Annotated in this window: 51 protein-coding genes (2 of these 51 cut by a window edge); 18 read left to right on the top strand and 33 right to left on the bottom strand. The window is 68.0% G+C overall.

Annotation, left to right across the window (positions count from 1 at the left end; translation table 11 throughout):
• The 6 genes in view from AC5RW2_RS08975 to AC5RW2_RS08950 are tightly spaced (at most 52 nt apart) and all read right to left on the bottom strand, a layout consistent with a single transcriptional unit that may run on beyond the window.
• Positions 1-556, bottom strand: the 5' portion of a protein-coding gene (locus AC5RW2_RS08975; protein WP_493962879.1) for a glycosyltransferase. 425 nt of this gene lie to the left of the window's left edge; 556 of the gene's 981 nt are visible here — the first part of the coding sequence; the start codon lies at positions 554-556; its stop codon lies beyond the left edge, outside the window.
• Positions 557-559: 3 nt separating this feature from the next.
• A complete protein-coding gene (locus AC5RW2_RS08970; protein ID WP_493962880.1) occupies positions 560-1696 on the bottom strand; it encodes a glycosyltransferase family protein in 1137 nt (378 codons plus the stop codon).
• Positions 1693-2868: a glycosyltransferase gene (locus AC5RW2_RS08965; protein WP_493962881.1), complete on the bottom strand. Its 1176-nt coding sequence runs from the start codon at positions 2866-2868 to the stop codon at positions 1693-1695. The genes AC5RW2_RS08970 and AC5RW2_RS08965 overlap by 4 nt, the downstream gene beginning before the upstream one ends.
• A complete protein-coding gene (locus AC5RW2_RS08960) occupies positions 2865-3248 on the bottom strand; it encodes a DUF2304 domain-containing protein (protein ID WP_493949779.1) in 384 nt (127 codons plus the stop codon). The genes AC5RW2_RS08965 and AC5RW2_RS08960 overlap by 4 nt, the downstream gene beginning before the upstream one ends.
• Before the next feature lie 4 nt (positions 3249-3252).
• Positions 3253-3918 carry a glycosyltransferase family 2 protein gene (locus AC5RW2_RS08955; protein ID WP_493949778.1) on the bottom strand — a complete coding sequence of 222 codons (666 nt, stop codon included), beginning with the start codon at positions 3916-3918 and terminating at the stop codon, positions 3253-3255.
• 52 nt (positions 3919-3970) lie between these two features.
• Positions 3971-5107 carry a glycosyltransferase gene (locus AC5RW2_RS08950; protein WP_493962882.1) on the bottom strand — a complete coding sequence of 379 codons (1137 nt, stop codon included), beginning with the start codon at positions 5105-5107 and terminating at the stop codon, positions 3971-3973.
• A 236-nt stretch (positions 5108-5343) separates the two neighbouring features.
• Here AC5RW2_RS08950 and AC5RW2_RS08945 point away from each other — a divergent pair, with 236 nt between their 5' ends.
• The gene (locus AC5RW2_RS08945; RefSeq protein WP_493949776.1) at positions 5344-6483 is read left to right on the top strand and encodes a glycosyltransferase; all 1140 of its coding nucleotides are present in this window, start codon (positions 5344-5346) and stop codon (positions 6481-6483) included.
• Positions 6484-6641: 158 nt separating this feature from the next.
• On the opposite strand, the gene AC5RW2_RS08940 is transcribed toward AC5RW2_RS08945, so the two are convergent.
• From AC5RW2_RS08940 to AC5RW2_RS08920, 5 genes are all read right to left on the bottom strand, one after another.
• Positions 6642-7820 carry a glycosyltransferase gene (locus AC5RW2_RS08940; RefSeq protein WP_493962883.1) on the bottom strand — a complete coding sequence of 393 codons (1179 nt, stop codon included), beginning with the start codon at positions 7818-7820 and terminating at the stop codon, positions 6642-6644.
• The gene (locus tag AC5RW2_RS08935; protein WP_493963151.1) at positions 7820-8848 is read right to left on the bottom strand and encodes a Gfo/Idh/MocA family protein; all 1029 of its coding nucleotides are present in this window, start codon (positions 8846-8848) and stop codon (positions 7820-7822) included. The genes AC5RW2_RS08940 and AC5RW2_RS08935 overlap by 1 nt, the downstream gene beginning before the upstream one ends.
• Positions 8849-8901: 53 nt before the next feature.
• Positions 8902-9996, bottom strand: coding sequence for a DegT/DnrJ/EryC1/StrS family aminotransferase (locus AC5RW2_RS08930; protein ID WP_493962884.1), 1095 nt, complete (start codon positions 9994-9996; stop codon positions 8902-8904).
• Positions 9993-10613, bottom strand: coding sequence for an acyltransferase (locus tag AC5RW2_RS08925; protein WP_493962885.1), 621 nt, complete (start codon positions 10611-10613; stop codon positions 9993-9995). The genes AC5RW2_RS08930 and AC5RW2_RS08925 overlap by 4 nt, the downstream gene beginning before the upstream one ends.
• 64 nt (positions 10614-10677) lie before the next feature.
• Complete coding sequence (locus AC5RW2_RS08920) at positions 10678-11967, bottom strand: nucleotide sugar dehydrogenase (protein WP_493962886.1); 1290 nt, start codon at positions 11965-11967, stop codon at positions 10678-10680.
• 156 nt (positions 11968-12123) lie between these two features.
• On the opposite strand from AC5RW2_RS08920, the gene AC5RW2_RS08915 reads away from it, so the two are divergent.
• Complete coding sequence (locus AC5RW2_RS08915) at positions 12124-16044, top strand: FtsK/SpoIIIE domain-containing protein (protein ID WP_493962887.1); 3921 nt, start codon at positions 12124-12126, stop codon at positions 16042-16044.
• Here AC5RW2_RS08915 and AC5RW2_RS08910 read toward each other — a convergent pair.
• Entirely contained in the window at positions 16016-16432 is a 417-nt protein-coding gene (locus AC5RW2_RS08910) for a hypothetical protein (RefSeq protein WP_493963152.1), read from the bottom strand. The genes AC5RW2_RS08915 and AC5RW2_RS08910 overlap by 29 nt on opposite strands.
• A gap of 266 nt (positions 16433-16698) precedes the next feature.
• Here AC5RW2_RS08910 and AC5RW2_RS08905 point away from each other — a divergent pair, with 266 nt between their 5' ends.
• Positions 16699-16947, top strand: a complete 249-nt coding sequence (locus AC5RW2_RS08905; protein WP_086994524.1) for a WhiB family transcriptional regulator — start codon at positions 16699-16701, stop codon at positions 16945-16947.
• Between the two features lie 81 nt (positions 16948-17028).
• Here the strand turns inward: AC5RW2_RS08905 and AC5RW2_RS08900 are convergent, their stop codons facing one another.
• The 4 genes from AC5RW2_RS08900 to AC5RW2_RS08885 form a co-directional block, all read right to left on the bottom strand.
• Complete coding sequence (locus tag AC5RW2_RS08900) at positions 17029-18501, bottom strand: sensor histidine kinase (RefSeq protein WP_493949770.1); 1473 nt, start codon at positions 18499-18501, stop codon at positions 17029-17031.
• A 1-nt stretch (position 18502) separates the two neighbouring features.
• Positions 18503-23335 (bottom strand): NAD-glutamate dehydrogenase, encoded by a 4833-nt coding sequence (locus AC5RW2_RS08895; RefSeq protein ID WP_493962888.1) that lies wholly within the window; start codon positions 23333-23335, stop codon positions 18503-18505.
• 70 nt (positions 23336-23405) lie between these two features.
• Positions 23406-24728, bottom strand: a complete 1323-nt coding sequence (locus AC5RW2_RS08890; RefSeq protein ID WP_493962889.1) for a CpaE/TadZ family protein — start codon at positions 24726-24728, stop codon at positions 23406-23408.
• Entirely contained in the window at positions 24725-25372 is a 648-nt protein-coding gene (locus AC5RW2_RS08885) for a CpaB family protein (protein ID WP_493962890.1), read from the bottom strand. Before AC5RW2_RS08885 ends, AC5RW2_RS08890 begins: the two co-directional genes overlap by 4 nt.
• A gap of 237 nt (positions 25373-25609) precedes the next feature.
• Between AC5RW2_RS08885 and AC5RW2_RS08880 the strand changes: the two genes are divergently transcribed.
• Positions 25610-25825 (top strand): helix-turn-helix domain-containing protein, encoded by a 216-nt coding sequence (locus AC5RW2_RS08880; protein WP_493949766.1) that lies wholly within the window; start codon positions 25610-25612, stop codon positions 25823-25825.
• A 4-nt stretch (positions 25826-25829) separates the two neighbouring features.
• On the opposite strand, the gene AC5RW2_RS08875 is transcribed toward AC5RW2_RS08880, so the two are convergent.
• On the bottom strand, positions 25830-26390 hold the full coding sequence (locus AC5RW2_RS08875; protein ID WP_493962891.1) for a hypothetical protein: 561 nt from the start codon (positions 26388-26390) through the stop codon (positions 25830-25832).
• A gap of 153 nt (positions 26391-26543) precedes the next feature.
• On the opposite strand from AC5RW2_RS08875, the gene AC5RW2_RS08870 reads away from it, so the two are divergent.
• Positions 26544-27269, top strand: a complete 726-nt coding sequence (locus tag AC5RW2_RS08870; RefSeq protein WP_493962892.1) for a LysM peptidoglycan-binding domain-containing protein — start codon at positions 26544-26546, stop codon at positions 27267-27269.
• Positions 27270-27307: 38 nt separating this feature from the next.
• Positions 27308-27934: an Rv3235 family protein gene (locus AC5RW2_RS08865; RefSeq protein ID WP_493962893.1), complete on the top strand. Its 627-nt coding sequence runs from the start codon at positions 27308-27310 to the stop codon at positions 27932-27934.
• Positions 27935-27948: 14 nt separating this feature from the next.
• Here AC5RW2_RS08865 and secA read toward each other — a convergent pair whose 3' ends face one another.
• From secA to mtrA, 7 genes are all read right to left on the bottom strand, one after another.
• Positions 27949-30672, bottom strand: a complete 2724-nt coding sequence (gene secA, locus AC5RW2_RS08860; RefSeq protein WP_493962894.1) for a preprotein translocase subunit SecA — start codon at positions 30670-30672, stop codon at positions 27949-27951.
• A 44-nt stretch (positions 30673-30716) separates the two neighbouring features.
• The gene (locus tag AC5RW2_RS08855) at positions 30717-31967 is read right to left on the bottom strand and encodes a winged helix-turn-helix domain-containing protein (RefSeq protein WP_493962895.1); all 1251 of its coding nucleotides are present in this window, start codon (positions 31965-31967) and stop codon (positions 30717-30719) included.
• A 29-nt stretch (positions 31968-31996) separates the two neighbouring features.
• Positions 31997-32719, bottom strand: coding sequence for a ribosome hibernation-promoting factor, HPF/YfiA family (gene hpf, locus AC5RW2_RS08850; RefSeq protein WP_493962896.1), 723 nt, complete (start codon positions 32717-32719; stop codon positions 31997-31999).
• Positions 32720-32923: 204 nt separating this feature from the next.
• A complete protein-coding gene (locus AC5RW2_RS08845) occupies positions 32924-33751 on the bottom strand; it encodes a ComF family protein (protein ID WP_493962897.1) in 828 nt (275 codons plus the stop codon).
• Positions 33752-33860: 109 nt separating this feature from the next.
• On the bottom strand, positions 33861-35588 hold the full coding sequence (locus tag AC5RW2_RS08840; RefSeq protein WP_493962898.1) for an LpqB family beta-propeller domain-containing protein: 1728 nt from the start codon (positions 35586-35588) through the stop codon (positions 33861-33863).
• Entirely contained in the window at positions 35569-37263 is a 1695-nt protein-coding gene (gene mtrB / locus AC5RW2_RS08835) for an MtrAB system histidine kinase MtrB (protein ID WP_493949757.1), read from the bottom strand. Before mtrB ends, AC5RW2_RS08840 begins: the two co-directional genes overlap by 20 nt.
• Positions 37264-37941, bottom strand: a complete 678-nt coding sequence (mtrA, locus tag AC5RW2_RS08830; protein WP_127511342.1) for an MtrAB system response regulator MtrA — start codon at positions 37939-37941, stop codon at positions 37264-37266.
• A gap of 771 nt (positions 37942-38712) precedes the next feature.
• Here mtrA and AC5RW2_RS08825 point away from each other — a divergent pair.
• Genes AC5RW2_RS08825 through AC5RW2_RS08800 form a run of 6 tightly spaced genes read left to right on the top strand, consistent with a single transcriptional unit; the run spans position 38713 to position 44687 of the window.
• Positions 38713-39759, top strand: coding sequence for a glycerophosphoryl diester phosphodiesterase membrane domain-containing protein (locus tag AC5RW2_RS08825; protein WP_493962900.1), 1047 nt, complete (start codon positions 38713-38715; stop codon positions 39757-39759).
• Entirely contained in the window at positions 39756-40439 is a 684-nt protein-coding gene (locus AC5RW2_RS08820) for a DUF4129 domain-containing protein (protein ID WP_493962901.1), read from the top strand. Before AC5RW2_RS08825 ends, AC5RW2_RS08820 begins: the two co-directional genes overlap by 4 nt.
• Positions 40436-41701 (top strand): DUF4350 domain-containing protein, encoded by a 1266-nt coding sequence (locus tag AC5RW2_RS08815; RefSeq protein ID WP_493962902.1) that lies wholly within the window; start codon positions 40436-40438, stop codon positions 41699-41701. The genes AC5RW2_RS08820 and AC5RW2_RS08815 overlap by 4 nt, the downstream gene beginning before the upstream one ends.
• The gene (locus AC5RW2_RS08810; protein WP_493962903.1) at positions 41698-42723 is read left to right on the top strand and encodes an AAA family ATPase; all 1026 of its coding nucleotides are present in this window, start codon (positions 41698-41700) and stop codon (positions 42721-42723) included. The genes AC5RW2_RS08815 and AC5RW2_RS08810 overlap by 4 nt, the downstream gene beginning before the upstream one ends.
• Positions 42724-42730: 7 nt before the next feature.
• On the top strand, positions 42731-44023 hold the full coding sequence (locus tag AC5RW2_RS08805) for a DUF58 domain-containing protein (RefSeq protein WP_493962904.1): 1293 nt from the start codon (positions 42731-42733) through the stop codon (positions 44021-44023).
• Positions 44024-44060: 37 nt separating this feature from the next.
• On the top strand, positions 44061-44687 hold the full coding sequence (locus AC5RW2_RS08800; RefSeq protein WP_493962905.1) for a DUF4166 domain-containing protein: 627 nt from the start codon (positions 44061-44063) through the stop codon (positions 44685-44687).
• A 36-nt stretch (positions 44688-44723) separates the two neighbouring features.
• Here AC5RW2_RS08800 and AC5RW2_RS08795 read toward each other — a convergent pair whose 3' ends face one another.
• From AC5RW2_RS08795 to AC5RW2_RS08775, 5 genes are all read right to left on the bottom strand, one after another.
• Complete coding sequence (locus AC5RW2_RS08795) at positions 44724-45734, bottom strand: uroporphyrinogen decarboxylase/cobalamine-independent methonine synthase family protein (protein WP_493962906.1); 1011 nt, start codon at positions 45732-45734, stop codon at positions 44724-44726.
• Between the two features lie 49 nt (positions 45735-45783).
• On the bottom strand, positions 45784-46149 hold the full coding sequence (locus AC5RW2_RS08790) for a chorismate mutase (RefSeq protein WP_493949749.1): 366 nt from the start codon (positions 46147-46149) through the stop codon (positions 45784-45786).
• A 72-nt stretch (positions 46150-46221) separates the two neighbouring features.
• Positions 46222-47358: a tRNA 2-thiouridine(34) synthase MnmA gene (gene mnmA, locus AC5RW2_RS08785; RefSeq protein ID WP_493949748.1), complete on the bottom strand. Its 1137-nt coding sequence runs from the start codon at positions 47356-47358 to the stop codon at positions 46222-46224.
• Positions 47359-47444: 86 nt separating this feature from the next.
• Positions 47445-48668: a cysteine desulfurase family protein gene (locus AC5RW2_RS08780; protein ID WP_493949747.1), complete on the bottom strand. Its 1224-nt coding sequence runs from the start codon at positions 48666-48668 to the stop codon at positions 47445-47447.
• A 46-nt stretch (positions 48669-48714) separates the two neighbouring features.
• On the bottom strand, positions 48715-49380 hold the full coding sequence (locus tag AC5RW2_RS08775) for a helix-turn-helix transcriptional regulator (protein ID WP_493962907.1): 666 nt from the start codon (positions 49378-49380) through the stop codon (positions 48715-48717).
• A 179-nt stretch (positions 49381-49559) separates the two neighbouring features.
• On the opposite strand from AC5RW2_RS08775, the gene AC5RW2_RS08770 reads away from it, so the two are divergent.
• From AC5RW2_RS08770 to AC5RW2_RS08745, 6 genes are all read left to right on the top strand, one after another.
• A complete protein-coding gene (locus AC5RW2_RS08770; RefSeq protein WP_493962908.1) occupies positions 49560-50795 on the top strand; it encodes an NAD(P)/FAD-dependent oxidoreductase in 1236 nt (411 codons plus the stop codon).
• Positions 50792-51736 carry a dihydropteroate synthase gene (folP, locus tag AC5RW2_RS08765; protein ID WP_493962909.1) on the top strand — a complete coding sequence of 315 codons (945 nt, stop codon included), beginning with the start codon at positions 50792-50794 and terminating at the stop codon, positions 51734-51736. The genes AC5RW2_RS08770 and folP overlap by 4 nt, the downstream gene beginning before the upstream one ends.
• Positions 51733-52542 carry a pyrimidine reductase family protein gene (locus AC5RW2_RS08760; RefSeq protein ID WP_493962910.1) on the top strand — a complete coding sequence of 270 codons (810 nt, stop codon included), beginning with the start codon at positions 51733-51735 and terminating at the stop codon, positions 52540-52542. The genes folP and AC5RW2_RS08760 overlap by 4 nt, the downstream gene beginning before the upstream one ends.
• Positions 52543-52729: 187 nt before the next feature.
• On the top strand, positions 52730-53656 hold the full coding sequence (locus AC5RW2_RS08755) for a J domain-containing protein (RefSeq protein WP_493962911.1): 927 nt from the start codon (positions 52730-52732) through the stop codon (positions 53654-53656).
• A 74-nt stretch (positions 53657-53730) separates the two neighbouring features.
• Positions 53731-54198, top strand: a complete 468-nt coding sequence (locus AC5RW2_RS08750; protein ID WP_493962912.1) for a tRNA (cytidine(34)-2'-O)-methyltransferase — start codon at positions 53731-53733, stop codon at positions 54196-54198.
• 72 nt (positions 54199-54270) lie between these two features.
• Positions 54271-54855: an anti-sigma factor gene (locus AC5RW2_RS08745; protein ID WP_493949741.1), complete on the top strand. Its 585-nt coding sequence runs from the start codon at positions 54271-54273 to the stop codon at positions 54853-54855.
• An 82-nt stretch (positions 54856-54937) separates the two neighbouring features.
• On the opposite strand, the gene AC5RW2_RS08740 is transcribed toward AC5RW2_RS08745, so the two are convergent.
• From AC5RW2_RS08740 to AC5RW2_RS08725, 4 genes are all read right to left on the bottom strand, one after another.
• On the bottom strand, positions 54938-55666 hold the full coding sequence (locus tag AC5RW2_RS08740) for a PIG-L deacetylase family protein (protein ID WP_493949740.1): 729 nt from the start codon (positions 55664-55666) through the stop codon (positions 54938-54940).
• Between the two features lie 23 nt (positions 55667-55689).
• Entirely contained in the window at positions 55690-56634 is a 945-nt protein-coding gene (locus AC5RW2_RS08735; protein ID WP_493962913.1) for an electron transfer flavoprotein subunit alpha/FixB family protein, read from the bottom strand.
• A gap of 33 nt (positions 56635-56667) precedes the next feature.
• Entirely contained in the window at positions 56668-57483 is an 816-nt protein-coding gene (locus AC5RW2_RS08730; protein ID WP_493962914.1) for an electron transfer flavoprotein subunit beta/FixA family protein, read from the bottom strand.
• Positions 57484-57635: 152 nt separating this feature from the next.
• On the bottom strand, positions 57636-57671 hold the end of the coding sequence (locus AC5RW2_RS08725; RefSeq protein ID WP_493962915.1) for a S1C family serine protease. It continues 1482 nt past the right edge of the window; only the last 36 of its 1518 coding nucleotides appear in the window; its start codon lies beyond the right edge, outside the window — the gene reads right to left on this strand; the stop codon is at positions 57636-57638.

Raw genomic sequence — 57671 nt, 5'->3', positions numbered from 1 at the left:
CCCGCACCAGCTCCAGTTGCTGCTGCCCACCCTTGGAGGAATGCCAGCGGGAGGCGAAAACAACGCGCGGCCGGCCGGCCGGCCGCCACTCGGGCAGTTCCTCCAGATCCACCGGATTCGGCAGGTAGACCGCGTCGGCCCGGGCTGACTCGGCGTGTTCGCGCAGGTCCGGAGTGGAGTACAGGACCTTCACCGCATGGTCGGCGCCCCACTGCAGCGCGGGCCGGCGGGCGGGTTCGTAGTACTGGGTGCGGATGTCCGTGCCGTGGAAGTGCAGCAGGAACGGCTTGACCGGACGCGAGCGTACGACGCCGATCCGCGAGCCGGAATGCACGTGCAGCAGGTCCGAGCGGAGGATGGCGGCCGCCCTCCGTGCCTGCCAGGCGGCGCCCGCGGCAAGCCTCCCGGCCCGGGCGGTAACGGATGCTGCCGTACCTTCGGGCGGCACCACGTTGAAATGCCGCCACGGCCGCCCCGCCCGCCTGCCGTATTTGACCAAGGTGGCACCGACGTCGGCCGCATCATAGATGTGCAGGACGCGCGGTTCAGCGGCCACTGCTCAGGCCCCCTGCCGGGCGAAGAGCTGGTCCACCGCGTGCTCCCAGCCCTTGATCTGGTGCTCGGAGGACAACTCCCGGGCGGCGGCGTGCGCGTTCGCCTTCCACTCGTCCACCATGCCGGGGGTCAGCGTCTTGAGCACCTCCACCAGCGCCGCCGGGCTGAAGTCGGCGGTGACGGCCCCCAGCCCGTGCCGGCGCAGCAAGGTTTCCATGGCCGGCGAGGGACCGATGATCAGCCCGGTGCGGGCCTGGACCGCCTCGAAGAACTTGTTCGGCAGGGCGTGCGCCAGGTTGAAGTTGGTGGGCGGGATGATCGAGATGGCAAGGTCGTATTCGGCCACTGTGTCCACCAGCTGGTCATACGGGACCGGCTCGCGGAACCGCAGCCGGGGCAGCTCCTCGCCCAAGGCCTTGAGCTCGGCGACGTAGGCCGGTTCGTTCGGCATCACGATCAAATCCAGCTCCAGGTGCTCTGGGGCACCGCGCATGGCTTCCATGATGTCTTCGATCTTGCGGTAGCGCTGCCCGGCTGAACTGTAGATCATCCGCATCTTTTCGCCGGTGGGCCGCGGCTGCTTGTCCGCATAGGGGGCGGCGTTGGTGACCACCGAGGCCGCCACGCCGAAGTCCTTGGTGTACTGCTCGGCGATGCCCTCAGCCACCGTGGTCAGCGAGCGCACGGCCGGCAGATAGGTGCGGCAGAGCCAGCGCACGTAGGGGGCCACAAGTGCACGCCAGGTTGGCTTGTTGAAGTGCTCCTTCGGAGCGAATTCGTGCAGGTCGGCGTGCACGCCGTGCGTTGGCTCGAGGCTCAGCGCCAGCGGCACGGTGTTGGTGTCGTTGGCGAGCACGGCATCAAATTGCTGGCCGCGCAGCAGCTTGCGCGCCTGCGCCACGGCGGCAATGTTCCAGTACACGTCCACGTAACGCCGCAGCGCCAGCCGCTGCGGGTCGCGCGGCCAGCTGGCCAGCGCGGTGTCCAGCTCGAAGTGTCCGGCGACGCCGTCAGGAGCCGGCCCGAACCCGCAGGTGAAGACCTGGTACTTGTCGCGGAACAGCGTGATCTGTTTGAGCACCCGCGGGTCGCTGCGCAGCGGCGAGAGCGAGAGGATCAGCAGGGAGCGGGGTCCGGTCAACGAGGCAGCCTTCCATCGGTTCTGTCGGATGCCGGAGCGGCGGATGGCCCCGCGCCTGCAACCGCGGCGCGGGCCGCCGGCGGGGTGCGGTGCAGCCGGCACGCTGCGGTGAAAACGAGCGAGTTCAGATTGGTCCGCAGCGGCGCTTCCCGCCGGACGTTGCCGAGCCACCGCCGCGTGAAGGTGCGCTGCAGCGTGTTGGCGGCCGTCCGCCGTCGTAATTCAGCCGCTATTTCCGCGCCGGACACCGCGTCACGCAGTACCAGCAGCAAGCGTTCGTCCGGTGCGCTGAGCAGGCGCGGTGCGCCGGGGGCGGCGGCGGTCAGCGAGCGTACGACGGCGGACATCGCCTTCCGGTCCTCGGCTCCCCAGGCGAACTCCGCACCTCGGCGGACCGCCGCGCTGATCACGTGGCCGCGCAGCAGCTTCACCGCGATGGCTTCCCGTTGCGCAGCGGGCAGCGCCGGAAACCAGTCCCCGGAAACCAGCGCAGCGACGTCCCGGAACTGGCTGCCGAGCGGCAGCACCGCGGATGTCACGCGTTCGTCTGCGTCCTCCCCCACCAGGTACGCCGGGGCGTGGGCCGGATAGGCGATCTTCTCACCGGAAAACCAGAGCCGCAGGCCGAATTCCAGGTCCTCGCCGGTGCGCAGCCCGTGGCTTAGCCGCAGCCCCAGCCGGCTGAGCGCCTCGCGCCGGATCAGTCCCAGCGGCGCGGTCCGGTAGGCCAGCCGGTCGCGCAGCGGATCCACCAGCGGGCCGCGGAACACGCGGGCGCGCGGGGTCAGGATCCGCGGGCCGCCGCGGTAGCGGACCGGTGCGATGACGGCGGCAGCGCCGGTGGCCTGCGCGGTATCCAGCCAGGCGGACACCGCTCCCGGCTCCAGCGTGTCGTCCGAGCCCATGATGCCGACGAACCCGGCCCTCGCCTGGTCCAGGCCAAAGTTGAACGGGCCGGCCGGGGACGGAATGCCGTCGGCCAGTTCGAGCAGCCGCACGGTCTCCGGAAGGCCAGCCAGCTGTCCGCGCACCGGTCCGGGATCCATGTTGTGGCACACCACCGTAGCGCCGACGCGCCCCGGCGTTGCGGCCAGCACGGATTCCACCGCCCGCCTGACGGGCCGGTCCGCGGTATGCACCGCAATCACGATTTCGGCTTCCGGTACCGTCATGCGCCGCTCCCCGGCCGCGCGGGGTCATCGGGTCCGGCCGCATCCTCCGGGCGCGGCGCTTCGTCCAGCGCGATCCGCCGGGCCAATTTGGTGATCCGCTCCTCCAGCTGGCGCGTACGTTGGAAGGAACTGGCCATGAAAATCAGGAAACACACGATCAGTCCGTACAGCACCAGGTCGGTGCCGCGGCCAATGCCCAGCACATTCGCTACCGCGGTCAGCATGCCCGGGAAGAACACTGACAGCGCCGCCAGCACCGCGAAGAGCACCAGCACGATCCGGCGCACGGCCTGGTGCCGCGCATTCTGGCCCCCGCGCATCAGCGCCAGCGCGCCGAGCATGACGGCCAGGACCAGGACAATTTGAACGACTATGAGCATGGGTTCACCGGAAGAAGAGGTCTGCGAGGATGTTGACGCCGTTGAGCAGGGACTGCCCCTTGGACTTGGAATATTCCGTATAGACAATGTGTACCGGCTGCTCCACCACCCGCGCCTCGAGCGCGGAGAACTGATGGATCAGCTCGGACGCGTGCGCCATCCGGTTCTGTGTCAGATGGATTTTGCGCGCCACCTCGGCGGACATCGCGCGCAGTCCGTTGTGGGCATCGGTGAGATGGTAGCCGGTGGATAGCCTGGACTGGACGGCGGCCGTGCGCAGCACCAGCCGCTTGAGCGCCGACACCTCACCCCGGCCGTCGAGGAAACGGGAGCCCAGCACCACGTCCGCCTCGCCGTCCCGGACCCGGTTCAGCATGGCGGCGGCATCCTGCACCCGGTGCTGGCCATCGGCGTCGAACGTGATGACCGCGTCCAACTCCGGGTCCTGCACGGCATATTCGAAACCTGTCTGCAGCGCGGCACCTTGGCCAAGATTCACCGGATGGACAACGACGACGGCGCCCGCCTTGCGTGCCATGGCGGCTGAATCGTCGCTGCTGCCATCGTCAACGCAGACCACGTTCGGAAAGGTCTGCAGTAACTCCTGGATGACCGAGCCGACAACGGTGGCCTCGTTATACATCGGCACGACGACCCAGCAGCGACTCACCCGCCTAGTATTCCACAACGGGAATGGTCCAGGCCGCCGCGGCACCCAGCGCTCATGGGCGCCGGGGCGCCGGCGCCTGCGCCGCCAGATCCTGATAGTGGCCGTCCAGCTCCCGGGCGCTGCCGGCCAGGCTTCGCCGGTCCACCACGAACTTGCGGGCGTCCCGGCGCATGGCGAGGTAGTCTGCGCTGCCCAGCTGCAGCAATTGCTGCAGCCCGTCCTGCAGTTGGCGGAAGTCGGCTTCCGGTGCCAGCAGGCCGGTGACGCCGTCCTCCATCATTTCGGGAATGCCGCCGCTGCGGTATGCCAGCACCGGAGTCCCGCAGGCCTGGGCTTCCAGCAGCACCAGGCCGGCCGCTTCCCGCGCGCCGCCGGCTTCCTGGCTGGGTGCCACCAAGATCTGTGCCTGCTGCATCCAGGAGCGGACACCCGCCCGGTCCTGCCGGCCCACGAAATCGATGTGCGGATGGCTGGCGGCGTGCTCGGCCACGGCGTCACGCAACGGTCCGTCGCCGATCACCACCAGCCGGTGTCTGGCTTTGCGCGAGACAGCCAGCGAGGCATCCAGCAGATCCCGGATGCCTTTTTGCATGTTGAGGGTGCCGACGAACAGCACCACCGGCATCTCATCGGACTGATGGCGGGTCGGCACAAAATAATCCGTGTCCACGCCCTGATAGTGCACCTGGATCTTCTCGGTATCGAGTTCCAGGTCGGCTGCCCGCCCGGCCATGTAGTTGCTGACCACCAGAAGCCGGGAGCTGTGGGCCGCGGCGGCCAGGACGTTGCGGTGGTGCCACCGGGCCATCATCGTGTCCGCCGGATTCGCCAGCGACACCAGGTCGGAGCCGTGCATGGTGGTGATCAGCGGGGCTCCGGAAACGGTGGACGCCTTGACCGCCGGTTCCGACCAGGTGGCGAAGTGCTGGTGGATGATGTCCGGCTTGAAGCGGGCCACGGCCACGGCCATGGCCCGCATGAACGCGGGCATCACCAGCTCGCGGCGGCGGAAGCCCAGCCCCGGAGCCGGGACGAAGTCGGTGACCGGGACGGTGACCGAGGGGTCCTCAATCTGGGCCACCAAGGTGAAAACGTGGAAGTCGTGCCGATCCTTCAACCGCTCGGCGTGCGCCGTGGCAAAGTACGTTGGCGGGATCCGCAGCGTGCTCTTGGTGATGGCGATCTTCACGAGGCTCCTGGACCTTTTCGGCTGCAGCCGGCTGGATCCGGCTTCCATCGCCATCCTAGCCCGGCGTCCTGCGCGCCGGCGGGGGCATCCGCACCGCGCCAAGCTCAGTCAGCACGGCAGCAGCAGTGTGCGGCGGTCCGGCGCGCCGGGTACTCCGCCGCGCACAGCCAGCCAAGCGCTGGACGGTAATCTTTCAATGTCCGGCATCAGCCCGGCATCGGTGACAAGGAGCAGTGGTGGCCCAGCAGATCCTGTGTATCTCTTTCTCGGATATCCAGGCCGATTCCCGCGTGCTGCGGCAGCTGAAGCTGCTGGCCGAAGCCGGTGAAGTCACCACGCTCAGCTATGGTTCACGTCCGCCCGGAGCCACCCACCATCTGGAAATCGACGCCTCGCTGCCGTCGCTTCCGCAGACGCCGCTGGGCGTGCTGCTGCTGGCGCTGCGCCAGCATTCCGCGGTGGAACTCAGTGCGCCTGCGGTCAAGCAGGCCCGCGCGCTCGTTGCGGGTCGCCGGTTTGATCTGGTGGTGGCGAACGAAGCGCGGGCGCTGCCGCTGGCCCATGCCGTCGCGCAAGGGGCACCGGTCTGGGGCGACATGCACGAGTGGGCGCCGGAGGAACGCTCGCATGTGCTGCCGTGGAAGCTGCTGGTGGCTCCGTATATGCGCAGCATCTGCGCCAAGTACCTGCCGCGCACCACCGCGATCACGGCCGTGAACGCTTCCATCGCCCGGATGTATGCGGAGCAGTTCGGCTGCACCGTTGAAGTGGTCCGCAATGCCGGGCCGTTCCGGCATTTGGAGCCTTCCCCGCCGCTGCCCGGGAGGATCCGGCTTGTCCACAGCGGCGCGGCGGTGCCCGGCCGCAATTTGGAAGGCACCATCGAGGCGGTCAAGATGCTCGACGACCGCTTCACGCTCGATCTGTATTTGGTGAAGGCGCGCGACGGCGGACGCTATTGGCAGCAGCTCAAGGACCTTGCCGCGGGCGACCCACGCATTACATTCCACGATGCGGTGCCGCCGGAAGAGCTGCCCGCCACCCTCAATGCCTACGACGTGGGGGTCTTCTCGCTTCCGCCGCAGACCATGAACCACCACTTCATGCTGCCGAACAAGTTTTTCGACTTCGTCCAGGCCCGGCTGGCGCTGGTGTTCAGCCCGTCCCCGGAAACGGCTGCCTTGATGAGGACCTACGATTTGGGCGTGGTGACCGAGGACTTCAGCACCGAATCGCTGGCGCGCGCGCTGGCATCGCTCACCACCGAGCAGGTGGACAAGTACAAGGCCAACGCGCACGGCGCCGCCGCAGCGTTGAGCTCCGCCGAAGACGAAGCAGTCACCCGCGGCATCCTCGCCGCCGTGCTCACCCCCTGACCCAGCTGCACGAGACGCGGGCCGGGCTGCTCACGCCCGCCCCCTGAACGACTGTGCTGATCTGGCCCACCCCCAGCCCGAAAGTGGGCGTTATCGGCAGAGTCGATGGGAGGCGGCAGCCCGTGTGGGAGGTGGCAGCCCGGGTGGGAGCCGGCAGCTCAAGGCAGGCGGAAGGCCTCGGCGGCGTCGGCAATGGCTGCGGCCGCCCGGTTCCCCACGCTGCGCAGCGAGTAGTTCCGCTCCACCCAGTCGGACAGCCGGCGGCGTTCGGCGTCGTCCACAGGTTCTTCCAGCGCAGCGGCCATCGCCTCGGCCACTTGGCCTGCGTCCCAGTCCACGTTCTGCCCCAGCCTGTGGTCAGCGACCAGCTGCCGCAGCGGTCCGACGCCGGCGTAGATCACCGGGGCGCCGCAGCTGAGCGAGACGAAGGCTTTGGTGGCGAAGGCGAAGTCGTAACCGCGGGCCGGCCGCACCGAGGCGAGTCCAGCGGTGGCGGTGCGCAGCGCGCGGGCGATGGTGGCGCCGTCGGCCGTTCCCATGAAGCGGATGCGCTCCCCCGCCGGTGCCGCACGCAGGCGCAGCTCCTCCAGCTCCACTCCGCCGCCGTACATCAGCAGCCGGGCATCCGGGTAGCGGTCCAGGATCTTCAGGAATCCGTCCACGAAGACGCCGGCGCCCTGTATCTCGGACATGGTCCCCGCGTAGACGAAGGTGGGGCCGGGATGCGCGTCCCCTGGCCCGGCCAGGCTGAAGGTGTCCGTGTCGATGCCGGTGCCGACCTCTGCCACCTTGGCCCGTCCGGCGGTCAGCCGGGCCAGTGCCAGCGTCACGCCGGTGGAGATGCTCAGCACGCCGGACGCGCCGGTGACCACCCAGCGCTCGACCGCCCTCAGCACCGCGACCACCCGCGGGTCCACGCCGATCCCGGCCGCAGCATCGGAGCTGACGTCGGCGGAGAAGTAGACGTACGGGCGGCGCCGCAGCGCGGCAGCCAGCCGGACCACCACGCCGGTGGTCGGCGGCGGTTCCACCAGCAGCAGGTCGAACGGTTTCTGCGCCAGCAGGCGGAAGAACAGCGGAATGTCGAAGCTGGCGTACTGGAGATAGCCGCGCACGGCTCCGCTGGCATCACGCAGCACCGGCCAGCGCCGGATCCGGGGACCCGCGCACGAAGGTTCACCCTCCGCAGCGCGAAGTCCCCGCGGCGGCCGGGTGGTCAGCACTTCCACCTCATGGCCGGCCTCGGTCAGCGCCCGCACGGTGGCGGCCAGCCGGTAGGCGGCGGCGCCCGCTTCCGGTAGGTAGATCCGGGTGGCCAGCAGGATCCGCAGGCCCATCAGGCGTGCAGCCCGACGGTGCGGGATTCCTTTGCGCTGGCGATCATGGCTTCGGCCACGCGCAGCGTGTTCAGCCCCTCCCGCATGCTGACGATGCCTGCGGCCGGACGGTCGGTGGCCGCACCGCCGTCGTGCTCCGCAGCCGCGGTACCCGGGGCAGTTTGCAGCAATCCCCGGTTGGCCAGCACGGCATCGCGGAACGCTTCATGTTCCACCTTCAGCGGTTCGCGCTTGGGGATGGCCAGGCGGGTGATGTTGCCTTCGGAGACGCCGCGGAAGTTGGCCACGGACTCCCACTCGGTGTTGATGGTGCCGTTTTCGTGGAAGGTCAGGTCGGCGGTCAGGGTGTCGGCCACGAAGGCGCCGCGTTCTCCGGTGACGACCGTAACGCGTTCCTTCGTCGGCGACAGCCAGTTCACCAGGTGGCTGGTGATCACGCCGTTGTCCAACAGGCCGGTGGCCGCCACCATGTCCTCGTGCTCGCGGCCGGTGCGGATGGTGGTGTTGGCGCTGACGGAGGCGTAGGCGGCCTGCGCCAGCCAGGCGGTGAGGTCGATGTCGTGCGTGCCGAGGTCCTTGATCACGCCAACGTCCGCGATCCGCGCCGGGAAGGGTCCCTGCCGGCGGGTGGCGATCTGGAAGATCCGGCCGAGTTCGCCGGCTTCCAGCCGCGCGCGCAGCGACTGCAGCGCCGGGTTGTAGCGTTCGATGTGGCCGACGGCGCCGACCAGCCCGCGGGATTCGAACGCGTCTGCCAGCTTCTCGCCGCCTGCGACCGTGTCCGCAATCGGCTTTTCCACCATCGTGTGAATGCCGGCCTCGGCCAGGGCCAGGCCGACTTCCACATGCAGGCCGGTGGGCACCGCGCACATGGCGATGTCGATCCCGGCGTTGATCAGTTCCTCGACCCCGGAATAGACCGGCAGGCCGGGCGCGGCGCCGTGCGGGTCGCCGTAGGCGTCGGCGACGGCCACCAGTTCCACGCCGTCGGTTTCGCGGAGCACGCGGGCGTGGTGGCGGCCCATCATGCCCAGCCCGATCAGGCCGGCGCGGAGCACTGTCTTCCCGCTTCCTGCCACGGTCAGGCACCAGCCTTCGCGAGGGCGTTGACCGCGGTGGCGATCCGGTCCAGATCCTCGGCGTCCAGCGAGGGGTGCACCGGCAGCGAGAGCACCTCGGCTGCCGCTGCCTCGGTCACCGGCAGGTCCGCAGTGACGTTGAAGGAGGGCAGCCGGTGGTTCGGGATCGGGTAGTAGACCCCGGAGCCGATGTTGTATTCGTCTTTGAGCGCCGCGGCGAAGCGGTCCCGCTCCCCCGCACCGATCCGCACCGTGTACTGGTGGTACACGTGCACCGCGCCGGCGGCCACCTGCGGCGTGACAACGCCGGCCAGGTTCGCATCCAGGAACGCGGCGTTGGCCTGGCGCTGTCCGGTCCAGCCGCCGACCTTGCCGAGTTGCACCCGGCCGATCGCGGCGTGCAGGTTGGTCATCCGGGCATTGAAGCCCACCAGTTCGTTTTCGTACTGGCGTTCCATGCCCTGGTTGCGCAGCAGCTTCAGGCGCCGTGCCACCTCGTCGCTGCCGGTGGACACCATGCCGCCTTCGCCCGAGGTCATGTTCTTCGTCGGGTACAGGCTGAACATGGCGAACTCGCCGAACGTGCCCACCGGGCGGCCGCCCAGCGAGGCGCCGTGTGCCTGCGCGGCGTCCTCGAACAGCAGCAGCGACTTCTCGGCGGCCAGCGCACCCAGCGCGTCCATGTTGGCCGGATGCCCGTACAGGTGCACCGGCATGATCGCCTTGGTCCGAGGCGTGATGGCGGCGGCGACCGCGCCGGGGTCCAGGCAGTAGTGCTCCGGCTCGATGTCCGCGAACACCGGGGTGGCCCCGGTCAGCGCCACCGAGTTGGCGGTGGCGGCAAAGGTGAACGACGGCACGATCACCTCATCGCCAGGCCCGATGCCGGCGGCCAGCAGGCCCAGGTGCAGGCCGGAAGTGCCGGAATTGACCGCCACCGCGTGCCGGCCGTCCAGCAGCACCTGCGAGAACTCCTGCTCGAAGGATGCCACCTCGGACCCCTGGGCGAGCATGCCGGAGACCAGCACCGCGTCCACCGCGGCCCGTTCCTCATCGCCGATGATCGGCTTGGCCGCCGGTATGAAGTCCTTGCTCACTGCTGTTCTCCTCGCGTTTGCTGGCCAACTTCCTGCAAGCTGCCCTCATCCTCCCGGTACCGTTCACCCGTGGCCGGACACACCCAGACCGCAGGGTCCGCCGGATCCTGGCCCAGCCGCTGCCCCGCCCGGCCCACCCAGCCGATGCGTTTGGCCGGCACCCCGGCCACCAGCGCAAAGTCGGGCACGTCGCGGGTGACCACGGAGCCGGCGGCCACGGTGGCCCAGGCGCCGATGGTCACCGGGGCCACGCAGACCGCCCGCGCGCCGATCGACGCGCCGTCGCGGATTTCTACCCCCACCGGCGTCCAGTCGTCCGCCTTCTTCAACGACCCGTCGGGCGAGACGGCCCGCGGATAGGTGTCGTTGGTCAGCACCACCGCCGGGCCGATGAACACGCCGTGGCCCAGCCGCGCCGGCTCGTACACCAGCGCGTAGTTCTGCACCTTGCAGTTGTCCCCGGCCTGCACGCCGGTGCCTATGTAGGCGCCGCGGCCCACAATGCAGTTTTTGCCCAGCACCGCATCCTCGCGGACCTGGGCCAGGTGCCAGATCTTCGTGCCCTCGCCCAACCGGGCGGCGTCGGCCACGTCGGCCGAATCGGCGATGAACGCCATAGGTTCCCTCTTTCCGCTCACGGCCGCAGCCGCCGTCGTCAATTCCGTTCTGCCGCCGGTGGCCTCAGGCCTTGCCGATCACCCGGTACGCCACGCCCGGCCAGCGCTCGGCAGAGCTGACCCGCCGGCCGTCGATGAACACCTTCACCCCGGGCAGGTCATCCGGGCCCAGCTCCGCGTACGCGGCGTGGTTGGCCTGCACCACCGCGGCGTCGGCCGGCTCGCCCAGCTGGTAGGGGTTGAAGCCCAGCGCGCTGAGTTCCTCGTCGCTGAACAGCGGATCATGGACGACGGCGGTGCCGCCCCGCGCGGTGATCGCCTCCACCGCGCCGAACACCCCGGAAAACGCCGTTTCCTTCACGCCGCCGCGGTAGGCCGCGCCGAGGACCACCACGCGGGCGCCGGCCAGATCGCCGTAGGCGCCCTCGAGCAGTCCGATGGTGTAGTCCGGCATGCCGGCATTCGCCGCGCGCGCCGCGGCCACCACCGTGGCCGACGGGTCGTTCCACAAATACAGCCGCGGATACACCGGAATGCAGTGCCCGCCGACGGCGATGCCGGGCTGGTGGATGTGGCTGTACGGCTGGGAATTGGAGGCTTCGATCACCTGGTAGATATCGATCCCCGCGGTGGCGGCGTAGCGGGCGAACTGATTGGCCAGCCCGATGTTCACGTCGCGGTAGGTGGTCTCGGCCAGCTTGGCCAGCTCGGAGGCCTCGGCCGAGCCCAGGTCCCAGACACCGTTGCCGCGCGGCAGGTCGGGGCGGTCGTCGAAGTCCAGCACCGCCTCGTAGAACCTCTGGGCCACCGCGGTCCCGGCCTCGGACAGCCCGCCGATCAGCTTGGGGTACTTGCGCAGGTCCTCGAAGACCCGCCCGGTCAGCACCCGTTCCGGGGAAAAGACCACGTGGAAGTCCTGCCCCTCGACCAGTCCCGACCCCGCCTCCAGCATCGGCTTCCACCTGGTCCGCGTGGTGCCCACCGGGAGCGTGGTCTCGTAGGACACCAGCGTGCCCGGGGTCAGATGCCGGGCCAGCTCCTGCGTGGCGGCATCCATCCAGCCGAAGTCCGGCTTGGCCTCAGCGTCGACGAACAGCGGCACCACCAGCACCACGGCGTCTGCGCCGGGTACCGCCTGGGCGTAGTCGGTGGTGGCGCGCAACCGGCCCGCAGGCACCAGCTCGGCCAGTTTGTCCTGCAGCCCCGCCTCGCCGGGGAACGGCTCGGTGCCCGCGTTGACCAGGTCCACCACGGCAGCGTTCACATCCACCCCGATGACCTCGTGCCCCTTCGAAGCAAACTGGACGGCCAACGGCAGCCCGATCTTTCCCAGGGCAATGACAGCGATCTTCAAGAGCTAAGGCCTTTTCTCGTTAGGTCAGCATGACGGCCGCTTCCGGCCCAGAGTCAAGCGTATCGCTTGAACCGGCAGGCCAGAGGTTACGCCGGTTATCCACAGCTCGGGCCTCTGGAGGGGAAAGCGGCCGGACATTCTGCCTAGGTTCGTGTCATGGTCCTTCATCTGACGCTGGCGGCCGCGCCCGGAATCCCGGCCGCCGCGGCGGCCTGGATCGCCGACCATTCCGATGCGGTCTGCGGGCTGGAGTCCGGAGGCAGCGCCGCTCCGCTGGCCCAGTGGCTGCGCGGGCAGCTGACCGGTCTGGGCTTCACGGTGGCCGGCCGCAGTCTGGCTTCGCTGACTGCCGGGGTGCACCCGCTGGTCGACGGCGCCGTCGTCATCTGTGCCCCCGAGGACGCCTGCTTTCCGCTTTGGGAGGCTGCTCCGCTGCCGCCGCTGCTGCTGGCCGTGACCGCAGGGCCCGACGCCGGCCGGCTGTTCGGCCTGCACCGCGGCAGTTTCACTGTCGGCCGACACGCGTGCGCGCTGACGATCGCGGATCCGTCGTTGTCGCGGCTGCATTGCTCGCTGGACGTGACCGACCGCCACGTGCTGCTGCGCGACGCCGGATCGGCCAACGGCATCGTCTGCGGCGGCAAGCGCACCGAGCAAGTGGTACTGGCCGCGGGACGCACCGTGTGGATCGGCAACAGCCAGCTGCGGCTGGTCGTGGGCAGCGAACCCGGCGAACCGTTCCAGCCGGACGCTGAGCTGGGCGTCCCGGTCCCGGTGGCGGAAAAACGTCCGGAACCGCGCACCACCATGACGCTGTTGCTGGCCGGACTCCCTCTCATCGCGGGCCTGGCCCTGGCCCTGCTGACGGGCATGTGGTTTTTCCTGGTCTTCAGTGCCATGTCGCTGCTGGCCGCCGCGGTGCCCTACGCCGCCGGGCGCCGCCAGCGCCGCCGCTACCGGTCGGCAGTGGCCGCGGCGGCGGACGCCGATGCCCGCCGTCGTCATTCGGCGGCCCCGAACGCTGCAGCTCTCACGGTTTCCCTGCTCCGGTCCGCGGCACGGCCCCGGAGCCTAGTCAACCGGTCGGCCGTCAACCAGCCGCCTGCGCGCCGGCGGTGTCCGGAACATGTCTGGCTGCGTCTGGGGACGGCCAGCCTGCCGGCACATATCGGCGCGGCCGAGGCACCGGTTGCGGAGCCTCCCCTGCTGGAGAACGTTCCGCTCTGCGTGGATCTGCTGGCCGAGCACCGGCTGAGGTTCAAGGGCACAACGTCAGGGCTGAACGGCCTACTGAGCTCGGTGCTGCTGCAAGTGGCTGCCCGTTCCGGCGGAACGCTGCAGGTGGTCTGTTATGCCGTGCCTGAGCCGATCCGGTCGTCGGCGCGGCTCCTGCCCGGAGTCCAGCTGGCGGAGCGGCCTGGACAACTGGCCGGGCTGCTGTCCGCCGGAAGCGGCAGCGCCGTGCTGCTGGTGGCCGGACGCCATGCCGAGGCAGCCCGGGTGCTGGCGGACTGCGCCGCGCCGGCGGCGGAGCTGTGGTTCGGCGGTCCAGCCGGACCCGGGACGCGGATCGTGGTGTCGGGCGCGGACAGCCAGCTGACCCGCGACGGCGCCAGCATCCGGTTTTCGGCCGACCTTGCCACCGTCTTAGTGCTGGATCGCTTCGCGCGGCTGGCTGCGGCGGCTTCCGGCCAGCGCCCGCAGGCCATCGGATCCGTGCCGGCCAGTTGCCGCCTGCAAACGATGCTCCGGCCGGAACCACTCGCCCAGCGCTGGGCCCGCGGCGACCATGGTTCCGACCTGACCGCCCTCCTCGGAACCGGGGCCGACGGACCGCTGGCGCTCGACCTGGCCGTGCACGGGCCGCATCTGTTGGTCGCCGGAACCACCGGAGCCGGCAAGTCCGAACTGCTGCGCAGCCTGGTCCTCTCGCTGGCCCTGACCAGGTCTCCGGACACCGTCACCTTCCTGCTGGTCGACTTCAAAGGCGGTTCCGGGCTCGGGCCGCTCGCCCGGCTGCCGCACTGCGCAGGGTTGCTGACTGATTTGACGCTGGAAGCAGTGAACCGGTCGCTGGCCTGGCTGCAGGCGGAAGTGCGCCGCCGCGAAACGCTGTTGGCGGGCCTCGGCCTCAGCAACATCGCAGGCTGCAAGCCGGGAACATTGCCTCGGCTCGTCGTCGTGGTGGACGAATTCCGGATGCTCGGCGAGGACGCGCCGCAGGCGCTTCCGGAACTGATGCGCCTGGCCACGGTCGGCCGCGCCCTGGGCCTTCACCTGGTGCTGGCGACCCAGCGGCCGCAGGGTGCCGTGTCCTCGGACATCCGTGCCAATGTCACCGCCATGATTGCGCTGCGGACACAGAATGCGGCCGAGTCGCGGGACCTGCTTGACTCGCCGGTGGCGGCGGACATCCCGGTGACCGCACGGGGCAGGGCCTATCTGCGTATCGGCACGGGAGAGCCGGTGCTGTTCCAGTCGGCCTCCAGCATCCTGCCGGGAGCAGGTCCGGCTCCTGTCTTCCAGACCGTGGACGAATGGCTGCGGCAGGACGAGGGAACAGCGCCAAACGACGCGGACGGCATACGACAGCTCGAGCAGCTGGTGGCGGTAGCCGCCGGCGCCTCCGGCGGCCTGGGCTTAGCGGGAGCCGGACAGCTGCTTCCAGCCCTGCCGTCCAACCTGGCCGTCTCCGATCTGACTGTCTCGGATCCGGCCGATGACCGGCGCTCGCTCGACGCAGACGGGAGCATCGCCGTCGGGCTGTTGGACTTACCGTCCCGGCAACGGCAGGAGCCCCTGCACTGGTGGCCGGAGCGGAACGGGCATCTGGCCGTCCTCGGTGTCGAGGGCGGCGGGCACCGGGAATTCCTTCGGACGCTGGCGGCACAGCTCCTCGGCAGCCCGGCGGAACGTCATTGCTATGTTCTGGACGGTGACGGATCGCTGGGTCCGGTCTCGCGTGCAGAACGCACGGGGGCTTACGTCGGACCCGAGGACGTCGAGCGCGCGGCAAGGGTCCTCCGCCGTCTGTCCGACGAGGTTTCCGCCCGGCTGGGCGCCCTGGCCGCGGCGGTGGATCCGGCCGGGCCGACTGCCGGCGTTCCCTTGGTCATGCTGGTGAGCGGATGGGGCCGCTGGCTCAGTGGCTTCCGGTCCGGCCGGCTCGGCTGGGCCGAAGACTGTATGCAGGACATTGCCCGCGATGGCCCAGCGACGGGAGTGGTCCTCGCGGTGACCGGAGACCGGGAGCTGGCCAGCAGCCGGTTCCTGCCACTGATGGCCAACAGGCTGCACCTTCCGACCGGCGCAGGGCCAGAAACCTTGATGAGCTGGCCGCGGCTGCCTCCGATGGAACCGGTGCCCGGCAGGGCGCTGGTCCAAGGGCGGATCGGCGGCGAGGGCGGTGTTTGCCAGTTGATCACCGACCCGGCGGGCACTCCCCCACCTGCCACGGCCCGCACCCGCCCGTTCCGCGTCGAAGCACTTCCTCGATCAGTTCCCGCCAGCGCGCTGCCACGCGTCTGGCACGGGAACCCGGTAATCGGCGTCGAAGGCGACGAGCTCGAGCCTTCGACGCTGCAGTTGCCGGCCGGCGAGGTGTACTTGGTCCTCGGCCCGGAAGGCAGCGGAAAAACCAACCTGTTGGCCCTCCTGCGGCAGGCGCTCGACGGGCTGCGGCCCTGGTCGGCACCGCCAGACGGCGCCTACCTTGACGGTTTCTGGGCCGGCCACGCCCCGGTGGCGCGGGGTACCGTGCTGCTGGTGGACGACGCCGCCGGCCTCGGCGCCCGGGCCCAGGAAGCGGTGGCAGCCCTGGTCGCTGCCGGCGCATCAGCCATCGCGGCAACCTGCCCGGGGCCGCTGCTACTGCAGCAGTTTCCGCTGGCCCTGCAGGCCAGGGCCGCTGCGCGCGGCATGGTTTTGTCTCCGCAGGCCGGCGCGGATGCAGATTTCTTCGGTGTCAGGCTCGACGACGGATGGAGACCGCCAGGACGTGCCTACCGGATCGGATCCGGAAAGGCCGTGCCGTTGCAGGTCGCCCTAGCTACAAAGCGCGTGGAGCGGCACCTTTGACCAGGAAAGCCGTCACAGGCTTGGTCAGCAGCAGGACAAAGGAGGCTCCGGCCGCCGCCAGCAGGATCGGGCCTATCACTAACTGGCCGCCCTGGATCATCGAGATGGCCACCACCACAACGAACACCTGCCACACGAGGGCCGCGGCCCTGGTCCAGCGGTAGCCGCGGAACAGAAAGTGTCCGACCGTCAGCAGCCAGATGCCGAAGACCAGCATCAGGACCAGCAGGAAGATGCTGCCGGCCAACGATATTGGAGTGTGCGTGGCCAGTCCGTGGCCATACATCGCGGCTCCCGCCAGCAGCGCGAGCGCCTCCAAAACGACGGCTGCGGCAATGACGATAATGGCAATCGGGCGGGAGGCAGGGCTGGACGACGGGGCAGGCATTGACACATTCGCACCCTACCTTAGATAGTCGAATATCGGCTTCCGGGCCGGGGCCGGAATAACCCCCCTGTGATGAATGACTCACGATCTACGGCCGCTTAAGTCGGCATGACCCCTTGTTTACATGGATTTAACATGAAACGCTGGATGGCGAAGCAAAGGGGGCCTGTCTGGCTCCCTTTTCTATGAGTTTGTTCGTGAATGTTTTCACGAAAGCACCCAACCGGATGTGAACCGGACACCATTTAAAGGAGTATGTGATCAGCATGGATTGGCGTAGCCGCGCGGCATGCCTGGATAAGGATCCCGAACTATTTTTCCCCGTGGGGAATACCGGGCCAGCACTCCTGCAGATCGAAGAGGCCAAGAGCGTATGCCGACGCTGCCCGGTAATCGATACCTGCCTGCAGTGGGCGATCGAGTCCGGACAGGACGCCGGTGTCTGGGGCGGTATGAGCGAGGATGAGCGCCGTGCGCTCAAGCGCCGCGCTGCCCGGGCCCGCCGGGCCTCCTGACCCGAACCCAGGTTTCTTCAGAGGCCGCTGCCGATTCCGGCGGCGGCCTCTGAAGTTCCCGGGGGCACAGCAGGCTCCGGCTCAGCGGGCCGTGTTGTTGAGCACCAGATCGATCCGCACGCAGGTCCCGCCGCCGTCGCGGGGCGTCCATTCGATGCGGCCACCCAGTTCGCTGGTGACCAGGGTCCGCACAATCTGCAGCCCCAGGCCCTCCCGCCGAGGTTCATCGGGCAGCCCCACCCCGTCGTCTTCCACCGAGACGGTCAGCAGTTCTTCTTCGCCGCGCTTGGACCGCCGGGCAGTCAGCAGGACTGTGCCGTGCCGCCCGGCCAATCCGTGTTCGACGGCGTTGGTCACCAGCTCGTTGATGACCAGGGCCAACGGAGTAGCGAATTCGCTGGGCAGTTCCCCGAACTCGCCGCTGCGTTCGGTGCGGACGGCTTGGGTGGGCGAGGCGACCTCGGCCGAGAGCCGGAACTGACGCCCGATCAGTTCGTCGAAGTCGACGTTCTGCGCCAGGCCCTGGGAGAGCGTCTCATGGACCAGCGCGATCGTTGCCACGCGCCGCATCGCCTGCTCCAGCCCCTGCTTCGCTTCGTCGCTGACCATCCGCCGCGATTGCATGCGCAGCAGGGCCGCCACTGTCTGCAGGTTGTTCTTCACACGGTGATGGATCTCCCGGATGGTGGCATCCTTCGACACCAGCTCCATCTCCCGCCGGCGCAGTTCCGAGACATCCCGGCACAGCACCAGTGCGCCGAAACGCTCCCGCTCGTTCCGCAGCGGTATCGCCCGCAGCGAGAGCGAGACGCCATGGGATTCGATCTCGGTGCGCCACGGCATGCGTCCGGTCACCACCAATGGCAGTGTCTCGTCGACCATTCGCCGGTCCTTGAGCAAGGCCGTGGTCACTTCGGCCAGGGAACGGCCTTCCAACGACTCGACGTCGCCGAGCCGACGGAACGCGGAGACACCGTTCGGGCTGGCGTACTCCACGACGCCGTCGGCATCCAGCCGAATCAGTCCGTCTCCGACACGGGGCGCGCCGCGGCGCGACCCGGTCGGAGACGCGAAGTCCGGCCACAGTCCCAGCGTTCCCATCTTCAGCAGGTCGTAGGCGCACTGTCGGTAGGTCAGCTCCAGCCGGGACGGCATCCGCGAGCTGGACAGGTCCATGTGCGAGGTCACGATGGCCAGCGTTCGGCCATTGCGGACCATGGGTACCGCCTCGACGCGCATGGCCATCTCCGTGGTCCAGTCCGCCTCCGACGACCGTTCAATGGTCTGCGACTCCCGCGCCGCGTCCACCAGCGGCTTCAGGTCCGCACGGATCCGTTCCCCGACGAAGTCGCGGTGGAACACCGTGTGGGTAGTGGACGGGCGCACGTGCGCTAAGGCCACATAGCTGCCGTCCGGCGTCGGGAACCACAGGGCCAAATCGGCGAACGCCAGGTCCGCGATCAGTTGCCAGTCGCCGACCAGCAGATGAAGCCATTCTGCATCGCCCGGTCTGAAGTCGGCGTAGTCGCGGATGGGATCGGTGAAAATCGCCAAGCTACCGCCGCACTGTCGAACGCATCAGGCGCAGAGCCACGGACAAGGAGGCCATGTCGTCGTGCTCGAGCTTGTTCACTTCTTCGAACATGTCCCTGGCACGCTTGATGTTCTCGGCGTTGGCCTGCTCCCACTCGTCGAGCCTGGCTTCCGCCTGCTCCCCTGGCTGGGTGCTTTGCATCACGGCCATGGTGATATCGGTGACCGTGGTGTACAGGTCATCGCGCATGGCAGCCCGGGCCAGCGACTGCCAGCGGTCCTCCCGCGGCAAGGCCGTGATGCGCTCGAGCAGATCGTCCACGGCGAACCGGTCGTAGACCGTGTAGTAGACCTGAGCGACCGACTCCACCGGCTCGTCCACCTGTCCGGCGATCCGGGCAACGTCGAGCAATCCGAAGCTTTCGAACTGCTCAGCCCACTGCCGCGCGATCTCTTCGGGCAGCCCACGTTCTTCCGCACTGGAGAGCCATCCCTGCACCCGTGCCAGGTCGTCACCGCGCAGGTACTTGACCAGTTGGTTGCGCAGTGGATCCATCTGCGGCTTGAACGCAGCGATACCGTCTGCCACCGGCTTACCGCTGTCGACATGGTGGATGTACCAACGCACCGACCGGTCCAGCAAACGGCGCATGTCCAGGTGGACTGTGCACCACAGGTCCGTGGGGAAGCTGGCCGGCAGCTCGTTGAGCTCCTCCACCAGTTTGTCGAATTCAAAGATCTCCCGCAGCGCCACGAAGGCCCGCGCCACGTCGGCCTCCGAGACCGAGGTCTCCTCCATCACGCGGAACGCGAAGGTAATGCCGCCCATGTTGATCATGTCGTTGGCCACGACGGTGGCGATGATTTCCCGCCGTAGCGGATGCCCTGACAGCTCATCGCCGAACCGCTCGACCAATTCCTGCGGGAAGTAGCCCTGCAGCACCCGGTCGAAATACGGGTCGTCGGCCAAATTGCTGACGCTCAGGGCCTGGGTCAATTCGATCTTGGCGTAGGCCGCCAGCACAGACAGTTCCGGCGAGGTCAGGCCCAGACCGGCGTCGATCCGTTCGTGCAGCTCCTCGGTGGTCGGCAGCGATTCCAGCTGCCGGTCCAGTTGCGCGTGGTTCTCCAGCCAGTCCATCAGGCGTTCGAAGCTCGGGCTCGCCTCGGTGATGCGCTGGCGGTCGTTGAGCAGCAGGATGTTCTGGTCTATGTTGTCCTGGATCACCAACCGTCCGACTTCCTCGGTCATCGAGTGCAGCAGGCCGGCCCGCTCCTCCACCGGCAGTTTTCCGGCGGCGACCATCTGGTCCACCAGGATCTTGATGTTGACCTCGTGGTCGGAGCAGTCGACGCCGGCCGAGTTGTCGATGGCATCGGTGTTGAGGATGATCCCCTGGCTGGCGGCTTCAATCCGCCCGCGCTGGGTCATGCCCAGGTTGCCGCCTTCGCCGATCACTTTGACCCGCAACTCGTTGCCGTTGACCCGGATGGGGTCGTTGGCCTTGTCGCCGACCTCGGCATTCGACTCGGTCGACGCCTTAACGTAGGTGCCGATGCCTCCGTTGTACAGCAGATCCACCGGTGCCCTCAGGATGGCCTGCAGCAGTTCGGGCGGGCTCATGCTTGTGACCTGCGGATCCAAACCGAGTATTTCCCGGACCTGCTTGGAGACCGGAACCGATTTCACCGATCGCGGGTAGACACCGCCACCGGCGCTAATCAGCTTGTCGTCATAGTCCGCCCAGGACGACCGGGGAAGCTCGAACAGCCGGCGGCGCTCCTGGAAGGAGGCGGCGGCGTCGGGATCCGGGTCCAGGAAGATGTGCCGGTGGTCGAAGGCAGCGACCAGCCGGATGTGCTCGGAGAGCAACATTCCGTTGCCGAACACGTCGCCGCTCATGTCGCCCACCCCGACGACGGTGAAGTCCTCGGCCTGCGTGTCGACGCCGAGCTCACTGAAGTGCCGCTTGACCGACTCCCACGCTCCGCGGGCGGTAATGCCCATTGCCTTGTGGTCGTAGCCAACCGAACCGCCGGAAGCGAACGCATCCCCCAACCAGTGGCCGTACTCCAGCGAGATGTCGTTGGCGATATCGGAGAAGCTCGCGGTTCCCTTGTCGGCTGCGACCACCAGGTAGGTATCGTCGCCGTCCATCCTGACCACCCGCTCGGCCGGCACTACTTCCTGTCCGGACTCTGTCCGAACCAGGTTGTCGGTGATATCCAGCAAGCCGCGGATGAAGGTGCGGTAGCTGTCCTGTCCTTCCGCCATCCAGGCGGCACGGTCCACGGTTGGGTCCGGCAGCCGCTTGGCGTAGAACCCGCCCTTGGCGCCGGTCGGCACGATGACCGCGTTCTTGACCGTTTGTGCCTTAACCAGTCCCAGGATTTCGGTGCGGAAATCCTCGCGCCGGTCGGACCAACGCAGGCCGCCGCGGGCGACCTCGCCGAACCGCAGGTGGACGCCTTCGACGCGCGGCGAATAGACCCAGATTTCGTACTTCGGCCGCGGGAACGGCGCGCCTTCAATCCGCGCCGGACTGAGTTTGAAACTGAAGTACGGCTTGTTCTGGAAGTAGTTGGTGCGCAGCGTTGCCTCGATCAAATTGGCCAGCGAGCGCAGGACGCGGTCTGCATCCAGGGTCGGTACGGCTTCCAAGCCCGCTGCCAGGTCGGCACGGGCTGCCTCGATCGCCGCCTCGCGGTCGCCGTCGAGATCCGGATCAAAGCTGGCGTTGAACACCGCCAACAGTGCATGGGCCACAGCGGGATTGGCCAACAGCGTGTCGGACACGAACGCGTAGGACACCAGATTGCCCAGCTGGCGCAAGTAGCGCGTGTAGGCGCGCAGTACTGCCACCTGGCGCCAGTCGATTCCCTCGGCCAACACCAACCGATCGAAGCCGTCCGATTCGCTGCGCCCGGTGACGGCGGCGCCGAAGGCATCTTCGAGCAGGCTGCCGGTGGCAATCGGATCAACGCCGGCAGGGTAGCGGAGGCCGAAGTCATACAGGAAGTAGTCTTCGCCGTCGGCCGTCATGATCTCGAAGGGCCGCTCGTCCAGCACTTCCAGCCCGGTGTTCTGCAGGACCGGCATGATGTTGCTCAGCGACCGCGCCTCGGGCAGGTACAGTTTCAGCCGGGCGTCCGGGGCCAGGACATCGGTCCTTTTCTCCGGAACGTAGACGTGCAGGACCGGGGCGGCCCCGGCTTCGCCAGCTTCGTAGCTGCGGAAGCGGCTGATGTCCTCAAGCGCGTCTTCCACCTCATAGTCCACCCGGTAGCTGGGCGGGAACGCGTCCTTCCAGTTTGCCGAGAGCCGGGCGGCGCTCTCGGCGTCGAAGTTGGCGCGCAGCACCTCGTCGATGCCCTCCGACCAAGACCGCGAGGCTTGGGCCAGCCGGCGCTCAAGGTCGGCGGTATCGACCTTCGGCACCCCGGATTCCCGCTTGAGCCGGATGCGGAAAAACAGCCTGGCCAGGGCGGATTCGGACATCCGCGCCTGATAGTCAATGCTCTGCGGGTCGAAGGTGCGGCGCAGCTCCTCTTCGATTCGCAGGCGGACGGCTGTGGTGTAGCGGTCGCGCGGCAGGAACACCAGCGCCGAGACGAACCTGCCGTAGACATCCGCGCGCAGGAACAGCCGGGTCCGACGCCGCTCCTGCAGCCGCAGGATGCCCATCGCCGTCGTTGCCAGCTCGTCGGTGTCCATCTGGAACAGCTCGTCGCGCGGATAAGTTTCCAGGATCGAGAGCAGGTCCTTGCCGGAGTGGGAATCGGGCGGGAAACCGCTGTGCCGCAGCACGGCGGCAACCTTTTGCCGCACAATCGGGACGTTCTTCACCGACCGGTTGTATGCGCTGGTGGCGAAGAGACCGATGAAGCGGCGCTCGCCGTCGACGTTGCCCTGTGCATCGAAGCTCTTGACCCCGATGTAGTCCAGGTACGCGGGGCGATGCACGGTGGAGCGCGAGTTCGCCTTGGTGATCACCAGTGCGCGTTTCTCCCGGGCGCGGGCGCGGCCTTCTTCGGTCAGGTGCTGGACGCGGCGTGCATCGCTGGTGCGGCGCATCATGCCCAGGCCACTGTCCTGACGCACCAGCAGGACGTCTTCGCCGTCCTCGGTGACGAGGTCGTACTCGCGGTAGCCCAGGAAGGTGAAATTGCCGTCGTCGAGCCATTCAAGCAGCGCCTTGGCCTCGTCCAGATCGGGAATCTCCTCGGCACCAGCCACGGAATCCAGCGACGCGGCAACCTGCCGCACCTGCCGGCGCATGGCCGGCCAGTCCTCGACCGAGGCGCGGACGTCAGCCAGGACACGCTTGAGCCCGGCCTCCAGCTCGGCGGCCTTCGCCGGGTCGATGCGGGCGGTCTCCACCGCCATCCAGGATTCAATCCGCAGGACCTTGTCGCTGCCGGCCTCGAACGAGGCAAGATTCGGCAGCGCTGCCGTGTCACCGCTGGAGACTCCGGCGCTGGCCGGAACCCGCTCCACGCCGGTCAGGTCGTGGCTGTCCCGGTCGCGGGTTGCCACAAAAGTCGGGTGCATAATCATCCGGATGGCAAGGCCGTGCCGCACCACTTCAGCGGTGACCGAATCCACCAGGAACGGCATGTCATCGGTGACGATCATGACGACGCTGGCGTCGGGTTCGTCATGGATCCCGATCACCGGTTGGGCCGGCGGTCGGTGGGCGGCCAGTTCCCGGTGCGCCAGCGCCCGGGAACTGAGCACCTCGGGACTGTAGCTGGCCGCGTCCTCCGCCGCCAGGTGCTCGTAGTATTTGGCGATGAATTCCTCATCGTTCGTTGCTGAGCTGGACAGATCCGCCATGCTGGATCCAGTCGACATGTAAAACGCCTCCGATAGGTGGGTCCAAACCGCGCCTTTGCGGTCCTTGCGCAAGCCTAACGCGGCGCGTTCAAAACTTCACTTTGACCGAGGCCCGACGGCGGAGTCCCCGCCTGGGTGCCGACAACCTGGTTCCTGCCAACCCGGCAATGGCATGGCGCAGCGCAGAGCCCGGTGCCGACTCCAGCAGGACCGAGCCGCCCAGCAGCGCGGCATCGGCCGCGGCCGGGTCGGCCGGCAGCAGGGCACGGATCTCGCGCACCGGCCCGAACCGCTCCCACGCCTCCCGCAACTGCGCCTCCGGCCTCGCACCCACTGCTGCCGCCCGGACCTTGTTGAGCACTATCTCCGCGGGCGCCGAAGGAACCGCGTGCTCCAGTTCGTCGAGGGCCCGGACCAGCCGCGGCAATCCCACGGCATCGGCGCTGCCGACGGCAAGCACCCGGTCGGCCAGTTCCAGCACCCGCAAGGTGGCACCGTTGCGCCGCGGAGCCATCGAGTCGAAGCTCAGCTCCTCTTCGTGCTCCAGCGAAAAACCGCAGTCCACCACGACGACGTCCGCCACGCCGCGCGCCAACTCCAGGACGGTTCCCAAAGCCGACGGCCGAAGCTCCGTCCAGCGGTCCACCCGGGTAATCCCGGTCAGCACCCGCAGCGAGGTGCCGGTCACCGCCACCTTCAGGCAGACCCGCTCGAAGGCCTGCCTATCCAGCACCCCCTGGTCCGCCATCCGACAGGCATGGGCCAAGGCCGCAGATTCATCCAGCAGGCCGAGGAAAGCTGCCACGCTGGCCCCATAGGTATCCGCGTCCACCAGCAGGGCCCGTTGCCCGGCAGCTGCGTATTCGGCGGCGAGGTTTACCGCCACGGTAGTGCGGCCTGGAGCCCCGGCGGGCCCCCACACAGCCACCAATTCGCCCTTCGCGGCCGGCGGTTCAGGCTGCACCGGGTCGGCATCGCGTGGCTGCAGCGCCCTGGCCGGGTCTGCCAACCCGGCCAGTCCAAGGCCGGCAGCTCCCGCCGCTCCAACCGGCGGCCCTGAACCCTGCAACTGCGCGGCCGACTCGGCTACCAGTGCAGCCAAGGCCGCGGGCTCGACCGTCTCCGCGCCGGTGTGGACGCCGAGCGCCTCAAGCCGGAGCCGTTCGCCGTCGTCGTCGGTGAGCGCCACCACGGAGACCTCGGCGCTGTGCAGCCGCTCCAGCACCGCGCCGTCAAGGTCCTGGGTTTGGCCGGCGACAATGGCAGCCCGGGCCAGCCCGGACTGCGCCGCCGCCAATAATTCCGCCAGCTCGGTGCAACGCCGGACCACCGTCACCGGACCGTGCAGCCGCTCCAGGCCGGAGACGAAGTCCGCCGCCGCCGTACCCAAGGTGAGGACCGGCAGGCTCATGAGGTGCCGCCCGGGTTGAGCACCACATTGATCCGGGCGCCGTTGGCAAGCGCGTGCAGCAGCGCAGGCATGGCGTCGTCCCCGACCAGCACGTGCAGCCGTTCCGCGCCGGAGGAGCCGAACGCCGTGGTGGCCTCGGCCAGCTGCGATACCTCGGCCGCGGCCAGCAGCAGCTCTGGCTGGTCGAAGCCGTTCCGGCCATCGGGCAGGGACACCCAGACGTCCACCCTGGAGCCGGGGCCGGCGCCCTCCGGCAGCGGGCTGTCAATGTTCAGTCCGATCGGCTTCCGGTCCAGGTCATCAGCGGTGCCCAGCACCGACGCCGGCAGCAGCTCCCCGCCACGGACCAGCGCAGTGGCGACCGCGCCGGCCGGCAGCCCGGATTCCGCGGGCAGATAGCGGGCTGCAGCCTCGCCCAGCCTGACGTCGACAATGATCAGGTCCTCAGCCGAGACCGGCTGGCCTACCGCGATGTCCGTTTTGGCTGCCAGTACACCCACGGTCTGGTCGGCAGTGGCCACCAGCGCGGAGACCCCGGCCACGGAAGCCAAAACCAGCAGCAGCCCCACCAGCAGCCGTGGGTCTTTCCAAGACGGGCGCCTCAGTCGTGGTACTGCGGCTTTTTCCGAGATGGCAGCGCTCATGGACCTTCCCCCCTCCCCGCGCCCGGACGGACAGCGATGCTGCGGTCCGAACCCGTGCTCCGGGACGGCGGGTGGCACCATTCTGGTCGAGCCGGTGCTGCTTGGGAACCGCGCCCGCTTGTTCCGTGCGCGATTTGTGGAAAACTGGCCGCGTCAACAGCAAAGCCTAAGCTCCGTCAAATGGCATCAAACGATGCCATAATGGGGGAAACCGTTCCCGTTCCGAAGGATCTGTCCATGCCACGGTTCCTCACTCTGGCCGATGTGGCCGAAGAGCTGCAGATTTCCTCGTCGCAGACCTACGCCCTGGTTCGCAGCGGCGAGCTGCCCGCCATCCAGATCGGCGGCCGGGGCCAATGGCGGGTGGAGCAGGTTGTGCTGGACCAGTACATTCAGGACAAGTACGCCCAAACCCGGCGGATGATCGAAGAAGCCAAATCGAACGCTGAGTGAGCCCTCAGTCCAGACGTCGCGAAACGAGCGCCGCGATGGCCGTGAACGGCACGGTGAGGACCGAACGGACACTGGCCGCGCGCCGGTCCTCACCGGAAGGTACGGCAGCGACATCGAAGGAATCAGCCCCTACCCTGTCGATCACACCCTCAGCCGCCACCGTGCCCGAGCCGCCTGCGAGATAAAGGCCTATCAGGGCTCGGTCCCGGCCGAGCCCCCGCAGTGCGGATCCGAGCCCAAGCCGGCGCGCTGCGGACACGTCCGCCACCGAATGCCGGCCCATGCCTTCGATCAGCTGCACGGAAGCCAACGGCACGAGCACGCTCCGCATGCGCTCGTTGAGCACTAGCCAGCTAGATCCCACGTGGGCCAGTGCTCCGGAGAACCTAAGGTCTGTAGCGACACTCACGCGCAGCTGCGTACCCAGTTGTCCACGCAGCCTGTTGGCGAGATCCACGGCGGCCAGCTCAATCCGGGTGCGCTCGTTGACCTCTGCTTCCAGCTCCAGCCGGTCCGCGGCGTGCAACTGTGCCTCCAAATCATCGAACAGCGCATCCCATCGCATGGCGCAAGCCTAAGAACCACTGGCGAACAACGTCAATCGAGCGCACCTCTTTACACAACGTGGGCTGAGTGCGATTATATGAGTCCTAAGCGCAACAAATGACGCCAAACGGCTACAAATGAATGAATCAACATTCGATCGAAGGGGCATCCGATGCGCAGAATCGTCTCCGATCTCGTGACCGCAGGGCTCATCTTCGGGAGCGGTGCAGTGCTGATTCTTGCCGGGGCAGGTTTCGGTTCCGGCTCGTTGTGGCCACCGCACAACTATCAGGACGCGCTGGCAGTTCTCTCCATCGGCGCCGGTGCCGCTGTGCTGTGCTGGCTTCTCCTCGGCTTGGCAGCTGCGGCAGCCGGCGCCATGCTGGCTAGAACCGGACACCTGCGGCTGGCAGCACTCTCAGCCGCCGCGAGTCCTGCCTTCCTACTGCGTTTGGCGGGCGCCGTCGTCGGACTCAACCTGATGGTTGTCCCCGTTGCGCATGGTTCCCCCACGCCGAGCAGGGCTGGAATGCCGGCTTCCACCGCCCCCGCGAACGCTGTCCCCACCAACGCGGGCGTCATCGATCCGCTGTGGCAACCGACCCATCCTGCCGGTGAGGCTGTTGATCCCTCTTGGCAACCGGCCCCTCCGGCAGCGGCGCCCGGCATCGTCGCCAAGCCGCTCAACCGGCATGATTCTGAAAGCCCGCGGACCGTAACCGTCACGGCCGGAGACTCCTTGTGGCATCTCGCGGCTGCTGAGCTGGGTCCGCTGGCGACGGACGCGGAGATTGCCGAACGGTGGCCGGACTGGCATGCCGCAAACCGGATGACCATCGGTCATGACCCCTCGCTGATCAGGCCGGGGCAAATCCTCGCCGTTCCCCCACCGCGCTAAAACTTCGCCGCACTACCCATGGAATGAAAGGGCAGGACATGGACAACGTTCGACGGCTCCCGGCCGCACAGACAAGGGCAGAGCACACGGAGGCCGCTGCCCAGGCGGACTCGCTGGCACCCGCCAGCGGCGCACCCCGGCCGCTGACAGTACGGCGGGTTAATCCGGCTGGGCCCGACGGCTTCGCGCCCGTCATCCGGCTGCGGCCCAAGCGACCTGACCCCACCGAAGCGGACCGGCCGGCCGGACCTCTGGCTGTGTCTCCCCCGGTCCAACTGCATCCTGCTGCGGACCCGGAAGCGGAAGCCGAACTGCGCCATGTAACGGCGACGGCCCGGTCCGTGGCGCAGGCCTGCCTGGAAGCAGCCGCCGGCACACGGCCGGTCCAGCAGTTGGCCCGCTGGCTGGATCCAGCCAGCTACGAAAAGCTGGTGCACCGTGCCGACATCGTGAAGGCGCACCAGGCCAAACTCCGGTCTGGAGGCGGCGCGGCGCTGCGGCTGCACCGCAGCGCCGTGGTTCGTTCTTCCCGGGTCTGCCGGGCAGCCGAGGGCGCCTACGAAGCGTCGCTGGTGGTTGCCGAAGCCCGCCGCGTGCGGGCCATCGCACTACGGCTGGAACTGGTCCGAGGGCTGTGGAAGGTCACGGCCTTGGAAATCGGCTGACCGCCAGCGCCCGCCTACTTCCGCCGTTTGCCACTCTTCGCGGGCCGCTTGTCCTTGGCGGCCTCGGCCTTGGCTGAGCTTTGGCGCTCAACCCGGGTCTCGGCCTCCCCGGAGGCGGTCGGTGCCGTGAACTGCAGCGCGGCAGGGCGCTGCGGAGCTTCCAAACCTGCCGCCAGGATCTGCGGCCCCGCTGCCGCGCGGGCGTCCGCCACACCCGGCGCAGTCACCTCGGCGGGCTGCTGAACCTGGACCTCCAGGTTGAAGAGATAGCCGATGCTCTCTTCACGAATGGACTCCATCATCGCCTGGAACATGACGAATCCCTCGCGCTGGTATTCAACCAGCGGATCGCGCTGCGCCATGGCGCGCAGGCCAATGCCTTCCTTGAGGTAGTCCATTTCGTAGAGGTGTTCCTGCCACTTCCGGCCGATCACCGAGAGCACCACGCGCCGCTCCAATTCGCGCATCGTCTCGGATCCGAGGGCCTGCTCGCGCTGTGCGTAGGAGACCTTGGCATCGGAGACAATTTCTGCGCGCAGGAAATCCGCCGTGACCTTGGACCGCCCGCCGGCTTCTTCCAACACTTCGTCGATCGTCAGTTCAATCGGGTAGAGCTGCTTGAGGTTGGTCCACAGCTGCTCGTAGTCCCAGTCGTCGCCATGGCCTTCCTGCGTGGCTTCGTTGACCATCGCGGTCACCACGTCTTCGAGGAAGAACGAGACCTTTTCATGCAGGTCGTCGCCCTCCAGGATCCGCCGCCGGTCGTTGTAGATCGCTTCGCGCTGCCGGTTGAGTACGTCGTCGTACTTCAGCACGTTTTTGCGCTGCTCGGCGTTACGGCCCTCGACCTGAGCCTGGGCGTTCTGGATGGCTTTGGACACCATCTTGGACTCCAGCGCCACGTCGTCGGGCATCCGCGAGGAATTCATGATCCGCTCGGCGGCGCCGGCATTGAACAGCCGCATCAGGTCATCGGTCAAGGACAGGTAGAAGCGCGATTCGCCCGGATCGCCCTGCCGGCCCGAACGGCCGCGGAGCTGGTTGTCGATGCGGCGCGACTCATGCCGTTCCGTTCCCAGCACGTATAGCCCGCCCAGCGCCCTGACTTCGTCGTGCTCGGCCTGCACTGACTTCTGCGTCGCTTCCAAAACCGCCGGCCAGGCGGCCTCGTACTCCTCGGCGTTCTCGGCCGGGTCAAGGCCGCGGCGTTCCAGTTCAGCCACTGCGTTGAACTCGGCGTTTCCGCCGAGCATGATGTCGGTGCCGCGGCCGGCCATGTTGGTCGCGACCGTGACCGAACCCTTGCGGCCGGCCTGGGCGACGATTGCCGCTTCACGGGCATGGTTCTTCGCGTTCAGCACTTCGTGGCGGATGCCCTGCTTGGCGAGCTGCTTGGACAGGTACTCGCTCTTCTCCACGCTCGTGGTGCCCACCAGGACCGGCTGGCCCTTTTCGTGGCGTGCTGCGATGTCCTTCACCACGGCGTCGAATTTGGCGATCTCGTTCTTGTAGATCAGATCCGACTGGTCGATGCGGGCCATCGGCTTGTTGGTCGGGATCGGCACCACGCCGAGTTTGTAGGTGCTCATGAACTCGGCGGCTTCCGTTTCGGCCGTTCCGGTCATGCCGGACAACTTCCCGTAGAGGCGGAAGTAGTTCTGCAGCGTCACGGTCGCCAAGGTCTGGTTCTCGGCCTTGATCTCAACGCCTTCCTTGGCCTCGATCGCCTGGTGCATACCTTCGTTGTAGCGCCGGCCGGCAAGAATGCGCCCGGTGTGCTCGTCGACGATGAGGACCTCGCCCTTGAGCACCACGTAGTCCTTGTCCCGCTTGAACAGTTCCTTGGCCTTGATGGCGTTGTTCAGGAACCCGATCAGCGGGGTATTCGCCGACTCGTACAGGTTATCGATGCCGAGGTAGTCCTCGACTTTCTCAATGCCGGACTCGAGCACGCCGACCGTGCGCTTCTTCTCGTCGACTTCGTAGTCTTCGGTGTCCTTCAGCCGCATCACCACGCGGGCGAATTCGGTGTACCAGCGGTTCACGTCGCCGGAGGCCTGGCCGGAAATGATCAACGGGGTACGGGCCTCGTCGATGAGGATCGAGTCGACCTCATCCACGATCGCAAAGTGGTGTCCGCGCTGCACCAGTTCGTCGCGGCTCCAGGCCATGTTGTCGCGCAGGTAATCGAAGCCGAACTCGTTGTTCGTGCCGTAGGTGATGTCCGCGGCGTACTGTTCGCGGCGGGTGGCCGGATTCTGGTTGGCCAGAATGCAGCCGCTGGTCAGGCCGAGGAAGCGGTAGACACGGCCCATCAAATCAGACTGGTACTCGGCCAAGTAGTCGTTGACCGTCACGACGTGGACGCCCTTGCCGGTGAGCGCATTCAGATAGGCCGGTGCGGTAGCCACCAGCGTCTTGCCTTCACCGGTCTTCATCTCGGCGATGTTGCCCAGGTGCAGGGCCGCCCCGCCCATGAGCTGGACGTCGAAGTGGCGCAGCCCCAGCGTGCGGCTGGCGGCTTCGCGGACCGCAGCGAAGGCTTCAGGGAGCAGGTCCTCCAGCGACTCGCCGTCCTGGTAGCGCTGTTTCAGCGTGTCGGTTTCCGCGCGCAGCTCGGCATCCGTGAGGGACTTGAAGTCCTCTTCCAAGATGTTGATTGCATCGGCGTAGCCGCGCAGCCTCTTCAGCGTCTTCTTGTCGCCGGTACGAAGCACACGCTCGAGAATCGTTGGCACTACATTGCTCCCAGTCAGTCGCGCAGAATTCTGGCTAGTTCAGTCTACGTGAGAGACGTCCCGGGCACGGTTTTGGTTCCCCGGGCCCGTTTCGCCACTTCCCGGACCAGTCCGGCAGCCAGATCGCCCCGGCCCTCAACCACAACGCTCTCCAGCTCCAACCATCCGGCCATGGCGGCGAGCTCGGCTGCCAGCTCCGCAGCTGTGCCGGCCGGAGCGTCCTCTTCGGAATGCGCGGACCGGACCACCAGCCTGCCCGTGCTCCGGTCCGTTTTCAAGTCCACCCGGGCGCACAACCGGTCGCCCAACAGGAACGGCAGGACGTAATAACCGTAGGTCCGCTTCGCCGCCGGCGTGTAGATTTCGATCCGATAGCGGAAGTCAAACAATTGTTCGACCCGCTGGCGTTCGAAAACCATCGAATCGAAGGGGCTCAGCAGCGCCCGGCCCGTGGCCCGCCGCGGCCGTGCCGCATCGGCATGCAGGTAGACGTCCGCATTCCAGCCGTCCACCTGTACGCGTTCCAGCGTGCCATCGGCCTCCAGCGCCCGCACCGCCCCGGCCGCGGCCCGAGCGGGGACCCGGAAGTAGTCGGCAAAGCATTTGACGGTCCCAATGCCGTGAGCCCGTGCCGCGGCTTCAGTCAGCCGGAGCATCGCTTCTTCCGGATCCGGCCGGTGCCCGGCGTCGTGCGGCGCGGGCAGCACCCTTTCGGTCAGGGTGTAGAGCCGTTCGAATTGCGGTGTGCGCGCAGCAGCGCTGACCCGCCCCTGTTCGAACAGTGCCTCCAGCACCCGCTTGACCGCGTTCCAGTTCCAGCCCCAGTCGGTCTTGGCCCGGATCTCTTCATGTCCGATCCGGTCTGCCACCGCCCGGGCAGTGAGGCCACGCGAGGAGGCCAGCGCGTCCAGGATCCGAGCGGTCAAGTCCTGGACGAGGTCCGGATCCATTCCGGACGCGCCCACCCAGCGGCGCCGCTGCCACTGGCGGAGATCGGCGAAATCCCCGGGCTTGATATAGCTGGCCTCATGGGCCCAGTACTCGATCATGCGCCGCGGCGCCTTCCCGGCCAGCCGGTGGAGGATGTCGACGTCGTAGCCGCCGAGCCGGGAGAAGAACGGCAGATAGTGCGAGCGCACCAACACATTCACCGAGTCGATCTGCAGCAGCCGTATGCGGTCAAAGGTCCGGCCCACCTGCCTTGCTGTAACAAGACCGGTGGGCCGTTCCTTGGCCAGTCCCTGGGCGGCCAGCGCAATGCGGCGGGCCTGGGCCAGACTGATGCGGGCTGTCATGCCTTCATATTAGGCAGCCCCGGCGGCAGTCAGGCGTTAGCGCTCTCCGGCGAGCGGTAGGCCAGCAACTCTTCACGCGCCTTGGCTTCTTCGGCGCTGCAATCGGCATCGAGGGTAATCACGCCGTAGGTCCAGCCGCGGCGGCGGTAGACCACGCTGGGCGCATTGGTTGCCTTGTCGATGAACAGGTAGAAGTCGTGCCCCACCAGTTCCATGTTGTCGACGGCATCATCAAGGGTCATTGCCACGGCCGGGAAGACCTTGCGGCGAATCAGCACTGGGGAGTCTCCCGCAGGGACGTCGTTTTCAATCTCGTAGCCGGTCCGTTCCTCGGCCCGCTCCTCGCTAGCGGCCGCGGAGGCCAGCGTTTCATGCAGCGGGGCATCCGTACTGGCTGGTTCCAGCGTGGCGGTGGCCTGGTGGACGGCGGTCGGAGTATGCCGTCCGTGGTGCACCTTGCGGCGGTCCCGAGCGCGGCGCAGGCGCTCCAGAAGCTTGTTATAGGCGATGTCAAAAGCTGCGAACTTGTCCGCTGCCTTGGCCTCGGCACGGACGACGCTGCCTCGTCCGAGCACGGTGAGTTCGACCGTCATCGAGCTCTCGGCGTTGCGGGCATTGGCTTCTTTGGTGACTTTGGCATCAAGCCGTTGGACCTTGTCGCCCAGTTGCTCGATCTTGGAGATCTTCTCCTCAGCGTACTCGCGGAACCTATCCGAAACAGACAGGTTGCGGCCGTTGATGTTGAATTCCATGGTGCCCTCCATCGTTGCCTAGATGACACAACAGCGACTGAAAGAGAAACTCCTTTCAGCCGCTGAAGACGGGAATCCTCCCTTTACGGGAGCCCATACCTCACGTTAGATCACGGATGCTGTTTATTCATCCTTTAGCCGGTTTATATCGAACATTTCCTCCCCGATCCGTCCCGGGGCGTCCGCACCGGCACCCTGCGGCGCTCACAGGGAGGGCCCGCCGGCGTGTCCGGCCGGCGCCGAGGCAGCTGCCAGCACCGCTCCTCCCAACGGATGTCCGCCGGCGGCACGGATCGCTCTGGCCAGCTCCGCCATCGTCGCCCCGGTCGTGAGCACATCATCCACTAGGAGGCAGCCGCGCCCTGCGATCAGCGGTACGTATCGCGGCGGCACGGCCATGCTGCCGGCAACATTCCGCTGCCGGGCTGACCGGCCCAGCGACTTCTGCCCGGCCGGAGAACGCCACCGGATCAGTCGCCTCCCCGAGCCCACCGGCCGGACGGCGGGCAGCAGCTGCAGTCCGGCCGGCAGCAGTCCCCGCCGTTCCAATCGGGAGAGCAGCAGTTGCAGCGGATCATAGCCGCGGCGCCGGCGGGAGATTCCGCGGGTGGGAACCTGCACCAACACCGCGTCAGCGGGCCGTCCGGCACGCTCGGCCGCGACGTCCAAGGCGCCCGCCAACGCGACGGCCAGCACCGGGGCCAGTTCGGTCCGGCCATGATTCTTGAACGCCAGCACCGCTTGGGACAGTTCGCGCCGGTAGGGCCCGCCCGCCGTCACCGGCAGCGGCCGGCCGGCCTCGTCCAGCGGCAGTGATCCGGCCGTCTCCTCGACCGTCACCGGGTGCACAGTAGCGCGCCGCAGCCGCTGCCTGCAGGCAGCGCACAGCACATGATCCGGCGCACCGCAGGCTACGCAGTCGGTCGGCAGCAGCAGCCGTCCGAACTGACCGGACCAGATCCGCAGTGCTTGGGCCGGAGGGCTGAAATACAGCCGGTCCAGGCCGGCTCCCGCCTCCGTCGTCGTCCTCATCACCGTTTCCCCGCCATGCACCAAGCCTTGCCGTCCCCCGGCACCTCCGGCCACTGGTGCCGGCCGGATGTGGACAAAGCGGAGGCCACGGCGGCCTGTGGAGGCGAGGCTACCCGGGGAAGGACGGGTCGATGACCAACGGCGAATTGCGCTGCGGGGCCCAACTGTTGCCGACCCGGATGTAGAGCATCTCATTCGTTTGGGCATAAACATCCTGGTCGCCGTTGCCGGCGCTGATCTCCACCATGGCTTGCAGGGGGGCGGTCCGCAGGCTGCTGCCGTCCAGATGCAGGATTTCCGCGGTCACTGCCTCTTCCGCCGAGGACCGCATGACGATAACGGTGTCCTCATCCGCCCAGACGCCGGTGTCTACCGGCACCGAGGCCTTCAGCCGCTTGGGGGTGGTGATGCCGCGCGGCCGCCCGTCCCGGTCCCGAACCACACCGGCTATGTACACCGCGGTGCTCTCTCCTTCCCGGGTGATGATCAGAGCCCTGGATCCTTCGCGTGAGATCTGCAGCTCGGTCACCGTCCGTTCGGTCAGCCACTGGGCGCCGACTGCCACCACCTCGTCCGGCTCCTCGATGGAGACCGCGGAGACTTTTCCGCTGGCGTCGCCGGCAGCGGTCCAGGCCCAGCCGAAGGGATCAACGCTGGGACCGGTCAGCTCCCTCCCGGACGCCGCTTCCACTACCCTGCGGTCTTTGCCGATCACGTACATCCGGTTGCGCTCGGCGGTCAGGAAGGCGAAGCGCTCCTGGTCCAGCGACATCGCCGGCTCGCGCGGGCTCAGCCGTTCGACCGATGGCAGGCCCTCGGGCTTGACTGGTCGCGACCCCTCGTAAAAGACCAATTCCTCGTTCAGGATCCCGATCTGTACGTTGCCGACGGCCGGGTCCGTCACCGCGGCCTGGAACTGAGGATCGGGTCCGCTGCCCAGGTCCACGTCCCGCTGGTCCACGGTCATCCGCACCGTGGAGACGGTATTGAGCTCGCCCAGTGTCAATTCCAGTTGCTGCTGCATCTGCTGTCGGCGCAGGAACGTGGTGCCGGTCAGGACTTCCGCGGAGAGGTCAACGCTGGCAGCACCCGATTCGATCGGCACGGCCCGGCGCACCAACTGCGATCCTTCAGGGAAGGCGCTGATCACCGCGCCCGCCAGGTAGGGTGCCGGCCCGTCCAACATGGCGGCGACGATCGCCGCGGAAATTCCCTGCCGGTTGGCGAACCAGCGCACGTCCGGGACGGCGTAGGTGTACGTGGGGTCGTAGAAGTACAGGTTGTAGGGGGAGAACAACGTGCGGAAGTCCACGGTGGAGACCATGGTTCCGTCCGGAATGCTGGAAATCCGCCATTCGCCGTCCACCTCCGTGAGTTCCACAGGCAGCGATTCGGTGGCGCCATCCTCGGCCTGCGTGCGCACGCCTGATTCGTTAATGGACGTGTCGACTTCCACTTGGAGCACGAACTCGGTTTCGGACGGGGAACCCACGGTCTTGACGACGTTTCGGTACACCAGCGTCCGTTCCACCGGTTGCCATTCGCCCGCCAGATCCGGGGCCAGGAACTCCCGCGCTATCCGATAGTCGTCCTGCGGCGCCGTGCCCGCCTGGATGAATCCCTCGACAATGTCCTTGGGGTCGGCCCCGGGCGCCGGCCCCGGCGGGTTGAAGGTGTATCCGGTCCCCCGGCTCTCGCCGGAGTCGGACTGGACCGTGGCTACCGGCCCCGACATCGGGATGGAGGAGCAGGAGGCCAGCGCCAGCATGGCCAAGACCATAACGACGACGGCGCGCAGCCGGCTCACGCGGGCGGGCTCAGCTGGGGTCCGGAACACCGTTTTCCTCCTGCTGTTCAAGAAGTACATTCTCCGCTGCCAGATGCCCATGCATGCCGTTGGCTCCGGCGGGCGGCAGCGGCAGCGGCGAATGAGTCAGCGTGCCGCCGCTGTGCCGCGGCAAGGTCAACCGGAAGCAAGCTCCGTTGCCGGGTTCACCCCACGCTTGAAGCCAGCCGCCGTGCAGACGCGCGTCCTCGGTGGAGATCGACAGTCCCAGGCCGCTGCCGCCGGTGGTCCGCGCCCGCGCCGGGTCGGCGCGCCAGAAGCGGTCGAAGACCCTGGACGCTTCCATCGGCGTCATGCCGATGCCGTAGTCCCGGACCGCGACGGCAACTGCTTCCTCGGTGGCCCCCACGGTGAGCTCCACCGGGTTGCCGTCGCCGTGTTCCAAGGCGTTGACGATCAGGTTCCGTAGGATCCGTTCGATCCTGCGGCGGTCCATGTCCGCGATGCAGCGCGGTTCCAGTGCGATCAGGCGCAGTTCGGAACCGCAGTTGTCCGCCAGCGGCTGCGCAGCGTCAAGCGCGGTGCGGGCGATTTCCACCAGATCCGTCGGCTCGGCGTCGAGCGCGGCGGCACCGGCGTCAAAACGCGAAATTTCAAGCAGGTCGGCCAGCAGCGCTTGGAAGCGCTCCACCTGGTTGTACAACAGCTCCGTGGAGCGGGCGTTGATCGGATCGAAGTCCTCGCGCGATTCGTACAGCACTTCGGCGGCCATCCGGACCGTGGTCAACGGAGTGCGCAATTCGTGCGAGACATCCGACACGAACCGCTGCTGCATCTCGGACAACGTGGCCAATTGCGTAATCTGCTCCTGCAGGCTGCCGGCCATGTGGTTGAAGGACGCCCCCAGCCGCGCCAGCTCGTCCTCGCCCCGGACTTCCAGCCGCTCCTGAAGCTGACCCGCGGCCAGCTTCTCCGACACGATCGCTGCTTGGCTGACCGGATGCACCACCGCACGGGTCAGCAGCCAGACGATGCCGCCGACCAGGACCAGCAGCAGCGCGCCGCCAATCCAGAGCACCCGGTGGATAAAGTCCAGCGTCTGCTGCACGGAGGAGAGGTCGTAGACCAAGTACAACGCGTAGGCGTTGCCCGGCGGCAGCTGCACTTGGGTGCCGAAGCCGATGGCCGGCACATCCCTGTCACCCACCGGCAACGCGAGGGCCTGGCGGTACTGGCCGCTGCCGGTGGCAACCTCTTTGGCCAGCCCCTCCGGGATGATGTTGGCGGTGATGGAAGTGTTGGACTGGCTGAACACATAGAGGTTCTGCCCGCCCGGCAGCGGTGTCAGCAGGTAATAGCGCGGGGCTTCCGCACCGGTGCCCTCCAGCAGTTTCAGCGTGTCCCCCACCATGCTGGCCACCGTGGCACGGTCGCTGGCGGAGGAACTTTCGAAGATGGTCTTGACCTGGGACAGGCCGCGCCGGGACTCGGCCTCGGCCTGGTTCACGCGTTCCTGGTACAGTCCGGAGGCGATCTGGCTGGAAAGGAATGCGCCCACGCCCAGGAACGCGAAGGCGGTGAGCAGGACGGCCGCAGTGACCGTTCGGAACTGCAGCGAGCGCCGCCATTTCCGATTCAGGAAGTCGCGGCCCTGCAACGTGGCATGCCAAGCGGCCTCAGCTGCCGCCTTCAGCTTGGCTTTCCACCGGTTGAGAACCGGCTCCACTTACCCTTGGCCGGCCTTGTATCCGACGCCGCGAACCGTGAGCACCACTTCGGGGGCTTCCGGATCGCGCTCGATCTTGGAGCGCAACCGCTGGACATGCACGTTGACCAGCCGGGTGTCTGCGGCGTGGCGGTAGCCCCAGACCTGCTCCAGCAGCAGTTCACGGGTGAACACCTGCCACGGTTTCCGCGCGAGTGCCACCAACAAGTCGAATTCCAGCGGGGTCAGCGAGATCCTCTCGTCCCCGCGGTGCACCACGTGGCCGGCAACATCGATCACGACGTCGGCGATCCGCAGCGTCTCCGGGGCCCGCTGGTCTCCCGGGCGCAGCCGCGCACGCACGCGCGCCACGAGTTCTGCCGGTTTGAACGGCTTGGGCACGTAGTCGTCGGCGCCTGATTCCAGTCCGCGGACCACGTCCGACGTGTCCGCCTTGGCCGTCAGCATGACAATGGGGACGTCCGATTCGCCGCGCACCTGCCGGCAGACCTCGATCCCGTCCAATCCCGGCAGCATCAGGTCGAGCAGCACCAGATCGGGCTTGCTGCTGCGGAAGACCTCGAGCGCCTGGGAACCGTCCGCGCAGAACACCGGATCAAAACCGTCGTTGCGCAGCACGATGCCGATCATCTCGGCCAGGGCCTCGTCGTCGTCTACGACCAGAATGCGTGCCTTCATAGCTCCTAATTGTCCCCTATTTCACTGAATTCCTGCCGTAACGGCGCACCGGGCGCACCAAAAGCGGCCCACGGCCGGCCTCGCTCCGGGATTCTAGGAACTCGCGGACCGAAACTATAGGCTGATGAGAGGCTAACACTTCGCCGACGGCCTCCCGCAGTCGGCCATACAAGATCAGAAAGACGGAACGCGATGAGCCACGGGGCCAACGACGCCGGGCACGACAGCAGGGATCCGCAGCGGCAGGGCTCCGGCGGCGCCGGTTCCAGCGGCGGTGTGCCCTCCGAACCGGCCGGTCAGCGCAACGATGCCGGTCAGCAGGTGCCGGGCCAGCAGGATACGGCCGGGCAGCCGCCCTGGAGCCAGCCGGCAGCGCCGGCTCAACCGGCGTGGGGACAGCAGCCGGTGTGGGGACAGCCGGGACCTGCCGCGCAACAACCGTGGGCGCAGCCGGGCCAGCAGACACCGCCCGCCCAGCCCGGATGGAACCAGCAGCAGCCGTGGGGTCAGCCTGCACCCGGACAGCCATCAGGGCAGCCCGGTCAGCCGTTGGGGCAACCCGCACCCGGACAGCCATCAGGGCAGCCCGGTCAGCCGTGGGGGCAACCCGCACCCGGACAGCCATGGGGGCAGCCAGGCCAGTCCTGGGGGCAACCGACAACTGGCGGACAGCAGCCCGGCTCGTGGCAGTGGCAGCAGCCCGGCTCGTGGCAGGGCCAGCAAGGCGGCGGCTGGCCGGCACCCACCGGGCCGGGGCCATACCGCGGTTACGTGGCTCCGCCGAAACCGGGCGTCATCCCGCTGCGCCCGCTCGGCGTGGGCGAGATCCTTGACGGCGCTTTCCAAGCTGCCCGCAAGAACGCCGCGGCCGTCTTCGGCACGGCGGTGCTGCTTCAGGTAGTGATCAGCGCGCTGGCCTGGCTGGTGGGCGGACTGATCATTTCGGCCTTCGGCGGCCTGCAGGTCATGGCCAACGAGGAACTCACGGATGAATCCGCGCTGGCGTTCGGGCTTTCCATCATCATCTCTTCCTTGGTCCTGGGCCTGTTGTCCAGTGTCGGGGTCCTGGTCCTGCAAGGCGTGCTCGCCATTCCCACGGCCAGGGCGGCGGTCAACCAGAAAACCAGCTTCCGGCTGATGTTTGAACTCGCCAAGGGCCGGATCGGAGCCTTGGCGGGCCTGGGCCTGCTGTATTTGGCCCTGACGGCCTTTGCGCTGGTGGTGATTATTGCCGGCTCGTTCTTCCTGGCCGACCAGTTGGGCGTGTCCTCGGTCTGGATCATTGTGCTGATCATTCTCGCGCTGACGGCGGTGTCCATCTGGGTCGGCATCAAGCTGATGCTGGCCCCGGCGGTCATCATCATGGAACGTGCACCGCTCTTCAGCGCGCTCGCCCGGTCCTGGCAGCTGACCAACCGCAGCTGGTGGCGGACCTTCGGCATCATCCTGCTGTGCACCATCATCGTCACGGTGATCACCTCCGTTGTCAGCATGCCGATTTCGTTCATCATTGGGCTGGCCGGCCCGCTGCTGGGAGATCCGACGTCGACCGAGAGCATGCTGTCCACCATGGGCCCGCTCACGCTGGTTTCGATGCTGCTGTCTTCGATCTTCTCGGCCATTGGCTACGCCTTCCAGGCCGCAGTGATCGCGCTGGTCTACATCGACTTGCGGATCCGCCGCGAGGGGTTCGACGTGGTGCTGTTGCGCGAGCACGAAGCCTCCGGCGGCCAGGACACCCGCAGCATCCCGGGACTCGGCTCCGGAACGGCGCCAGGTTCCGCGGTCCCGGGTCGAGCCGGGCCGTGGGGGCCGTGACGGTGTCCCCGGCAGCATTGGCGCTCGCGGCCGCCCTGGTAAACCCGGGCCCGGACGAGGCGCGCGAGCTGCTGGTCCGCGAACTGGCCAAGGAGGAATACCAGAACGCCCGACCCGGTGTGTTGGAATCGGTGTTGCAGGGCATCCTCGACTGGTTCGGCGAGCTGATCTCACAATTGAACGGCTTCAGCCCGAACCTGGGCACGTTGATCCTGGTCTTGGCGGCCCTGCTGTTGATCGGCGCGGCCGTGTGGGTGGTCAAACCGCGGCGCAACGCCCGCCGCCGTGCAGCGGCAGAAATTTTCGACGCCGCCGCGCCTCTCACAGCCGACGAGCACCGCCGGAATTCCCGCGAGGCAGCGGCCCGAGGCGACTGGGACACAGCCCTCGCCGAGCGGTTCCGCGCGCTGGTGCGCTCGATGGAAGAGCGCGTGGTGCTGGATCCGCAGCCGGGCCGGACCGCCGACGAGGCGGCCGCCGGGATCGCTGTTGCCTTCAGTACCGAAGCCGGTCGGCTGCGGACCGCGGCCAACCGTTTTGACTCAGTGCGTTATGGCAAGGTTCCTGCATCCCGGGAGGATGTCGAACGGCTGGCCGCCCTGGACGATTCCCTGGCTGCAGCGTCGCCCGGCGCGGCCGGGGCCGGCGCCGGCATCCCGCCGCTGGCGGTCCCGCGATGAGCCAGGCAGGAACAAGCGCGGCACCGGCAGCGGTTCCCGTTCCCCTGGACGGAAGCCCGGCAAGCGGAGCAGCGGGCCACGCCTCCGGCGCCCGGCCGGAAACCATCGGCGACGGCGGCACCGTCTGGGCCACGCTCCGCAACCGGCTGCGCCGCTGGAGCTTCTGGCTCGTTTTGCTGGTCCTGCTTTGCGGCGTCGTCGCCCTGGAGTTGCTCCGCGGCCCGGCAGCCGACCGTGCCGACCTCTCCCCCGGCAACGCCGCTCCCAACGGGGCCAAAGCCGTGGCCGAAGTGCTGCGCCAGCAAGGCGTGCAGGTTGATGTCACCGCTTCATTGCAGGAAACGCGCGACCAACTCCGCGCGCCCGGCGCCACTTTGCTGGTCCATGATCCAAACAGTTACCTCGCGGCCGAGCAACTGGAACCGCTGAAGGAACAGGCCGACCACATTGTGCTGCTCGAACCCGGGTTCGAGGCGCTGCGGGCTCTTGCCCCCGGTGTGCGGGCAGCGGGCGTGGTCCCTGCCGAAGGCGGGAACTTGCGGGCGGCCTGCCGGCTGCCCGGCCCCACCACGGCCGGTGAGATCACCCGCGGCGGGCTCTCCTACCGCGGCGGCAGCGAAAGGTGTTTCGCCTTCGCAACGGCCGCTGGTGACGCCGCACCGTACGTGCTGTCCGACGACGGTGCCACCGTGGTTCTGGGGGCCGGCCAGGTGCTCAGCAACGAAGCCATTGTCCCTGCAGGCAACGCGGCGCTGGCGCTTAACACTCTGGGAGCCACGGACCGGCTGGTCTGGTACCGGGCGGGCCCGCAGGACATGCCCGTGGCCGACACCCCGGTCAACCCGATGAGCCTGCTGCCGGGATGGGTGCTGCCCGTATCGCTGTGGCTGATGGCCGTCGGCATCGTTGCCATGTTCTGGCGCGGGCGCCGGCTCGGCCCGCTGGTGTCCGAGCCGCTGCCGGTCCTGGTCCGCTCCGCCGAGACGATCGAGGGCCGCGCCCGGCTTTACCAGAATGCCAAGGCAGTGGGCCATGCCGCGGACAACCTGCGCGCGGCCACCCTGACCCGGTTGGCCGCCCAGCTGCGCCTTCCCGCGGGAGCCAGCAGCGCCGACGTCGTCAATGCGGTAGCCCTGAACAGCGGCCGCCCGCGGGCAGAACTGGAACGCCTCCTGCGCCACGAGGCGCCCGGGACCGAAGCCCAGCTGGTGGCTTGGGCCCAAGAACTTCAGCAGCTAGAGAAAGAGGTAAGGCACCGATGAGCGAACAGACTGGACAGTGGCAGGCGGCCCAGTACGGCAGCGGTCCCGCCGTGGCCACTCCGCCGTCCGACGACGACCGCCTGCGCCAGGCCCTGCACGATGTGCGCAGCGAAGTGGCCAAAGCCGTGGTGGGCCAGGACGCCACCGTTACCGGGCTGCTGATCGCCCTGCTCTCGCACGGGCATGTGCTGCTTGAAGGTGTGCCCGGCGTGGCCAAGACGCTGCTGGTCCGCTCACTCTCCGCTGCGCTGAGCCTTGATACCAAGCGGATCCAGTTCACCCCGGACCTGATGCCGGGCGACGTTACCGGCTCGATGATCTACGACACGCACACCTCCGAATTCCGTTTCCGCGAGGGTCCCGTGTTCACTAATATCCTGCTGGCCGACGAGATCAACCGCACCCCGCCGAAGACCCAGGCGTCGCTGCTGGAAGCCATGGAAGAGCGCCAGGTCTCGGTGGACGGCACGTCGCGGAAGCTGCCCGAACCGTTCATCGTGGCGGCCACCCAGAACCCGGTGGAATACGAAGGCACCTACCCGCTGCCGGAAGCCCAGCTGGACCGCTTCCTGCTGAAGCTGACCATGAACCTGCCGGACCGGGACGCCGAGATTGAGATCATCCGCCGGCACAGCCTGGGCTTCGACCCGCGTGACCTGCAGGGCGCCGGCGTGCGGGCCGTTGCCTCCGCCGAGGACCTGGTCCAGGCCCGGGCCGCCGTGGCCCGGGTGGCGATCGCGCCCGAGGTGGTCGGCTACATTGTTGACCTGGTCCGCGCCACCCGGTCCGCGCCGTCGTTCCAGCTGGGCGTCTCGCCGCGCGGCGCCACTGCGCTGCTCAATACCTCCCGGGCCTGGGCGTGGCTGAACGGGCGCGGCTTCGTGACCCCGGACGATGTCAAGGCACTTGCCCTGCCGGCGCTGCGGCATCGCGTCAGCCTGCGGCCGGAGGCGCAGATGGACGGGGTCCAGGCTGACGACGTGCTGCAGAGCATCCTGGCCACCGTGCCGGTTCCCCGCTGAGCACGCCGTGGCGATTACCGGGCGTTTTGTCCTGCTGGCCCTGGCGGGCACCATCCCGCTGCTGCTCTTCCCGCGGCCGGCCACGGCTCTATGGTGGTGCCTGCTGCTGGCCGCTGCCGTCGGCGTGGACCTGACACTGGCGCTGTCACCACGCAGGGTGGGGCTGCAGCGGAGGCTTCCGGCGAATGTCCGGCTGGGCGAATCAGTGACGGCACAGCTGCTGCTGGCCAACCATGGCCGCCGGCCCTTGCGGGCGGTGGTGCGCGACGGTTGGCAGCCCTCGGCCGGAGCCGCGAATCCCGACCAGCGCGTGCGGATTTCGCCGGGCGAACGGCGCCTCCTCGAGGTCCAGCTGACGCCCCGACGCCGCGGCGACCTTCTGGCACACCACGTGGCCGTCCGGTCGCTCGGACCGCTCGGCGTGGCCGCTCGGCAAATCACGATTAGCCTGCCCGGCCGGCTGCGGGTGCTGCCGCCCTTTCACTCCAAGCGGCATCTGCCATCCAAACTGCGCAAGCTGCGCGAACTGGACGGACGCGTGGCGGTCCAGATCCGCGGAGCAGGCACCGAGTTCGATTCGCTGCGCGATTATGTTCGCGGTGACGATGTGCGTTCCATCGACTGGCGCGCCACCGCCCGGCGGCAGGCCGTCGTCGTCCGCACGTGGCGGCCGGAACGTGACCGCCGTGTGGTGATTGTGCTGGATACCTCCCGTACCTCGGCCGCGCGGATCGAAGACGAGCCGCGGCTGGACACCGGAATCGAAGCGTCCCTGCTCCTGGCGGTGCTCGCCGAACGCGGCGGCGACCGCGTGGACTTCCTGGCCTTCGACCGCCGGCCACGGGCCAAAGTCGCCTCCGCGGCCAAAGGCAATCTGCTCAACCAATTGGTCAACGCCATGGCCCCGCTGGACCCGGAGCTCATCGAAGCGGACTGGTCGCAGATACCTGCCGAAATCCATGCCCTGTCCTCGCACCGGTCCCTGGTGGTGCTGCTCACCGCACTGGATTCCGGCGCGGCCGAGGAGGGGCTGCTGCCCGTGCTGGCCCAGCTGACCGCCAAGCACACCGTGGTGGTCGCTTCGGTCAGCGATCCGCACGTGGACAGGCTGCGCACCGTGCGTGACACAGCCGATGACACGTTCCGCGCAGCCGCTGCCGAGCGCGCCGTGCTGGAGCGGGCTGCCGTCGCTGCGCAGATCCGCCAGCTCGGCGCCGAAGTAGTGGACGCTCCCCCGCACGAGCTGCCGCCCCAGCTGGCCGACATGTATATCCGGCTCAAGGCCGCCGGACGGTTGTAACCTCATGCGCACCGCAGCGTCCGTGCACCAAAGGGCCATGGGAGCCGACTTCGCGCGGCTCCAGCCCGAACTGCAGCAGTACTTCTCGCTAGCGCCTGCTGCGGAGAACGACGACGGTGCCACGGTCAGCGGCGTCGGTTCCGGAACGTTCGACGTGGCGGGTTGCCCGGTCCCGGCGCTGCGGCCCTTCCTCGGCCTGGCCAGCAGCGACAACGCGTTGTTCCCCGAGTACCAGCACGATGTGCCCTTCAGCATCGAAAACCGAGCCTCGCAGAATGCCGCCGGCCAGCCGCAGCTGACCGCCGTCCGAACGCTCCACTTCCACAACCGGACCCGGATCATGGAGGACCAGACCAGCTGGGATGACAGTCTGGGCACCGCCGTTGGTGCCCTGGGCCGCAGCGGCCGTCTGCTCACTGACGTGATGTGCTCGGTGGGTACCGGCGGCCGAATGCGGATCATTTCGCGCCGCAGCCGCCTTGCTGCCGGTCGCCGCTCGGTCCGGCTTCCGCTCTTGTTCGAGGCTGCAGCCTTCACCGAACAATGGTGGGACGACTCCGACCATCGTTTCCGCATCCGCACGAAGGTCATTCAACGCCAATTCGGAACCGTGCTCGAATACGACGGTTCCTTTACCTATTCGGTCCGAGCCTCATTAGGCTAAAGCCACGCGTCCCGCCACACAGCCCGGCCGGCATGCTCATGCCTCTGCGACAACCTGGTTCAGCGCGTCCGCCGTCTGCGTCAACCGCTTGACCACCGAGCGCGCTGTGTCCGGGGCAGACCCGGCCAGCCCGGCGGATGGCGTGATCCTCAGCTGGGGCAGGCGTTTCAACGGCAGGCCCAGCTGCCGCCACGGCCGCACTACTGAATCAACCAGCACCGTGACCTGCGGAATGCTTCCGACGGCGGGGTCAATCAGGCCGGCCCAGATGCGCCGGTCGGCTTCCACCGCCGCGGCGATGGTTTCCCACTGCCGGGTACTCAGCCCGCCGGCCGGGATGGCAAACCCGTCCAGGCCGCTGGCGGCCACCGCATCCAGGGCTGAATCGGTGGCCGGAACCTGGGCCACCACTTCCACCGCTCCGGCTTCGCGCAGGGAGGAAGCCAGCAGGTCCCAGGCAGCGGATGCTTCCGAAGCCGCGACCGAACGCAGGGTGCGGTAGCCGCTGGCGGTGGGAATGGTCCCGGCCAGCACGGCATCGGCTTCCGGCTCGTCCAGCTGGACCACCAGCTCCGTGCCTGCCGGCAGCGAGGCCTTGACCTGGGCAAGGTGGCCTGCCGCACCGGCCGCCAGCGATTGGGCCAGGTCGCGCCGGGCACCGGCATCGATCAGGGCCCGTTCGCCGTTGTGCAGGTAGAGATTGGCGGCCAAGGACATCGGTCCGCGCAGCTGGACTTTGAATTGGGTGCCCGGGTGGTCTTCGGCGCCGACCACATCGGCCAGCACGTTCAGGTCGGTGCGCAAGGCGGAAACAGCCCGGCGGTGGTCCTGCCCCGGGCGGTCCACCAGCCGCCAGCCATGCGGCTGAAGGTCGATGAAGAGTTCCTCCAGCAACCCGGCTGTTCGCGCGACCGGGTCCGAGCCGACGCCGCGGTCGGGCAGCTCCACCAGATGCGGCAGGTTCGGTTCGCCCAGTTCGCCGCGGATGATCCGGGCCGCCTCGGCCGGGTCAGTACCGGGCCAGCTGCCCAGTCCGGTGGCGCTCACCTGGCTGGGCCACGCCTGCTCAGCGGGTGCGTCGGAGCCGGCCGCCACGTCAGTTACCGCCGTTGTGCTCGTCGGAGATGGCCTGGTGGTGCCTGATGACCTCGGAGATGATGAAGTTCAGGAATTTCTCGGCGAAGGCCGGGTCCAGATGCGCTTCCTCGGCGAGCCGCCGCAACCGGCCGATCTGGGCGGTTTCGCGGTCGGGATCGGCCGGAGGCAGCTTGTGCCTGGCCTTGAGGTAGCCCACCCGCTGCGTCGCCTTGAACCGTTCAGCCAACAGATAGACCAACGTGGCGTCGATGTTGTCGATGCTGCCGCGCACTGCTAGCAGCTCCGCCATCACCTCGGGAGCCACCTGGTCGGAGAGGGAGCTGGCTGTCGGGTCAAAATCATCGGCAAGGTGGGGGTCGGTCATGTTCCCAGTTTATGGTTCGGCCCGCACCGGCAAGGCACCGGTTACTCCTGTGTGAAGCCCGCCGGCAGTGGGTCAGGAAACCTTGGCCGGGTCCCAGCTCAGCGAACGGGCCGAATCGATGGTGGCCTGGCCCAGCACCCGGGTGCCCTGGTAGAGGACCATGGTCTGGCCCGGAGCCACGCCGCGCATCGGCTCGATGAGCGTGACCACCAGCTGTTGCCGGCCGTCGTCGTCGAGTTCCGACTGGGCCCGGGCCGCCACCGGGTCTCCGTGCGCACGGACCTGGACCATGCACTCGAAAGCCGTCTGCGCTTCCACCTCGGGCAGCGGCAGGCCGGCCCAGGAAACCTTGATGCCGCGCATCTGGTCCACGGCCAGCAGGTCTTCGGGCCCCACCACCACTTTGTTCTCCTTGGGCCGGATCTCCAGCACGAACCGCGGCTTGCCGTCCGGCGCGGGCCGGCCCAGCTTCAGTCCGCGGCGCTGGCCGACGGTGAAGGCGTTGGCACCGTCATGTTCGCCGACCACCTGGCCGTCCTGGTCAACGATGGATCCCGATTCCATCTCGATCTTTTCGGCCAGCCAGCCACGGGTGTCGCCGTCGGAAATGAAACAAATGTCATGGCTATCCGGCTTGTTTGCCACGGAGAGCCCGCGCGCCGCCGCCTCGGCGCGCACCTCGGCCTTGGACGGTGTTTCAGCCAGCGGGAACATGGAATGCTTCAGCTGCTCGTGGGTGAGCACGCCCAGCACGTAGGACTGGTCTTTGGCCCAGTCGGCGGCGCGGTGCAGTTCGCGGTTGCCGTGCTCGTCTTCGATGACCTTGGCGTAGTGGCCGGTGCATACCGCGTCGAAACCCAGCGCCAGCGCCTTCTCCAGCAGCGCGGCAAACTTGATCCGCTCGTTGCAGCGCATGCAGGGGTTCGGCGTCCGGCCGGCGGCGTATTCGGCGATGAAATCGTCCACCACGTCTTCCTTGAACCGCTCGGAGAAGTCCCAGACGTAGTACGGGATGCCCAGAATGTCGCAGGCGCGCCAGGCGTCACGCGAATCCTCGATGGTGCAGCAGCCGCGGCTGCCGGTGCGGAGTGTGCCGGGCATCCGGCTCAGGGCCAGGTGCACGCCCACCACGTCATGGCCGGCCTCCACCGCCCGTGCCGCTGCCACGGCGGAGTCCACGCCGCCGCTCATTGCTGCCAGTACCTTCATGAATTCGTTTCCCTACTGATGTGTTGTCTATGTCAGCCGCAGCGGCACAGTCGTTGTTCGCGCCACCGCGGCCTGCGCTGCGCCGCTCAGTCCGCCTGCGTACCGGCGGTCTGGATGCTGGAGGCATGCCCGGCCATCCCTGCCTTTTTGGCCCGCGCGTACGCCTCCGGCAGCGCAGCTACCAATGCGTCAACGTCGGATTCGGTCGTTGTATGCCCGAGCGTGAAGCGTTGTGCGCCACGCGCTTCCTCTTCGCTCAGCCCCATAGCCAGCAGCACGTGCGAGGGCCGCGGCACTCCGGCGGTGCAGGCCGACCCGGTGGAGGACTCGACGCCGGCCAAATCCAGCAGGAACAGCAGCGAATCGCCCTCGCAGCCCGGGAAGGTGAAGTGCGCGTTCCCCGGCAGCCGCCGGCCTTGCTGTTCCGGGTCGGGTGTCCCCCGCAGCACCGCCTCGGGAACGGCGCGTACGACGCCGGCAATGAGTTTCTCGCGCAGCCCCGCCAACCGCTGGGCTTCTTCCGGCAAGTGCCCGACGACGGTCTCCGCCGCGGCGGCGAAGGCGGCGATCGCCGGGGTATCCAGGGTGCCGGACCTGATGTCGCGTTCCTGTCCGCCGCCGTGCTGGACGGGAGTCAGCTTCACGTCCCGGCGGACCAGCAGCGCACCCACGCCCACCGGGCCGCCTATTTTGTGTCCGGTGACGGCCATGGTGTCCAGTCCGGAGGCCTTGAAGTCCACCGGCAGATGCCCGAAGGCCTGAACGGCGTCGGAGTGGACCGGAATCCCGTGGGCTTGCGCGGCAGCAACAATTTCCGGCACCGGCTGGACGCTGCCTACCTCGTTGTTGGCCCACATCACCGTAACCAAGGCCACGGCTGCCGGGTCCGCTTCGATTTCCCGCTGCACGGCCTCCACCGGGACCACGCCGTCGGCGTCGACCGGCAGCCAGACGGCCTCGGCCCCCTCGTGCTTTTCCAGCCATTCCACCGTGTCCAGCACTGCATGGTGCTCCACCGGCGAACACAGAATCCGCCGGCGCCGGGGATTGGCGTCGTGCCGTGCCCAGTACAGCCCCTTGACGGCCAGATTGTCGGCTTCGGTACCGCCGGAGGTGAAAATCACTTCTGACGGGTGGGCTCCGGTTGCGGCTGCGATGGTCTCGCGGGCGTCCTCGACCACCCGGCGGGCGCGTCGGCCGGAGCCGTGCAGCGATGAGGGGTTGCCGCTGCGGCTAAGTTCGTGGGTAAGTGCGGCCAGGGCCTGCGCCAGAAGGGGCGTGGTCGCCGCGTGGTCAAGGTACACGGGCACGCCAATATTTTACATGCCCGTCAGCCCGCGCCCCAGCCGAGGCGCATTAAGCCGGCCGGCGCCGGTTGAGTCTGGCACAGCAGAACGGTCCGTCCGGATCGGCGGCGACGCTGTGGTCCTGGTCCGCGCAGCCGGCCAGCATCCCCTCCAGCAGGGCCAGGTTCAGACCGCATACCGTCTGCGTATGGCTCCGGGCCAGCAGGTGGAAGGGGCAGTTCCCCATCGCGAATCCGGCCGCGTCGGGCAGGGGCCGGTAGCCTGCCGATGCCAGTGCGGCTTCCATGCTGCCCGCGCCGGCCCCCAGCTCCCGGCCTTTGGCCCGGGCGGCCTCGGCCACGAGTTCATGCGCCGGGCGCGCCGTCTTGGCCGACTCCTCCACCGCCGTGGCCAGCAGTTCACCGGCCAGGTTATAGGAGCGTTCCGGCACGGACGCTGAGACTTCCGGCACGGCAGCCGTGTAAACCTTCGATGGCCGGCCGGAGCCCGGCCCGGACTTGCCGCTGAGTTTGCGGAACTCCACCTTCAGCAACCCGTGCCCGGCCAGTGCGTCCAGCTGGAGGGACACCGTGCTTCGCGGCAGATCCAAGGCGGCGGCGGCCTGGTCCCGGGTCACCGGTTCGCCGCTGTGCCGGACGAATTCGAACAGGCGGCGGCGAACGTCGTCGCCCAGGGCTGTGACGGCCGAAAGTCCGGGTGGCGGCTGGTGAGTCATGGCGCTCTTTCCGGTGGCGGATGCATTGACTTCTGCGGAACGAATTTCTAAAGTCGAACATAATCATTTTAGAACATCTGGCCCTGCCCCAACAGGCAGCTGCCGGTGCTTTCATCAGATCGGCAGCTATCGAGGCACGGCCCGCAGAGTGCCCGCCGGCACTTTGAAGGAGCGCTGCCATGGCAGAGAATCCGATGGTCATCGCCGGAGCCGGACTGACCGGCGCCACCGCGGCCGAGGCCCTGCGCGAGGGCGGGTACACGGGCGAACTGGTGCTTGCCGGCACCGAGGACCAACACCCTTATATCCGGCCGCCGCTGTCCAAGGACTTCCTGGCCGGACGCGAGGACGCTCAGGCGGCGCTGGTGCAGCCACCGGGCTGGTACGCCGAGCAGGGCGTCCGGCTGTTGCGCGGCACCACGGTGGAGTCCTTCGATCCCGGCGCCCGCACCGTAACGTTCTCGGACGCTACCACCGTTCGGTACTCGCAGTTGCTGCTGGCCACCGGGGCATCGGCGCGGAGGCTGGAGCTGCCCGGGGCGGAGTTGGAAGGCGTGCATTATTTGCGAACACTGGCTGACAGCGAAGCGCTGCACACGGTGCTGGCGACCGGGAACCAGCGGCTGGTGGTTCTCGGCATGGGCTGGATCGGCATGGAGGTTGCCGCCACAGCGCGCCAACTTGGCAACCAGGTCACCGCCGTGGGCCGCGGCGGGATCCCGCTGGCCTCGGCACTGGGGGGAACCATCGGCAGCATCTTCGCCGCCACCCACTGCCGCGAGGGCGTGGCGCTGCGCACGGGGCGCTGGCCGGTGGAAATCCTCGGCGAGGACGGCAAAGTCAGCGGCGTTCTCCTGGACGACGGCGAGCGCCTCCCCGCGGATGTGGTCCTTGCAGCCATCGGCGCCGTCCCGAACACAGCAGTGGCCGAGGCTGCCGGCCTGAGGGTGTCCAATGGCATTGATACGGACCAGCAACTGCGCACCTCGGCCGAGCATGTCTTTGCCGCCGGCGACGTGGCCCGCGCCTATCACCCGGTTTACGGTGCGCCGCTGCGCAGTGAGCACTGGGCGAACGCCATCGCGCAAGGCAAAACTGCCGCTGCCGCCATGCTGGGCCGGGACGCGTCCAACGACGACATCCCGTACTTCTACACGGACCAATTCGGCATCGGGATGGAGTACTCCGGCTATTTCCCGTGGGCAGCAGAGACCGAACCGGTCCTCCGGGGCAGCTACCAGGACCTGGACAAGTTGGAGTTCATCGCGTTCTGGCTCCGCGAGGGCAAGGTGGTGGCAGGTATGAATGTAAACATCTGGGACGTCCAAGAGCCCATTCAGGACCTGATCCGATCCGGCCGCACCGTGGATGTCGCCGGCCTCTCCAACCCCGACAAGGAGCTGACCAGCCTGTGAGCCAACCACTGACGGAGCGAACGCCGTCCGGCGCCTTCCTGCCCGAGCTGTACCACCCGGTGCACGAGTTCGGCTCCCGCCGGATCGATTTCCGCTCGCAGGTGGCGCTGATGGCCATCGTCAACCGCACCCCGGATTCGTTTTACGACGGCGGCCGGACCTTCGCCCTGGAGGCCGCCATCGATGCCTCGCTGCAGGCGGTGGCCGCAGGGGCGGACTGGGTGGACATTGGCGGCGTTCCCTTCGCGCCGGGGCCGGCCCTGTCCGCGCGCGAAGAAGCGGAACGGATTGTTCCGGTGATCGAGGCCGTGCGGGCCGCGTCGGACGTGGTAATTTCCGCCGACACCTTCCTGCCCGAGGTGGCCGCGGCAAGCATCCGTGCCGGCGCGAACGTCATCAACGACACCACCGGCCTGCAGGATCCGGACATGGCGGCGGTCGTGGCGGAGGGCGGGGCTCACCTGGTCATTACCCACTCGCTCGCCGCTCCCCGCACGGTGTATCCGCGGCCGCGCTACGACGACGTGGTCGACGACGTTGCCGGTTTCCTGCGCCGCAAAGTGGACCTGGCCGTAGAGCTGGGCATCCCCGCGGAGAAAATCATCATCGACCCCGGCCACGACCTGAACAAGAACACCCTGCATTCACTGGAACTCACGCGCCGCTTCGGCGAAATCGCCGCCCTCGGCTACCCGACGCTGGCGGCGGTTTCCAACAAGGACTTCATCGGCGAAACACTGGACCAGCCCAAACAGGACCGGCTGTCCGGATCACTGGCGGCAGCCGTCATCTGCGTCATGAACGGCGCGCGGATCCTGCGCATGCACAATGTTCCCGAAGCCAGCGCTGCCATCCGGATGGCCGAGGCCGTGCTGGGTTGGCGCGAACCCTCCTACCTCAAGCACAACATGGGCGAAGCCAACGAACCGGCGGCGCCGTGACCAGGCCGATCCGGCGCATCCTGCCGCCCGGGCCGGAGCAGGCCACCGACCAGGACCTGCTGGACTGGTACGGCGAACTTCCCCGGTCCGGTCCGTGGGTCCGGTTCAACTTCGTTGCCAGCCTGGACGGAGCGGCTACCTACGAGGGCCGCTCCGGAACACTGGGCGACGAGGTGGACCAGCGGGTCTTCCTGCTGCTGCGGCGGCTGGCCGACGTGCTGGTGGTCGGTGCCGGGACCATTCGGGCAGAGGGCTATGGCGGCGAACTGCTCTCGGCCGAGTCCCAGGGCTGGCGCACCGCGCGGGGCATGAGCCCCCATCCGCCCGTCGCGGTGGTCTCCGGCTCGCTGGACCTTGATCCGGGCAGCGAGTTCTTCACGGCCGCGCCGGTGCGGCCGATCGTGTTGACCAGCGCCGCGTCCCCCGCGACCCGCCGCCGCGCGCTGGAACCTGTGGCGGATGTGGTCGACGCAGGCACCACCCGGGTGGAACCGGCGCTAATGGTGAAGGCGCTGGCAGCCCGCGGTTACCAGCAGTTGCACAGCGAGGGCGGCCCCACCCTCCTTGGCAGTTTCCAGGCCGCGGGACTGGTCGACGAACTGTGCCTGACCATCAGCCCGCTGCTGGCCGGCGGCACTGGCAAGCGGATCTCGGACCATGTTCCCGGCCAGTCGCTGCAGCGGCTGGAACTGCGCCAGGTGCTGGAGTCAGGGTCCATGCTGCTGCTGCGTTATATCGCCGCCGACAGTGGAGCGGGCACCACGTCGACCGACAGCGGAAGCCTGCCGGGCTCCCCGTCGGCATAGCTTCCGGTCCCCGGCGGCACAAGGCCCGGCGGAACCTGCGCGCCCGCCAGCGCGTTGACTGCAAAGTAAACCATTCCGTCCGCCCACCACCACTCACGCGGCATGCGGATTGCTGGCGACGGCGATCGGTTCCCGGCGGTTACACTGGGCTTCGCGCAGGACCCCAGACCCTACAGAGAGGCGGCCGGTGACTCCCCCATCCCACTACGACGCCTTGGGACTGCCGGTCAATGCCACCCCACAGCAGATCAAGGCCGCGTACCGCAGGGCTGCACGCGCTACCCACCCGGACCACGGCGGGGACCCCGCCGAGTTCCGTCGCGTGAGCCTGGCCTATCAAGTACTGAGCAACCCGCAGACCCGGTCCCGCTATGACCGGTCCTACGGCGCTGCGACGTCCCCGGCCGCGCGGACCGACAGCGCCGAGTCCTTCGCGGCGTCCGCGGCGCCCCGACGGACACCCGGACAGCGCGGCCCCTCGGCGTCGGATGCACCGGTCTATGTTCCCGACTATGGCTCCTCCGAGGCCTCCTCCGGCCTGGCAGAGAACATTGCCCGCCAGCGAATCCACGGTGTCCCGCGCAAGCGCGGAATCTTCGGCGCCGGCGCCAGACTGCGCCGCGAGGCGCTGAGCGTGCAATTGATCAGCCGGCAGATATTGCCTGCCATTCCGTCCGCGCGGCTGGTCAACGGCCTGCACTCGCCGGCCGACAACGGCTTCATTGACCATGCGCTGCTGGCCGGCTACCGGTTGGCGCTAATCGATTCGATGCTGCTGCCGCGGGGAAACTTCCGCTGGGACGGGCGGACCTTGCACAAGGACGGCCGCGTGGTGGAACCGCCGCAGCTGGCACCGGCGGTGCGGCGGATGCAGGAGCTGTTCCCGGAACTGAATGTCACCGGCTGGATTGTGATCCATTCCGCCGATGGGAATCTGCACGAACCCGTGATCGACTACACGCGCGGGTACGATCCCGACGGCATTGCGCCGGTGCACGTGGTCAACGCCGCCCGGCTGGTGCGCGAAGTCAAGCAATTCCTCTCCTCCGGACCGGCACCGAACACAGTCCATGTCCCCTCGCTCGCCCGGCTGCTGGCCGGCATGCACAGCTGACCCGCGCCGGGTTCCCTGAACGGACGGTGCAGGCCGGTCCGGGACGGCGCGCCGGCGCGCTTAGGATGGAGTCCGTGTTCCGCATCCTCTTCTACACGCCCGAAATCCCCGGCAATACCGGCAACGCCATCCGGCTGGCCGCGGTTACCGGAGCCGAACTGCACCTGGTTGAACCGCTGGGTTTTAATTTCGAAGACGCCAAACTCCGCCGTGCCGGCTTGGACTACCACGACCTGGCCGTGGTGCACGTCCACGCCAACCTGGAGGCGGCCTGGCAAGCCCTGCAGCCGGAACGGGTCTTCGCCTTTACGTCCGACGGCGAGACCTCCTACACGGACGTCTCCTACGTTCCCGGCGACGTGCTGATGTTCGGCCCGGAGTCCGTCGGGCTGCCGGATGCGGTCAAGCAGGATGCCCACGTGACGGCACGCCTGCGCCTGCCCATGCTGCCGTCGCTGCGGTCGCTGAACCTGGCCAACTCGGCCTCGATCGCCGTCTATGAAGCCTGGCGGCAGCATAACTTTGCCGGGGCGAAGCTGTAGCGCGCGGCGGAAACAGCAGCGTGTCGGCGGCGGAGAAGCTGCCCCGCTCGGGGACCGATAGACTGGCACCCTATGGATACGCCACAGCCATCTGATCGCCTGGCCAGCCCTGAAAACTTTGAGGGGAACGACTACGCAGCAGCGGATGCGGACCATTCCGTGCTGCACGCCGACCAGTTGACCGGCGGAACTGACGAGGACGTGCGGCGGCCGATGCCGCCGGTGACCAAGTGGCTGTTGTTGGCCTTGGCTGCCATCGTGGTGATTATCGGCGCCATCGCCGTGGCCGGAGCCCTCGGCGGCACCTCCGATAAGGACGTCGCCGGCGCTCCTGACGTCGTCACCAGCCAGCAGGAATTCGAAGGCGGCGGCAGCGTGGACGCCTCGGTCTCGCTGGGCAAGAACGCTGCTGTCCTGACCTTCAACGATGTCGCGGCGTCCGAGGGGCGCACCTACCAGGTCTGGCGGGTTCCGCTGGACGGCTCCGCGCCGGTGTCGGCCGGCACAATCGATGCCGCGGACATCACCGCCGGCAACCCGGTGGTCATCGACGGCATCTCCACCTCACGGGAACTGGCCGTCTCGGTTGAGGCACCTGGCGGGGCGGAGTCCCCCAGCCTGCCGTTCGCCGTCGTCATTCCCACCCCGGCGGGCTAGCTGCCGCCGTCAGAATCCGGCGTCAGAATCGGGCGCCCGCCGGCGGCGCAGGCCCTCCGGCGGCCGGCCAGCCCGCGCTGTCTCAGAATCCGGCGATGGTCTCCGGCGTGTTGATCCCCACCACGTGAAAAGCCTCCGCGCTGCGGCCTGCGGGGAGGCCGCCGCGCTCGCCGTTCTCCGCCAGGTTTTGCCGCACACGGGCGTCCATGGCGGCCAGGTCCGGGTGCTGGCTTGCGTGGATCCGGATGGCTGCCAGTTTGGTGTCGACCCAGTCGGTGATGTCCACGAAGTGGTTCTCCCGTTCCCGGGGGCCGCCGTAGAACCACAGATAGGGCACCTTGTAGGCTGCCAGCCCTGCCTCAAGCAGTTCCGGATAGGCGTACGGGTTCTCCACCGCCGGGTAGATCGCGCGGGTCACGATTTCGCCGCAGGCCAAGTGGTCCGGGTGGCTCTTTTGGATCCGGTCCCAGGCCCGCTCCGGGTGCATGGACAGCACGATGTCGGGACGGATTTGCCGCATCAACGCCACCGTCTGTCGGATCACGTCGTGGCTGGGTTCCAGATAGCCGTCGGGCTGGTGCAGGAAATGCAGGTCCGTTACGCCGGCCAGCGCGGCTGCCTTCGCCTGCTCCGCCGCCCGCAGTTCCACGATGCCGGCCCGCTGGTCGTCGTCGAAGCCGCCGGCGTCGCCGTCGGTCATGATGCAGTAACTCACCTGCACGCCCGCGGCTGTCCAGCGGGCGATGGTGCCTGCCGCACCGAAGTCCAGGTCGTCCGGGTGTGCGGCGAAAACGAGGACCCGTGCTGGCATGAACTCCGCAACAGTCACCGCGGCTAGCCCTTCCGCCGTCGGATCTCGGCGGCAGCCTGTGGCAACACTTCAGCCAGGTCGCCCACGATGCCGAAGTCGGCAATCTCGAAAACCGGGGAGTCGGCGTCGTTGTTGACCGCCACAATCACCTTGGCTGTCTGCATGCCGGCCTTCTGCTGGATGGCGCCGGAGATGCCGGCGGAGACATATAGTTGCGGCGAGACGGTCTGGCCGGTCTGGCCCACCTGTGCCGAGTGCTCGATCCAGCCGGCGTCGGTGGCGGCCCGGGATGCGCCGACCGCCCCGCCCAAGGCATCGGCCAGATCCTCGATCGGGGAGAAGTCTCCGCCGGTGCCGCGGCCGCCGGCCACTACCACGCGGGCCTCGGTCAGCGCCGGCCGGCCGCTGGCTGCTTTCTCCGTGCGGTGGGTGATGCGGGCCGCAGGACCGAAGTCCCCGGCGTCCACCGTCGCCACCTCCGGCACCGCTGCTGCGGGCGCGGGAGCCGCGGTGACGGCGTTGGCCTTCACGGTGATGATCGGCGTCCCTCTGCCGACCTGTGCCTGCACCATGTAGGCACCGGCGAGCACGCTCTTGGTCACAATCAGGTCGGCGGAGACGCCGATGGCGTCGGTGATCACGCCGGAATCCAGCTTGATTCCGGTTCGGGCGGCAATTTCCTTGCCTTCGAACGTGTTGGTCAGCAGCACGGCTGCCGGGTGGGCTTCACGGGCGGCAGCGGCCACGAACGCGGCCTTCGGTGCAACCAAGGCACCGTCCAGGTCCGTGGACGGCCGGTAGATGGCGCCGACGCCGTATTCGCCGAGTGCGGTCCGGACGGCGTCGGTAAGGTCTCCGTTGAACGCTGCGACCGGCTCGCCAATGTTGCGCGCCAGCGTGAGCAGTTCCAGCTGGGCCTTGTGCAGTGCAGGGCCGGGATGGTCGATAAAGACAAGAATTGTAGGCATGGTGCCGATATCCTTCGCGGTTTCCGTGGCGGACTAGAGCAGGTTTTGGGCGGCCAGGAAGTCCACCAGGCGGATGCCGGCGTCGCCCTCATCGTTGATGATGGTTCCCTGCGATCTCGGCGGGCGCGCTTCAGCCGCCCGGACGGCTGTCCAGGCGCCGGCGGTGCCGACCTCGGAGGGCTGGATGCCCAGATCCGCCAGCGTCACGGTGGCAACCGTCTTTTTCTTGGCCGCGATGATGCCCTTGAAGTTCGGGTAGCGCGGTTCGTTGATCTGGTCGGTGACGGACACCAGCGCCGGAAGTTCGGCTTCGAGGCTGTCGGCATGGGTGTCCCCGTCGCGGCGGGCACGGACCGTGGTCCCGTCCACCTCCAGGCTGGCGGCAAAGGTCAGCTGCGGCAGGCCCAGGCGTTCGGCCAACTGCGCCGGAACCAGCGAGGTCTCGCCGTCGGTGGACGCCATGCCGGTGAGCACCAGGTCGACGTCGCCGAGGCTGCGGATGGCCGCCGCCAGGACCAGCGAGGTTCCGGTGGCGTCGGAGCCGGCCAGCGCGTCGTCGTTCACATGCAGGCCTTCGGTGGCGCCGATCTGCAGGGCTTTCTTCACGGCAGTGGCTGCTGCTGCCGGGCCCATAGTCAGCGCAATGATCCGGTTGCCCGCCTTCGGCCCGCCCCGCTCCTCCGCCAACTGCAGGGCGGATTCAATGGCGTATTCGTCCAGTTCGGACAGGATGCTCTCGGACCGGTCCACCGTTGCCGGATCGCCGGTCAGGTGGCGGTCGAACTGGGCGTCCGGTACGTATTTGACCAGCACCACGATGTTCAAGGCTGTGCCTGCTGCTTTTTGCATCCTCGCTGAACTTCCTTCCGCCGTCCACGGCCCGCGCGGGTGTTGCGGGTCGCTGCAAACACCCTAACCTTACCGGGAACGCCGCGTCGGTAAACACTTGCGGCCCTGCCGTCAGTGGCAGGGCCGCAAGCGCGTCGCGGGAACTGTTGAGGTCAGGCTTTGCCTTCGCCCAAGGTCACGTCGGCGGT

Source organism: Arthrobacter sp. B0316-1-20, from assembly GCF_059091865.1.
This window is presented reverse-complemented; position numbering and strand designations above follow the sequence as displayed.

Bases quoted from the DNA above. Each gene is read 5' to 3' on its own strand.
- AC5RW2_RS08960 (WP_493949779.1), bottom strand. From the start codon at position 3,248: ATGCTCATAGTCGTTCAAATTGTCCTGGTCCTGGCCGTCATGCTCGGC.
- AC5RW2_RS08845 (WP_493962897.1), bottom strand. From the start codon at position 33,751: ATGAGGACGACGACGGAGGCGGGAGCCGGCCTGGACCGGCTGTATTTC.
- AC5RW2_RS08915 (WP_493962887.1), top strand. From the start codon at position 12,124: ATGGTCCTTCATCTGACGCTGGCGGCCGCGCCCGGAATCCCGGCCGCC.
- AC5RW2_RS08735 (WP_493962913.1), bottom strand. From the start codon at position 56,634: ATGCCTACAATTCTTGTCTTTATCGACCATCCCGGCCCTGCACTGCAC.
- AC5RW2_RS08790 (WP_493949749.1), bottom strand. From the start codon at position 46,149: ATGACCGACCCCCACCTTGCCGATGATTTTGACCCGACAGCCAGCTCC.
- mtrA (WP_127511342.1), bottom strand. From the start codon at position 37,941: ATGAAGGCACGCATTCTGGTCGTAGACGACGACGAGGCCCTGGCCGAG.
- AC5RW2_RS08885 (WP_493962890.1), bottom strand. From the start codon at position 25,372: ATGAGCGCTGCCATCTCGGAAAAAGCCGCAGTACCACGACTGAGGCGC.
- AC5RW2_RS08775 (WP_493962907.1), bottom strand. From the start codon at position 49,380: ATGACTCACCAGCCGCCACCCGGACTTTCGGCCGTCACAGCCCTGGGC.
- AC5RW2_RS08880 (WP_493949766.1), top strand. From the start codon at position 25,610: ATGCCACGGTTCCTCACTCTGGCCGATGTGGCCGAAGAGCTGCAGATT.
- AC5RW2_RS08815 (WP_493962902.1), top strand. From the start codon at position 40,436: ATGAGCCAGGCAGGAACAAGCGCGGCACCGGCAGCGGTTCCCGTTCCC.
- mnmA (WP_493949748.1), bottom strand. From the start codon at position 47,358: ATGAAGGTACTGGCAGCAATGAGCGGCGGCGTGGACTCCGCCGTGGCA.
- AC5RW2_RS08770 (WP_493962908.1), top strand. From the start codon at position 49,560: ATGGCAGAGAATCCGATGGTCATCGCCGGAGCCGGACTGACCGGCGCC.
- AC5RW2_RS08910 (WP_493963152.1), bottom strand. From the start codon at position 16,432: ATGCCTGCCCCGTCGTCCAGCCCTGCCTCCCGCCCGATTGCCATTATC.
- AC5RW2_RS08905 (WP_086994524.1), top strand. From the start codon at position 16,699: ATGGATTGGCGTAGCCGCGCGGCATGCCTGGATAAGGATCCCGAACTA.
- AC5RW2_RS08890 (WP_493962889.1), bottom strand. From the start codon at position 24,728: ATGAGCCTGCCGGTCCTCACCTTGGGTACGGCGGCGGCGGACTTCGTC.
- AC5RW2_RS08730 (WP_493962914.1), bottom strand. From the start codon at position 57,483: ATGCAAAAAGCAGCAGGCACAGCCTTGAACATCGTGGTGCTGGTCAAA.
- AC5RW2_RS08965 (WP_493962881.1), bottom strand. From the start codon at position 2,868: ATGACGGTACCGGAAGCCGAAATCGTGATTGCGGTGCATACCGCGGAC.
- AC5RW2_RS08870 (WP_493962892.1), top strand. From the start codon at position 26,544: ATGCGCAGAATCGTCTCCGATCTCGTGACCGCAGGGCTCATCTTCGGG.
- hpf (WP_493962896.1), bottom strand. From the start codon at position 32,719: ATGGAATTCAACATCAACGGCCGCAACCTGTCTGTTTCGGATAGGTTC.
- AC5RW2_RS08745 (WP_493949741.1), top strand. From the start codon at position 54,271: ATGGATACGCCACAGCCATCTGATCGCCTGGCCAGCCCTGAAAACTTT.
- AC5RW2_RS08865 (WP_493962893.1), top strand. From the start codon at position 27,308: ATGGACAACGTTCGACGGCTCCCGGCCGCACAGACAAGGGCAGAGCAC.
- AC5RW2_RS08925 (WP_493962885.1), bottom strand. From the start codon at position 10,613: ATGGCGTTCATCGCCGATTCGGCCGACGTGGCCGACGCCGCCCGGTTG.
- AC5RW2_RS08855 (WP_493962895.1), bottom strand. From the start codon at position 31,967: ATGACAGCCCGCATCAGTCTGGCCCAGGCCCGCCGCATTGCGCTGGCC.
- AC5RW2_RS08935 (WP_493963151.1), bottom strand. From the start codon at position 8,848: ATGATGGGCCGCCACCACGCCCGCGTGCTCCGCGAAACCGACGGCGTG.
- AC5RW2_RS08810 (WP_493962903.1), top strand. From the start codon at position 41,698: ATGAGCGAACAGACTGGACAGTGGCAGGCGGCCCAGTACGGCAGCGGT.
- AC5RW2_RS08940 (WP_493962883.1), bottom strand. From the start codon at position 7,820: ATGGGCCTGCGGATCCTGCTGGCCACCCGGATCTACCTACCGGAAGCG.
- AC5RW2_RS08895 (WP_493962888.1), bottom strand. From the start codon at position 23,335: ATGTCGACTGGATCCAGCATGGCGGATCTGTCCAGCTCAGCAACGAAC.
- AC5RW2_RS08875 (WP_493962891.1), bottom strand. From the start codon at position 26,390: ATGCGATGGGATGCGCTGTTCGATGATTTGGAGGCACAGTTGCACGCC.
- AC5RW2_RS08740 (WP_493949740.1), bottom strand. From the start codon at position 55,666: ATGCCAGCACGGGTCCTCGTTTTCGCCGCACACCCGGACGACCTGGAC.
- AC5RW2_RS08800 (WP_493962905.1), top strand. From the start codon at position 44,061: ATGGGAGCCGACTTCGCGCGGCTCCAGCCCGAACTGCAGCAGTACTTC.